The 56,019-nt window shown below is 62.0% G+C and carries 56 protein-coding genes and 1 riboswitch (2 of these 57 only partly in view); of the genes, 27 read left to right on the forward strand and 29 right to left on the reverse strand.

Annotation, left to right across the window (positions count from 1 at the left end; genetic code table 11):
* Positions 1–1,226, reverse strand: partial view of a chromosome segregation protein SMC gene (gene smc, locus VCK47_RS08430; RefSeq protein ID WP_322891959.1) — the beginning only. 2,230 nt of this gene lie to the left of the window's left edge; 1,226 of the gene's 3,456 nt are visible here — the first part of the coding sequence; the start codon lies at positions 1,224–1,226; its stop codon lies beyond the left edge, outside the window.
* Positions 1,227–1,446: 220 nt separating this feature from the next.
* Positions 1,447–1,666: riboswitch (cobalamin riboswitch) on the forward strand.
* A gap of 106 nt (positions 1,667–1,772) precedes the next feature.
* Here smc and VCK47_RS08435 point away from each other — a divergent pair.
* The 3 genes from VCK47_RS08435 (at position 1,773) to VCK47_RS08445 (ending at position 4,003) form a co-directional block, all read left to right on the forward strand.
* The gene (locus VCK47_RS08435) at positions 1,773–2,414 is read left to right on the forward strand and encodes a HupE/UreJ family protein (protein ID WP_322891960.1); all 642 of its coding nucleotides are present in this window, start codon (positions 1,773–1,775) and stop codon (positions 2,412–2,414) included.
* Positions 2,415–2,489: 75 nt separating this feature from the next.
* A complete protein-coding gene (gene cobW, locus VCK47_RS08440; protein ID WP_322891961.1) occupies positions 2,490–3,557 on the forward strand; it encodes a cobalamin biosynthesis protein CobW in 1,068 nt (355 codons plus the stop codon).
* Entirely contained in the window at positions 3,554–4,003 is a 450-nt protein-coding gene (locus VCK47_RS08445; protein WP_322891962.1) for a GNAT family N-acetyltransferase, read from the forward strand. Before cobW ends, VCK47_RS08445 begins: the two co-directional genes overlap by 4 nt.
* Before the next feature lie 2 nt (positions 4,004–4,005).
* Here the strand turns inward: VCK47_RS08445 and VCK47_RS08450 are convergent, their stop codons facing one another.
* Positions 4,006–4,167, reverse strand: coding sequence for a hypothetical protein (locus VCK47_RS08450; RefSeq protein ID WP_007205967.1), 162 nt, complete (start codon positions 4,165–4,167; stop codon positions 4,006–4,008).
* A 47-nt stretch (positions 4,168–4,214) separates the two neighbouring features.
* Between VCK47_RS08450 and cobN the strand changes: the two genes are divergently transcribed.
* Entirely contained in the window at positions 4,215–7,934 is a 3,720-nt protein-coding gene (gene cobN / locus VCK47_RS08455; RefSeq protein ID WP_322891963.1) for a cobaltochelatase subunit CobN, read from the forward strand.
* Between the two features lie 137 nt (positions 7,935–8,071).
* Positions 8,072–8,611, forward strand: coding sequence for a hypothetical protein (locus VCK47_RS08460; RefSeq protein WP_322891964.1), 540 nt, complete (start codon positions 8,072–8,074; stop codon positions 8,609–8,611).
* Here the strand turns inward: VCK47_RS08460 and VCK47_RS08465 are convergent.
* Positions 8,608–8,910, reverse strand: a complete 303-nt coding sequence (locus VCK47_RS08465) for a hypothetical protein (RefSeq protein WP_322891965.1) — start codon at positions 8,908–8,910, stop codon at positions 8,608–8,610. The genes VCK47_RS08460 and VCK47_RS08465 overlap by 4 nt on opposite strands.
* A gap of 78 nt (positions 8,911–8,988) precedes the next feature.
* Between VCK47_RS08465 and cobO the strand changes: the two genes are divergently transcribed.
* The 5 genes from cobO to pheT all read left to right on the forward strand — a co-directional run bounded on the left by cobO (position 8,989) and on the right by pheT (position 13,504).
* Complete coding sequence (gene cobO / locus VCK47_RS08470; RefSeq protein ID WP_322891966.1) at positions 8,989–9,597, forward strand: cob(I)yrinic acid a,c-diamide adenosyltransferase; 609 nt, start codon at positions 8,989–8,991, stop codon at positions 9,595–9,597.
* Positions 9,598–9,675: 78 nt separating this feature from the next.
* Positions 9,676–10,338: a YrbL family protein gene (locus VCK47_RS08475; protein WP_322891967.1), complete on the forward strand. Its 663-nt coding sequence runs from the start codon at positions 9,676–9,678 to the stop codon at positions 10,336–10,338.
* A gap of 65 nt (positions 10,339–10,403) precedes the next feature.
* The gene (locus VCK47_RS08480) at positions 10,404–10,832 is read left to right on the forward strand and encodes an ASCH domain-containing protein (protein ID WP_322891968.1); all 429 of its coding nucleotides are present in this window, start codon (positions 10,404–10,406) and stop codon (positions 10,830–10,832) included.
* A gap of 1 nt (position 10,833) precedes the next feature.
* Positions 10,834–11,016, forward strand: coding sequence for a phenylalanyl-tRNA synthetase subunit beta (locus tag VCK47_RS08485; protein WP_322891969.1), 183 nt, complete (start codon positions 10,834–10,836; stop codon positions 11,014–11,016).
* Between the two features lie 91 nt (positions 11,017–11,107).
* Positions 11,108–13,504, forward strand: a complete 2,397-nt coding sequence (gene pheT, locus VCK47_RS08490; protein WP_322891970.1) for a phenylalanine--tRNA ligase subunit beta — start codon at positions 11,108–11,110, stop codon at positions 13,502–13,504.
* Here the strand turns inward: pheT and VCK47_RS08495 are convergent.
* Positions 13,493–14,371, reverse strand: a complete 879-nt coding sequence (locus VCK47_RS08495; protein WP_322891971.1) for a LysR family transcriptional regulator — start codon at positions 14,369–14,371, stop codon at positions 13,493–13,495. The genes pheT and VCK47_RS08495 overlap by 12 nt on opposite strands.
* Positions 14,372–14,455: 84 nt before the next feature.
* Here VCK47_RS08495 and VCK47_RS08500 point away from each other — a divergent pair, with 84 nt between their 5' ends.
* Complete coding sequence (locus VCK47_RS08500) at positions 14,456–15,073, forward strand: class I SAM-dependent methyltransferase (protein WP_322891972.1); 618 nt, start codon at positions 14,456–14,458, stop codon at positions 15,071–15,073.
* A gap of 8 nt (positions 15,074–15,081) precedes the next feature.
* Here the strand turns inward: VCK47_RS08500 and VCK47_RS08505 are convergent, their stop codons facing one another.
* Positions 15,082–15,777, reverse strand: a complete 696-nt coding sequence (locus VCK47_RS08505; protein ID WP_322891973.1) for a glutathione S-transferase family protein — start codon at positions 15,775–15,777, stop codon at positions 15,082–15,084.
* 153 nt (positions 15,778–15,930) lie between these two features.
* On the opposite strand from VCK47_RS08505, the gene mscL reads away from it, so the two are divergent.
* Positions 15,931–16,317, forward strand: a complete 387-nt coding sequence (gene mscL, locus VCK47_RS08510; RefSeq protein WP_322891974.1) for a large conductance mechanosensitive channel protein MscL — start codon at positions 15,931–15,933, stop codon at positions 16,315–16,317.
* A gap of 36 nt (positions 16,318–16,353) precedes the next feature.
* Here mscL and ald read toward each other — a convergent pair whose 3' ends face one another.
* Positions 16,354–17,472: an alanine dehydrogenase gene (ald, locus tag VCK47_RS08515; protein ID WP_322891975.1), complete on the reverse strand. Its 1,119-nt coding sequence runs from the start codon at positions 17,470–17,472 to the stop codon at positions 16,354–16,356.
* Between the two features lie 135 nt (positions 17,473–17,607).
* Here ald and VCK47_RS08520 point away from each other — a divergent pair, with 135 nt between their 5' ends.
* Both VCK47_RS08520 and VCK47_RS08525 read left to right on the forward strand, forming a co-directional pair.
* On the forward strand, positions 17,608–18,066 hold the full coding sequence (locus VCK47_RS08520) for an Lrp/AsnC family transcriptional regulator (protein ID WP_322891976.1): 459 nt from the start codon (positions 17,608–17,610) through the stop codon (positions 18,064–18,066).
* Between the two features lie 71 nt (positions 18,067–18,137).
* Entirely contained in the window at positions 18,138–18,674 is a 537-nt protein-coding gene (locus tag VCK47_RS08525; protein ID WP_322891977.1) for a cyclic nucleotide-binding/CBS domain-containing protein, read from the forward strand.
* On the opposite strand, the gene VCK47_RS08530 is transcribed toward VCK47_RS08525, so the two are convergent.
* Complete coding sequence (locus VCK47_RS08530; protein ID WP_322891978.1) at positions 18,585–19,871, reverse strand: Coenzyme F420 hydrogenase/dehydrogenase, beta subunit C-terminal domain; 1,287 nt, start codon at positions 19,869–19,871, stop codon at positions 18,585–18,587. The two genes, VCK47_RS08525 and VCK47_RS08530, sit on opposite strands and share 90 nt — an antisense overlap.
* A 118-nt stretch (positions 19,872–19,989) precedes the next feature.
* On the opposite strand from VCK47_RS08530, the gene VCK47_RS08535 reads away from it, so the two are divergent.
* From VCK47_RS08535 to VCK47_RS08545, 3 genes are all read left to right on the forward strand, one after another.
* Positions 19,990–21,012: an aspartate-semialdehyde dehydrogenase gene (locus VCK47_RS08535; protein WP_322891979.1), complete on the forward strand. Its 1,023-nt coding sequence runs from the start codon at positions 19,990–19,992 to the stop codon at positions 21,010–21,012.
* 142 nt (positions 21,013–21,154) lie between these two features.
* On the forward strand, positions 21,155–22,810 hold the full coding sequence (locus tag VCK47_RS08540; protein ID WP_322891980.1) for a DUF4139 domain-containing protein: 1,656 nt from the start codon (positions 21,155–21,157) through the stop codon (positions 22,808–22,810).
* Between the two features lie 185 nt (positions 22,811–22,995).
* Positions 22,996–23,502: a DUF6653 family protein gene (locus tag VCK47_RS08545; RefSeq protein ID WP_322891981.1), complete on the forward strand. Its 507-nt coding sequence runs from the start codon at positions 22,996–22,998 to the stop codon at positions 23,500–23,502.
* 40 nt (positions 23,503–23,542) lie between these two features.
* On the opposite strand, the gene VCK47_RS08550 is transcribed toward VCK47_RS08545, so the two are convergent.
* From VCK47_RS08550 to VCK47_RS08580, 7 genes are all read right to left on the reverse strand, one after another.
* Positions 23,543–25,981 (reverse strand): FAD-dependent oxidoreductase, encoded by a 2,439-nt coding sequence (locus VCK47_RS08550; protein ID WP_322891982.1) that lies wholly within the window; start codon positions 25,979–25,981, stop codon positions 23,543–23,545.
* A complete protein-coding gene (locus VCK47_RS08555) occupies positions 25,981–26,853 on the reverse strand; it encodes a homocysteine S-methyltransferase family protein (protein ID WP_322891983.1) in 873 nt (290 codons plus the stop codon). The genes VCK47_RS08550 and VCK47_RS08555 overlap by 1 nt, the downstream gene beginning before the upstream one ends.
* Positions 26,850–27,305, reverse strand: a complete 456-nt coding sequence (locus VCK47_RS08560) for a pyridoxamine 5'-phosphate oxidase family protein (protein WP_322892027.1) — start codon at positions 27,303–27,305, stop codon at positions 26,850–26,852. Before VCK47_RS08560 ends, VCK47_RS08555 begins: the two co-directional genes overlap by 4 nt.
* Positions 27,305–29,749 (reverse strand): FAD-dependent oxidoreductase, encoded by a 2,445-nt coding sequence (locus VCK47_RS08565; protein WP_322891984.1) that lies wholly within the window; start codon positions 29,747–29,749, stop codon positions 27,305–27,307. Before VCK47_RS08565 ends, VCK47_RS08560 begins: the two co-directional genes overlap by 1 nt.
* Positions 29,750–29,762: 13 nt before the next feature.
* The gene (locus VCK47_RS08570) at positions 29,763–30,332 is read right to left on the reverse strand and encodes an XRE family transcriptional regulator (protein WP_322891985.1); all 570 of its coding nucleotides are present in this window, start codon (positions 30,330–30,332) and stop codon (positions 29,763–29,765) included.
* Between the two features lie 132 nt (positions 30,333–30,464).
* A complete protein-coding gene (locus tag VCK47_RS08575) occupies positions 30,465–30,917 on the reverse strand; it encodes a GAF domain-containing protein (RefSeq protein ID WP_322891986.1) in 453 nt (150 codons plus the stop codon).
* 90 nt (positions 30,918–31,007) lie between these two features.
* Positions 31,008–32,168, reverse strand: a complete 1,161-nt coding sequence (locus tag VCK47_RS08580; RefSeq protein WP_322891987.1) for an acetyl-CoA C-acyltransferase — start codon at positions 32,166–32,168, stop codon at positions 31,008–31,010.
* A gap of 127 nt (positions 32,169–32,295) precedes the next feature.
* On the opposite strand from VCK47_RS08580, the gene VCK47_RS08585 reads away from it, so the two are divergent.
* On the forward strand, positions 32,296–33,870 hold the full coding sequence (locus VCK47_RS08585; RefSeq protein ID WP_322891988.1) for a gamma-glutamyltransferase family protein: 1,575 nt from the start codon (positions 32,296–32,298) through the stop codon (positions 33,868–33,870).
* Positions 33,871–33,883: 13 nt separating this feature from the next.
* Here VCK47_RS08585 and VCK47_RS08590 read toward each other — a convergent pair whose 3' ends face one another.
* Together VCK47_RS08590 and VCK47_RS08595 are read right to left on the reverse strand one after the other, a co-directional pair.
* Positions 33,884–34,267, reverse strand: coding sequence for a hypothetical protein (locus tag VCK47_RS08590; RefSeq protein WP_322892028.1), 384 nt, complete (start codon positions 34,265–34,267; stop codon positions 33,884–33,886).
* Positions 34,268–34,342: 75 nt separating this feature from the next.
* On the reverse strand, positions 34,343–34,873 hold the full coding sequence (locus VCK47_RS08595; RefSeq protein ID WP_322891989.1) for an NAD(P)H-dependent oxidoreductase: 531 nt from the start codon (positions 34,871–34,873) through the stop codon (positions 34,343–34,345).
* 103 nt (positions 34,874–34,976) lie between these two features.
* On the opposite strand from VCK47_RS08595, the gene VCK47_RS08600 reads away from it, so the two are divergent.
* Entirely contained in the window at positions 34,977–36,629 is a 1,653-nt protein-coding gene (locus tag VCK47_RS08600) for a thiamine pyrophosphate-binding protein (protein WP_322891990.1), read from the forward strand.
* Positions 36,630–36,736: 107 nt separating this feature from the next.
* On the opposite strand, the gene pheS is transcribed toward VCK47_RS08600, so the two are convergent.
* Positions 36,737–37,810 (reverse strand): phenylalanine--tRNA ligase subunit alpha, encoded by a 1,074-nt coding sequence (gene pheS, locus VCK47_RS08605; protein ID WP_322891991.1) that lies wholly within the window; start codon positions 37,808–37,810, stop codon positions 36,737–36,739.
* A 213-nt stretch (positions 37,811–38,023) separates the two neighbouring features.
* Here pheS and VCK47_RS08610 point away from each other — a divergent pair, with 213 nt between their 5' ends.
* Positions 38,024–39,364, forward strand: coding sequence for an AAA family ATPase (locus tag VCK47_RS08610; protein WP_322891992.1), 1,341 nt, complete (start codon positions 38,024–38,026; stop codon positions 39,362–39,364).
* A 229-nt stretch (positions 39,365–39,593) separates the two neighbouring features.
* Here VCK47_RS08610 and rplT read toward each other — a convergent pair whose 3' ends face one another.
* From rplT to pyk, 4 genes are all read right to left on the reverse strand, one after another.
* On the reverse strand, positions 39,594–39,956 hold the full coding sequence (rplT, locus tag VCK47_RS08615; protein ID WP_322891993.1) for a 50S ribosomal protein L20: 363 nt from the start codon (positions 39,954–39,956) through the stop codon (positions 39,594–39,596).
* A 17-nt stretch (positions 39,957–39,973) separates the two neighbouring features.
* Positions 39,974–40,174 (reverse strand): 50S ribosomal protein L35, encoded by a 201-nt coding sequence (rpmI, locus tag VCK47_RS08620; RefSeq protein WP_322891994.1) that lies wholly within the window; start codon positions 40,172–40,174, stop codon positions 39,974–39,976.
* A 110-nt stretch (positions 40,175–40,284) separates the two neighbouring features.
* Positions 40,285–40,509: a hypothetical protein gene (locus VCK47_RS08625; protein ID WP_322891995.1), complete on the reverse strand. Its 225-nt coding sequence runs from the start codon at positions 40,507–40,509 to the stop codon at positions 40,285–40,287.
* Between the two features lie 30 nt (positions 40,510–40,539).
* Positions 40,540–41,985 carry a pyruvate kinase gene (gene pyk, locus VCK47_RS08630; protein WP_322891996.1) on the reverse strand — a complete coding sequence of 482 codons (1,446 nt, stop codon included), beginning with the start codon at positions 41,983–41,985 and terminating at the stop codon, positions 40,540–40,542.
* 104 nt (positions 41,986–42,089) lie between these two features.
* Between pyk and VCK47_RS08635 the strand changes: the two genes are divergently transcribed.
* The 5 genes from VCK47_RS08635 to VCK47_RS08655 all read left to right on the forward strand — a co-directional run bounded on the left by VCK47_RS08635 (position 42,090) and on the right by VCK47_RS08655 (position 47,910).
* Positions 42,090–42,827 (forward strand): N-formylglutamate amidohydrolase, encoded by a 738-nt coding sequence (locus tag VCK47_RS08635; RefSeq protein ID WP_322891997.1) that lies wholly within the window; start codon positions 42,090–42,092, stop codon positions 42,825–42,827.
* A gap of 11 nt (positions 42,828–42,838) precedes the next feature.
* Positions 42,839–43,132 (forward strand): DUF1244 domain-containing protein, encoded by a 294-nt coding sequence (locus VCK47_RS08640; protein ID WP_322891998.1) that lies wholly within the window; start codon positions 42,839–42,841, stop codon positions 43,130–43,132.
* Positions 43,125–44,264, forward strand: coding sequence for a succinyl-diaminopimelate desuccinylase (gene dapE, locus VCK47_RS08645; protein ID WP_322891999.1), 1,140 nt, complete (start codon positions 43,125–43,127; stop codon positions 44,262–44,264). Before VCK47_RS08640 ends, dapE begins: the two co-directional genes overlap by 8 nt.
* A 68-nt stretch (positions 44,265–44,332) precedes the next feature.
* Complete coding sequence (gene rnr / locus VCK47_RS08650) at positions 44,333–46,588, forward strand: ribonuclease R (protein ID WP_322892000.1); 2,256 nt, start codon at positions 44,333–44,335, stop codon at positions 46,586–46,588.
* A gap of 134 nt (positions 46,589–46,722) precedes the next feature.
* Positions 46,723–47,910 (forward strand): lytic murein transglycosylase, encoded by a 1,188-nt coding sequence (locus tag VCK47_RS08655; protein ID WP_322892001.1) that lies wholly within the window; start codon positions 46,723–46,725, stop codon positions 47,908–47,910.
* Here the strand turns inward: VCK47_RS08655 and VCK47_RS08660 are convergent.
* From VCK47_RS08660 to ribA, 4 genes are all read right to left on the reverse strand, one after another.
* Positions 47,881–48,378, reverse strand: coding sequence for a hypothetical protein (locus tag VCK47_RS08660; RefSeq protein ID WP_322892002.1), 498 nt, complete (start codon positions 48,376–48,378; stop codon positions 47,881–47,883). The genes VCK47_RS08655 and VCK47_RS08660 overlap by 30 nt on opposite strands.
* Positions 48,378–48,860, reverse strand: coding sequence for an RNA pyrophosphohydrolase (locus VCK47_RS08665; protein ID WP_322892029.1), 483 nt, complete (start codon positions 48,858–48,860; stop codon positions 48,378–48,380). Before VCK47_RS08665 ends, VCK47_RS08660 begins: the two co-directional genes overlap by 1 nt.
* A 68-nt stretch (positions 48,861–48,928) precedes the next feature.
* Positions 48,929–49,423, reverse strand: coding sequence for a L,D-transpeptidase family protein (locus VCK47_RS08670; protein WP_322892003.1), 495 nt, complete (start codon positions 49,421–49,423; stop codon positions 48,929–48,931).
* A 651-nt stretch (positions 49,424–50,074) separates the two neighbouring features.
* A complete protein-coding gene (gene ribA / locus VCK47_RS08675) occupies positions 50,075–51,154 on the reverse strand; it encodes a GTP cyclohydrolase II (protein ID WP_322892004.1) in 1,080 nt (359 codons plus the stop codon).
* A 153-nt stretch (positions 51,155–51,307) separates the two neighbouring features.
* Here ribA and VCK47_RS08680 point away from each other — a divergent pair, with 153 nt between their 5' ends.
* Both VCK47_RS08680 and VCK47_RS08685 read left to right on the forward strand, forming a co-directional pair.
* Entirely contained in the window at positions 51,308–51,994 is a 687-nt protein-coding gene (locus tag VCK47_RS08680; protein WP_322892005.1) for a response regulator transcription factor, read from the forward strand.
* A gap of 104 nt (positions 51,995–52,098) precedes the next feature.
* Positions 52,099–52,473 carry a rhodanese-like domain-containing protein gene (locus VCK47_RS08685; RefSeq protein WP_322892006.1) on the forward strand — a complete coding sequence of 125 codons (375 nt, stop codon included), beginning with the start codon at positions 52,099–52,101 and terminating at the stop codon, positions 52,471–52,473.
* Here VCK47_RS08685 and VCK47_RS08690 read toward each other — a convergent pair.
* The 4 genes in view from VCK47_RS08690 to VCK47_RS08705 are tightly spaced (at most 45 nt apart) and all read right to left on the reverse strand, a layout consistent with a single transcriptional unit that may run on beyond the window.
* On the reverse strand, positions 52,470–53,591 hold the full coding sequence (locus VCK47_RS08690; protein WP_322892007.1) for a trans-sulfuration enzyme family protein: 1,122 nt from the start codon (positions 53,589–53,591) through the stop codon (positions 52,470–52,472). The two genes, VCK47_RS08685 and VCK47_RS08690, sit on opposite strands and share 4 nt — an antisense overlap.
* Positions 53,592–53,636: 45 nt before the next feature.
* The gene (locus tag VCK47_RS08695; protein WP_322892008.1) at positions 53,637–54,647 is read right to left on the reverse strand and encodes a radical SAM protein; all 1,011 of its coding nucleotides are present in this window, start codon (positions 54,645–54,647) and stop codon (positions 53,637–53,639) included.
* The gene (locus VCK47_RS08700; protein ID WP_322892009.1) at positions 54,634–55,512 is read right to left on the reverse strand and encodes a hypothetical protein; all 879 of its coding nucleotides are present in this window, start codon (positions 55,510–55,512) and stop codon (positions 54,634–54,636) included. Before VCK47_RS08700 ends, VCK47_RS08695 begins: the two co-directional genes overlap by 14 nt.
* On the reverse strand, positions 55,509–56,019 hold the 3' portion of the coding sequence (locus VCK47_RS08705; protein WP_322892010.1) for a hypothetical protein. The gene runs 221 nt beyond the window's last position; only the last 511 of its 732 coding nucleotides appear in the window; the start codon falls outside the window, past its right edge; its stop codon occupies positions 55,509–55,511. The genes VCK47_RS08700 and VCK47_RS08705 overlap by 4 nt, the downstream gene beginning before the upstream one ends.

The following is a 56,019-nucleotide window of genomic DNA, read 5'->3' on the forward strand; positions in this document are numbered from 1 at the left end:
CGGTGGTCATCGATCAGGCGCTGCGCCGACTGGTGGCGCGCGGCAAGACGGGCCACATCCTCGGTCAGTTGCGCGGACGCGGCTTCGGCCTCCTGCAAGACGCCTGCCGCTTCGCGCGCGGCCCCCTGCGCGGCCTCGAGCCGCGCCTCATGACCCTCGCCCGCCTTCGCGATCTCGCGCGCTTCCCATTCCAGCCGTGCGATGGTTTCACCGGCATCCTTGTTCAGCCCCGCCTCGCGGTCGATGTCGCGGGTCAGCTGGTCGATACGGGCGCGCAGCGTCGCGATCATGTCGCGCGCGCGGGCTTCCTGATCCTGCAAGGCATCGCGCTGGACCTGCAGGCGTTGCAGGACGGCGGCGGCAATCGCCTCTTCCTCGCGCAGGGACGGCAAGGCATCCTCGGCCCCCTGCCGCGCCTTCGTCGCCTCGCGCGCGGCACGTTCGGCCTGTGCCGCCGCGGTCGTGCGGTCGCGCAGCAGGTTCGTGGCCTCCAACAAGGCATCATCCGCCTCTTTCCAGCGGCGGAACAGCAGCATGCCTTCGGCGCGGCGCAAACTCTCGCCGATCTCGCGATAACGCGCCGCCTGCCGTGCCTGCCGCGCCAGTTGCGCAAGCTGTGCCGCCAACTGGTCCACCACGTCATCGACACGGGTCAGGTTCGTTTCCGCGCCTTTCAGCTTCAACTCGGCCTCATGCCGGCGCTGGTAGAGGCCGGAAATGCCTGCCGCTTCCTCCAATATCCGGCGGCGCGACTTGGGCTTGGCGTTGATGAGTTCCGAAATCATCCCCTGCCGCACCAGCGCTGGCGAATGCGCACCGGTGGAGGCATCGGCAAACAGCATCTGCACATCGCGCGCGCGCACATCCTTGGCGCCGACCTTATAGGCGGACCCCGCATCGCGGGTGATCCGGCGCACGATCTCCAGCTGGTCGGCGTCGTTGAAGGCGGCCGGTGCCAGCCGTTCGGCATTGTCGATGATCAGCGATACTTCGGCGAAATTGCGCGCGGGCCGCGTGGCGGCACCGGCAAAGATCACATCCTCCATCCCGCCACCGCGCATGGCCGAGGCACGGTGTTCCCCCATCACCCAGCGCAAGGCTTCCAGCAGATTGGATTTGCCACAGCCGTTCGGCCCGACGACACCGGTCAGCCCGTCCGCGATGATCAGATCGGTCGGATCAACGAAACTTTTAAAGCCGTTCAATCGCAGTTTGCTGAAACGCACGGTCCGCTGCCCTTGATTCTATGCCTGCCAGAAAGCCTGCGGCCAGAGCCCCGATGAGTCAACGAAACCGAACTACATAAGGCCGTTTTCAGCCGCTTATCCACAAGATATTGCGAAAACCCCCTCTTCCGAGCCGAAATACCCCCGCCGGAGGCCGCGCCAAAGGCGCGATGCGACCTGTCAACCCGCGTTTACAGCTTGACCATATGCTGCTGTTGAAGGCACAACAGACCTGCATGGTTCCCCGTACGGCGCGCAGCGTCAGGGGATCAAATGGGAATGTGGACGGGCCGATCCTGTAGGGGAGACCTAAAGCCACAGCCGCCCCCGCGACTGTATGCGGAGAGTGCCTTGTTACAACGCCACTGGGTCCGCCCGGGAAGGCAACAAGGCGCCCCGACCCGCAAGCCAGGAGACCAGCCATGCACCGGGGCGAACGCCTCGGCCAACAACAACGGACGGGGTGTTCCGTGGGGGTTCTGCATTGGCCTGATGGCCCGTGCTTCCCATGAAATCCCCCCTTTAAGACGATCCAAAGGGGACAACATGAAAAAACTTCTGACCATCGCGGGCCTCAGCCTTGCTGCTTCGCCCGCCCTTGCGCATCACCCGCTGGGTGGCCTGCCGATGGAAACCTTCACCCAAGGCCTGCTGTCCGGCGTGGGCCATCCGGTGCTGGGTTTCGACCATCTGTTCTTTGTGGCGGCCATGGGCATCGCTGCGACCTTCACTGCCAACCGTCTGCTGACGCCAGCCGCCTATATCGGCGCGATGCTGGCGGGCTGCGGTCTGATGTATGCGGGTATCGCGATGCCGCTGGCTGAAACCGTGATCGTGCTGTCGCTTTTGGTCATCGGCGGGATCGTCCTGTCAGGCAAAGGCCTGACGACAACGACCGCGCTGCTGGTTTTTGCGACCTTCGGCCTGTTCCACGGTTCTGCCTTCGGCGGGTCGATCGCGGGACAAGAAGGCGGCGTCGGCGGCGGTGTGCTGGTCGGCTACCTGATCGGGCTTGGCGCGATCCAATATCTGATCGCCATCGGTGCAGGCTGGGTCACGCGCAAGCTGGGCGCCACGGACGCCACCGCCATCACCGCCCGTCTGGGTGGCGCGATGGTCGCAGGTGTCGGCGTGTTTCTGGCGCTCGAGATCATCGAAGGCCCGATCGTCACCGCGCTCGCAGGCTGATTCCGTTCACCTGTCAATCACCGGACGGCCCCACAAGGGCCGTCCCCATTCCTGTTTTCGCCCCAAGGACATCCCATGCCCGCCAAAATTCCCGCCACTATCGTCACCGGCTTTCTTGGCTCCGGCAAGACCACGCTGATCCGGCACATGCTGCAAAATGCCCAAGGCAAGCGTATCGCGCTGATCATCAACGAATTCGGTGATCTGGGCGTGGATGGTGATATCCTCAAAGGCTGCGGCGAAGAGGTCTGCGCCAAGGACGATATCGTGGAACTGTCCAACGGCTGCATCTGCTGCACCGTCGCCGACGACTTCATCCCCACGATGGAGGCGCTTCTGGCGCGCAATCCCGCCCCCGACCATATCGTCATCGAAACATCCGGCCTTGCCTTGCCGCAACCTTTGGTGCGCGCGTTCAACTGGCCCGGCATTTCCACGCGCGTCACTGTGGACGGCGTTGTCACCGTCGTCGATGGCCGCGCCGTGCAGGACGGCCAATTCGCCCATAACATCGCCGCCGTCGATGCGCAGCGCGCCGCGGATGACAACCTCGACCACGAAACGCCGCTGTCGGAACTCTTTGAGGACCAGATCGCCTGCGCCGACATGATCGTGGTGAACAAGACCGACCTGCTGACCGCAGAGGAGGCCGACAGCCTTGCCGCGCAACTGCGCACAGACAGCCGCGACGGTGTGCAGGTGGTGAAAACCAGCATGGGCGCGCTGCCTGTCGATGTGCTGCTGGGACAAGGGATCGGCGCGGAAACCGATCTCGAATCCCGCCACGAAATCCACCATCACCACCACCACGATGATGACGAGGATGATCACGACGACGATCACCACCACGACCACGGCCACGACGAGTTCGAAAGCTTCATCGTCATCCGTGACGAGGTGACCGATGCCACGGCCTTCGCCACACAGGTCAGCGCCACGATCAAGGCCAACAACATCCTGCGCCTGAAAGGTTTTGTCGCTGTCGCAGGCAAGCCCATGAGGATGACGTTGCAGGCCGTCGGCCCCCGCGTCGATACCTATTACGACCAGCCCTTCGGGGATGCCCCGCGCCAGACACGGCTTGTCGTGATCGGCGAGGCGGGGCTGGACCAATCCGCGATCACGGCAGCGCTACAAGCATGATCGTCGTCGCGCGGACAGATCCGCATGATCCGCAGGCTACAGCCCTGCTGCAGCAAAGCCATGCGCTGATGCAAGCGCTGTTCCCGCCAGAGGAGAATTTCTATCTCTCCATCAATGATCTGGTGGCGGAGGACATCCATTTCTACACCGCCCGCATCGGTGACAAAATCCTCGGCACCGGCGCGCTGCGCGTCTGCGACGGCTATGGCGAGATCAAGTCGATGTTCGTGGACGAGGCTGCCCGCGGCAAGGGTATCGCCGACGCGATCCTGCGCCAGATCGAGGATCAGGCCCGCGATCTGGACCTACCGTGGCTGAAACTGGAAACCGGCAATATCCTGCAGGCGGCGCAGACCCTTTACGCAAGGCATGGGTTCACGCCTTGCGGACCGTTCGGCGACTATCCGGCCATCGCCAGTTCGGTTTTCATGGAAAAGCGGCTGTGAGTTCAGCCTTTCTTTTCTTCGGCGGCCTTTTTCATCCGGGCCAGCAACTCGGCCTTGTCGGGACGCGCGCCAAAGGGCTTTTTCTTCGATCCCGGCGCGTTGTGCTCTTCATGCTTGGGGCCTTTTTTAGCCATCTTCGGTGCTCCTGCAGCGTTGTAATCCATGGTGTGATCCTCGTGTTTGGCCGCCTCTTAGCACAAGGCAAAAGCTGATGCACCTGCTCGCCGCGACCCCCGGTGCGATTTCGGACGGGACGGAACCTGTCGATCTGGGCCAGACGCCTGCCGATGTGGTCATCATCTCTGCCGCCGACACCGAACTGGCCGCACTCGCCGAAGCGCGCGCCGAAATGACCGCCCCGCCGACCTTGCGGCTGGCGAATATGATGCACCTTGCGCATCCTTTGTCGGTCGATCTGCATCTGGACGATTGCGCCACGAAATCGCGTCTGGTGATCGCGCGCATCTTGGGCGGTGCAAGCTATTGGAAATACGGCCTCACGCAATATGCCGCGCGCCTGCACGAGGCGGGCGTGCCGGTGGCCTTCCTGCCCGGCGATGACAAACCCGACCCCGAATTGCGCGGGCTGTCCACCGTCAGCGGCACCGATTACGACGCGCTCTGGTCCTATCTGGTCGAAGGCGGGCCACAGAACAGCATCAACGCGCTGGCCTATGCCAAGGCGATGCTGGACGGTACCGAAAAACCCAGCGCCGCCGCCCCCTTGCTGCGTGCAGGCGTCTACTGGCCGGGGGCCGGCATCGCCGATCTGACGACTGCACAGGCGACATGGACCGGTGGCGCGCCCATTGTCCCGATCATCTTCTACCGCGCCTTGGTACAAGGCGGCGGGCTGAACCCGATCAACCGCCTGACCCGCAGCCTGTCGCGCGCAGGGCTGAACCCGCTGCCGATTTTCGTGGCCAGCCTGAAAGACCCGGTCAGCACCGCCACGCTCGACCATCTTTTCACCGCCGCGCCGCCCGCTGTGATCCTGAACTGCACCGCCTTCGCCGTGGGCTCGCCCCATGACGGTGACGACAGCCCGCAGAACCCGCTGCTCGCGAACAACGCCCCCGTCTTTCAGGTGATCCTTTCTGGCGCCTCCGAATCCTCATGGGCAGACGGATTGCACGGCCTGACCGCCCGCGACATCGCCATGAACGTCGCCCTGCCAGAGGTGGACGGCCGCATCCTGTCGCGCGCGATCAGCTTCAAAGGCGAGGCGTTCTTCGACGACGCCACCGAATGCCCCATCGCCACCTATCAGGCGCGCGGCGACCGCGTCGATTTCGTCACGCAGCTGACCGCCAACTGGGCGCGCCTGCGGCAAACGCCCCCGGCAGACAAGAAAGTCGCCCTGATCCTCGCCAATTACCCCAACAAGGACGGACGCCTTGCCAACGGGGTCGGCCTCGACACACCCGCCGCGACGGTCCACACGCTGCAACTGCTGGCGCAGGCAGGCTACGCTACCACCCCACCCGCAGACAGCGCCGCGCTGATGGCGCAAATCATGGCAGGCCCGACCAACTGGCTGACAGACCGCGCCGACAAACAGGGCGGCGAGCTGCTTCCCCTCGACACATACCGCCAGTATTTCGACGCCCTGCCTTGGGACATCAAGCAACAGATCACCACCCGTTGGGGCCAACCCGAAGACGATCCATTCGTTCGAGCCGAAATATCCCCGCCGGAGGCCCCAAGCCGCGCCAGCGGCGCAGGGTTCGCGCTCTCCATCCATCGCTTCGGCAATGTGGTCGTGGGCCTGCAACCCGCGCGCGGCTATAGCATCGACCCGACCGAGACCTACCATTCCCCCGATCTGGTCCCGCCGCATAACTACCTCGCCTTCTATTTCTGGCTGCGCCACCATTGGGGCGCGGATGCCGTGGTCCACATGGGCAAACACGGCAACCTTGAATGGCTGCCCGGCAAATCCGTCGCCCTGTCAGAAACCTGCTGGCCAGAGGCGGTGTTCGGCCCTACCCCGCATATCTACCCCTTCATCGTCAACGATCCGGGCGAAGGCACGCAGGCCAAACGCCGCGCATCTGCCGTGATTATCGACCACCTGACCCCGCCTCTGACCCGCGCCGAAAGCTACGGTCCGATGCGCGATCTGGAAGCTTTGGTCGACGAATATTACGAGGCCGCCGGTGTCGATCCACGCCGCGTCACACACCTGCGGCGCGAGATCCTGTCGCTGTCTGACGCAACGGGTCTGTCGCGGGACGTGGGCTTCACCGGCGACAAGGACGGCGATCTGGGCAAGCTCGACGCTTACCTGTGCGAGTTGAAAGAGGCGCAGATTAGGGACGGTCTGCATATCTTCGGGCAATCCCCCACAGGCCAGCAGGAACTGGACCTTGCCATAGCCCTCGCCCGCGTACCGCGCGGCGACGGCAAGGGGCACAATGCCTCGCTGCTGCGCGCCTTGGCCGCGGACCTTGGCCTCCGCATCGACCCGCTGGATTGCGAAATGGCCGCGCCTGCTCCCGAAAAACCGGCGGCTTTGGCCGACGGCACCATCTGGCGGACCAACGGCGATACAGTGGAACGCCTCGAAAATCTGTCGCAACGCCTTGTGCGGGACGGCGGGCGGGGCGTCGTGGGGTTTACCCCACGCGCGTCGCAAGCCGTTCTGCAAACCATCCGCGACGACGTCCTGCCTACCATCCGCGCCTGCGGTCCCGCCGAAGGATCGGCCCTGCTGACCGCCCTTGCAGGCCATTTTGTCCCCCCCGGCCCGTCCGGTGCGCCCACACGCGGACGGCTTGATGTCCTGCCGACGGGGCGCAATTTCTACAGCGTCGACAGCCGCGCTGTCCCCACACCCACCGCTTGGGCGCTGGGCTGGAAATCGGCGAACCTGCTGATCGACAAACACCTGCAGGATCACGGCGACTGGCCGCGCGCCATGCTGGTCACCGCTTGGGGCACCGCGAACATGCGCACCGGCGGCGACGACATCGCGCAGGCGCTCGCGCTGATGGGCGTCAAGCCGACATGGGATAGCGCGAACCGGCGTGTGACGGGGTTCGAGGTGCTGCCGCAGACCGTGCTGGGCCGCCCGCGTGTGGACGTGACCCTGCGCATTTCCGGCTTCTTCCGTGACGCCTTTCCGCAACTGATCGCCTTGGTCGACAGCGCCGCCCGCGCCGTGCAGTCGCTCGACGAACCCGCCGATCTGAACCCCGCCGCCGCCCGCGCCAAAGCGGGCGAGGATGCGACCCGCGTTTTCGGCGCCAAACCCGGCGCCTACGGCGCGGGCCTGCAAGCGCTGATCGACGAACGCATCTGGTCGGACAAATCCGATTTCGCCGCCGCCTATATCGCCTGGGGAAGCTATGCCTACGGCGCCAAGGCCAGCGGCGACCGCGCGGAAGCCGCGTTCAAGGCACGCCTGTCCCAAGTCGAAGCCATCGTGCAAAATCAGGACAACCGCGAACACGACATCCTCGACAGCGACGATTACTACCAGTTCGAAGGCGGTGCCGCCGCCGCCGTCAGCACCTTGCAAGGGCGCGACCGCCCGATCTATCACAACGACCACTCCCGCCCCGAACGGCCCGTGATCCGCACGCTTGACGATGAAATCGGCCGCGTCGTGCGGTCGCGCGTGGTCAATCCCAAATGGATCGACGGGGTGAAACGCCACGGCTACAAAGGTGCTTTCGAGATTGCGGCCACGGTCGACTACCTTTTCGCCTTCGCTGCCACGACGGGGGCCGTGCGCAACCACCATTTCGATCTGGTGGAAGAGGCTTTCCTGAAAGACGACGCAACCCGCCAGTTCATCGCTGACGCCAACGCCCCCGCCTTGCGCGAAATAGCCCAGCGCCTGCAAGAAGCCATCGACCGCAACCTGTGGCAACCCGCCTCCAACTCTGCGCGCGCGCGTATCGCAGGCCTGCTCGACGCGGATTAGGCAGGTACCGGAAAAACCTGCGTGCCATTCTTGTCACATGGCCCGACATCACGGGCATCCGGCTTGCTCTCGCAGTTGTGATCGCGCGCTCGCTCCGGTTTAGAGGAGTGGGTGGGGCTTAACTGAAGGTTTACTAAATGTCGTTTTTCAAAAGTGCTGCGATCGTTGCGGTCGCACTGACGGTCATGGGCTGCGAGCAGGCGGAAATCACGCAACCGCCAATCAATATCACCCCAACCGTGCAGGCCGATGCAGTTGGTCTTGACGTCTATGCACGCCCGCGCAGCCGCGGCAATCCGGTGCCTGCGTTCCGTGGCCAGAACACCGTTCAGGTCAGGACATGGGGCGATACCGAAGGCAGCGGCCGGACCGAGTTGTCGGGCGTGTCTTGCAACCTTGATTCCGGCGTCTACCGCGCGCAGTTCACGACACCCGCAAATCTGGTTGTGCCCGACTACGGCCCCAGTTCGCCAGCCTTGTTCGTACGGTGCGCAACGGCCACCCAATCGGGTTCCGTGACGCAATCAGTGGTTAACATGACCGCCCAGCAGCGCAACCAATCCGCTGCAGGCACCGGACTTTTGGGCGCCATCATCATTGGTGCTGTCAACGAATCGCGACGCGACAACCTGAACGACGATTTCGGCTATAACGCGATCGTTGTGCAGATGCGCTAGTCCGCGCAGTCGATCCTGACACGCGCCACGACCTGATCCCCCGTCCATGTTCCGGGGCGGGGGGCACATCCGGTGGCGGCGACCACCGCCTGTTCGGCGCGCGGGATGATCGCGGTCAGAGAAAACACCGCCTCGCGGTTGGTGCGCACGACTTCGACCAGATCATCCTTGCGCCGGACGTCAAAGGTGCTTTGCGCGACCGTCACCGTTTGCGCAGGCACCCCCATGAACCCCGCCGTGCCGCTGTTGCAGGCCGCCAGAAGCAGGATCAGGCAGACAGGTATAAGGCGAAAATGCATCGGGTGAACTCTCTTGTTACACGTCAGCTTGTGGACGGTTATGCTTAACAAAACCTTTACAGCCGACCGGAGGCCAAGATGACCGATGATCCCGACCGCCACGCGATGAAGATGGCCAAGAAAAAGGCCGCCCGTGACAAGATCATGGCGACCAAGACCGACCAGAAAGGGCTGATCATCGTCCATACCGGCAAGGGCAAAGGCAAGTCCTCGGCCGCCTTCGGGATGATTTTCCGCTGCATCGCGCATGACATGAAATGCGCGGTGGTGCAGTTCATCAAGGGCGGCATGTCCACGGGTGAACGAGATCTGATCCTCGCGAAATTCTCGGACACCTGCGCCTTTCACACGATGGGCGAAGGTTTCACTTGGGAAACACAAGACAAATCCCGCGATACCGAAATGGCGCAGGCCGCTTGGGCCAAGGCTAAAGAACTGATCCTGGACGAGACCAACACCATGGTCCTGCTGGATGAAATCAACATCGCGATCCGCTATGATTATGTCGCCATCGCTGATGTCGTGGCCTTTCTGCGCGACCACAAGCCGCCCATGACGCATGTCGTACTGACAGGGCGCAACGCGCATGAAGACCTGATCGAACTGGCCGATCTGGTGACGGAAATGGAACTGGTGAAGCACCCGTTCCGGTCCGGGATCAAGGCGCAGATCGGTGTAGAATTCTAGCGTCATCCAGTTTTCATATTACTGTTACATCGCTTGCCCTGAACCAATCGGTTCAGATATAGTCGGGCGATGGGTGCAATGGTTCTTCAATCGTCGGATATTGTCGCAAAGGGCGTGCAGCGTGCGGTCTATCTGCATCCGCTTGATCCAACCAAACTGATCAAAGTGCTGCGGCCCGCGATCACGATGCCGCGGCGCACGAACTTCAACGGGATTATGGACCGGCTGTTGCCCGGCACACGGCTGCGCCAGATCCGCAAAGAATATGCCGAATACCTGCGCGTCATGCTGAACCATCCAGAGCCGGACTTTCACGCGCCCATCGCCCATATGTTCGGCTTTACCCCCACAAGCGAAGGTCTGGGCTGCATCACCGAACGCGTTATGCAGCCTGATGGCCGGATCGGCGAAACACTGGGCGCCAAGGCCAAGGCCGGCACGCTCGCGCCGCTGCATGTGGACCTGTTGAACGATACGATCGCCCGCATCTATGCCAACGATATCCGCGCCAGCGACATGAATCCCAACAACTTTGTCTTTGGCCAACGCGACAACGGCACCGGCCCCGGACCAGAGGAATGCGTGCTGGTGGACGGTTTCGGCGATATCCACGCGATCCCCGTGCGGTCGATGGCGCGCTGGTCCAACCGGATGGGGCTGGACGACAGCTGCAAGCGGCTTGCGCGCAATACGGGGCTGCACTGGGACCCCAAGGCGCGGCAATTCGCGCTACCCCGCTAGGCGGCTTGGCTGTTGGCGGGCAACCGCGTATAACGGACCATCGCGACAGCCCCGAAAGAAAAGCCATGACCGACGATACCGAAGACCTGCAAGATACCTATCCCGGCGCAGGCACGTTTCGCTTTGGCGACACGCCGGAGCTTTGCCAATATCTGATCGGCCTTGTCCGCCAGCGCAAGAAAACCGCAACCTGCGGGGCGGCGTCGGAATTTGCCGATGACCCAGACTCTATGCCCGTCGTCGGCCGCTGCGATATCGCCGCCAATTGGGACGGCACGCCTGCGCTGGTGATCCGCACGACCAAGGTACAGCACATCCGGTTCTGCGACGTGACCGAGGAAATGGCTTTGGCCGAGGGTGAGAACGACAGCCTTCTGGGCTGGCGCAAGGATCACAAGGCTTATTTCAAACGCAACGGCGGTTTCGACCCCGAGATGATGCTGGTGTTCGAGCATTTTGTACTGGTCGAGGATCTGGCCGGACGCGAATTGTGACATGCGGCTCTGGATCGCCTGCCTGCTGGTCCTGATCACCCTTGCGCATATCGCGATGTGGGCATCGGACATGCCGCGCGATCTGGCCCTGCGGCTGACGATCATCAACGCCTTGGGCTGGGCGGTGATCCTGCTCCCCTTATGGGCCGTCGGCAAATGGGCTGCAGCGCACAAGAGGCGGTGACGGGCGGCGGGGTGAACCCCGCCCTACGGTCTTTCGCATCGCTGCGATATCGGGTAGATCGCTTGCAACATTAGATACGCTGGACATAACGATGAAATTCACGCTTTCCTGGCTGAAACACCACCTTGAAACAGACGCCTCGGTTGATCTGATCGCCGAGACGCTGACCGATCTGGGGCTCGAGGTCGAAGGCGTGGAAAACCCCGCCGAACGTCTGGCCGATTTCACCATCGGCTATGTGGAAAGCGCGGAAAAGCACCCCGACGCCGACAAGCTGCGCGTGTGTCAGGTGCAGACCAAGGACGGGCTGACCCAGATCATCTGTGGCGCCCCCAATGCGCGCGCAGGCATCACCGTCGTGATCGCCAGCCCCGGCACCTATGTCCCCGGCATCGACACGACGATCGGCGTGGGCAAGATCCGCGGCATCGAAAGTTTCGGGATGATGTGTTCCGAGCGCGAGATGGAACTGTCCGAAGAACATGACGGGATCATCGAACTGCCGTCCGGCACCGTGGGCCAGCGGTTCACCGACTGGCTGGCAGCCAACCAGCCCGACCGCGTTGATCCGGTGATCGAGATCGCGATCACCCCGAACCGCCCTGACGCCTTGGGTGTGCGCGGGATCGCGCGCGATCTTGCAGCACGCGGTCTGGGCAAGCTGAAACCCCTGAGCGTCGATCCGGTGCCTGCCAGCTTCACCGCCGACTTAAACGTGTCCATTGATGACGATACACGCGACGGGTGCCCCGTTTTCTGTGGCCGTTTGATCCGTGGCGTCAAGAACGGCCCCAGCCCCGCATGGCTGCAAACGCAGCTGCGTGCCATCGGCCTGCGTCCCATCAGTTTCCTTGTCGATGTGACCAACTGGTTCACCTATGACCTGAACCGCCCCCTGCACGTCTTCGACGCCGACAAGGTGCATGGCAATCTGCGCGTCCACCGCGCCAAGGGTGGCGAGACGATTCTGGCACTCGACGACCGGACCTACACCTTGCAGGCAGGCCAGATCGCGATCTCCGACGATCAGGGCGTGGAAAGCATCGCAGGCATCATGGGCGGTGAGGCAACCGGCTGCACCGACGAGACGGTGAATGTCTTTGTCGAAAGCGCCTATTGGGACCCGATCCAGATCGCCTATACCGGCCGCGCGCTGAAGATCAATTCCGACGCCCGTTACCGTTTCGAACGCGGGATCGACCCCGCCTTCACCCCCGAAGGGCTGGAACATGCGGTGCGGATGATCGTCGATCACGCAGGCGGCGAAGCGTCAGAGCTGATTATCGCAGGCGAAGTGCCCGACACATCCCGCGCCTACCGTCTGGATGCGGAGCGTGTCATCAGCCTTGTCGGTATGGACATCCCCGAAAGCACCCAGCGCCAGACGCTGACCGCACTGGGCTTCCGTCTCGAAGGCGATATGGCGCATGTGCCGTCTTGGCGCCCCGACGTGCTGGGCGAGGCTGATCTGGTCGAAGAGGTCGCGCGCATCGCGTCGCTGACCAAGCTCAAGGGCAAGCCGATGCCGCGCATGGATGCAGGCGTGCCAAAGCCGATCCTGACCGCAGGCCAGCAGCGTCAGCAATCCGCACGCCGGACGATGGCGGCGCTGGGGTATAACGAATGCGTCACCTACAGCTTTGTCGATAAAGACGCCGCGACCCTGTTCGGCGGTGGCGATGACGCGACCATGCTGGAAAACCCGATCTCGAGCGAATTGTCGCATATGCGCCCGAACCTGTTGCCCGGTCTTTTGCGTGCCGCGGCCCGCAATCAGGCGCGCGGCTTCATGGATATGGCCTTGTTCGAGGTCGGTGCCGGTTTCCACGGTGGCGAACCGGGCGAACAGCACAACCTGATCACCGGCGTGCTGATTGGTAAGACCGCCAGCAAGGAAGTCCATGGCACGTCCCGCGCGGTCGACCTGTACGACGCCAAGGCGGATGCGGAATCCGTGCTCGCTGCCATCGGCGCACCCGCAAAGGTGCAAATCCTGCGCGGTGCCTCTGCATGGTGGCACCCCGGTCGGCATGGCATGATCTGCCTTGGTCCGAAAAAGGTGCTGGCCGTATTCGGCGAACTGCACCCGAAGATCCTGCGCGAGATGGATATCAAAGGCCCCGCCGTCGCCTTCTGCATCTGGCCCGACGAAGTGCCCGTGCCGAAAACCAAGACCGCGACACGCCCCGCACTGGTCGCGACCGACCTGCAAGCGGTGGAACGTGACTTCGCTTTTGTCGTGGACCACGAGGTCGAGGCGCTGACGCTGGTCAATGCGGCCCTTGGGGCGGACAAATCGCTGATCAGCGATGTGCGGGTCTTTGACCAGTTCATCGGTGGCAATCTGGGTGAGGGCAAGAAATCCATCGCCGTCACCGTGCGCCTGCAACCCACGACCGCAACGCTGAAGGATGCCGAAATCGAGGCGATCAGCGCCAAGATCGTGGACAAGGTCACCAAGGCGACCGGCGGCAGCCTACGCGGCTAAGTGGTCTGCCAGCACATCGAACACCAGCCTGATGCGCGGGCTGGTGTGCAATTCCTCATGCGTGACCAGCCAGACCGGAAACAGGATCGGGGGGTGGTCGGGCAGGATCAGCCGCATGTCAGGGCAGGCGCGGGCCATCTGTATATCGATAGGCAAAATGCCCAATCCTTCCTGACATAGCGCCCAGGCGACAGACCCGTTTTCGGAGACATAGCGGAATTGGGCGGCACCGACCGGAAAACCCCGCTTTTGCAGGTGCTCGGCCATGCGGGTTGTGTCGCCATAGCTGATGAAATCATGCGATTTGAGGTCATCAGGTGTCAAAATCGCCGGATGACGCGCCAGATAGTCGGGGCTCGCGTACAACCGCGCTTCGCCATCGGGCAGGCGGCGGGCGATCAGGTTGGGCTGGTCGGGGCGCTGGTGGCGCACGGCGATATCGGCCTCGCGCCGGTTGAGGTTGCGGATGTCATTGGCGGCGACCAGTTCGACCTCTAGCTGCGGTGCCAGATCACGGATGCGGCGCAGCGCGGCAGGCAGGCGCTCCGCCGACATCAGGTCGCTGGCGGTGATGCGCACGCGCCCCGTCATGTCCTGCGTCTGTCCGGCGGCAGCAAGAGCGATCCGGTCCGCCGCCTCGCCCATCGCGCGGACATGGACCAGCAGGTCGGCACCGCTTTGCGTCAGGGTCAACCCGCGCCCTGCACGCATGAACAGGTCCAGCCCCAGTTCCTGTTCCAGCGCGGTGATCTGGCGGCCCAGCGTCGGCTGCGTCAGCCCCAACCGCCGTGCGCCCGCTGATAGCGACCCGCCTTCGGCCACCGCCAGAAAGCCGCGGATCCGGTTCCAGTCAAATGATCTATCCATGCGAAAAAGCATATAATGACGCCAAAAATAGTCAATATCATGCTGATGCGTATGGATGTATCTTGTTCCAAACAGGAGAAGACAATGACCGACACCGCCACCTTCTGGGACCGCGAGGCAGAGAAATACGCAGCCTCTGCCATCGGCAACCCTGCCGCCTATGCCTATACGCTGGGCCGGACCCGCAGCTATCTGCGCCCGACCGATCATGTGCTGGAAATCGCTTGCGGCACGGGGTCGACCGCTGTTCTGCTAGCGCCGGATGTAGCCCGCTATCTTGGCACCGACATCTCGCCGCAGATGATCCGCATCGCGCGGGGCAAGCTGCCGGTGGCTGGGGCTGACCTGACCTTTGATGTGGCGGGTGATCTGCCGGACGCGGGTCCGTTCAACGCGATCCTTGCGCATAGCTTTTTTCACCTTGTCCCCGATATGGAACGGCGGATGGCGCGGATTTACGACCTGCTGACGCCGGGGGGCTACTTCATTTCCAAGACCGCAACGCTGAAAGGGCGCGGTCTGAAATGGGCACTGATCGGAGCGGTGATCCCGCTGGCGCAGATGCTGGGCAAGGCCCCCTATCTGCGCAAATTCAGCGCGGCGGAACTGGAACAGGCCGTGCGCGATGCAGGCTTCGAGATTGTCGAGAGCGGGGATTTCGCAACCCCCGCCCGTTATGTTGTGGCGCGCAAGCCGGGGTGAACCCCGGCCTACGACGTCGCGGGGATCGACTTGGCATTGGCGACGGCAGGGCGGGCGTAGAACCTTTCCACATAGGCGGGCACGTTTTTCAGGTCGTGATAGCCGACCACATCCTTGGTGCCGTAAAACTCCAGCGCATTGATCCACGGTGCCAAGGCCATATCCGCGATGGAATAGTCGCCTGCGATCCAGTCCTGCCCTTCGAGCTGTTTTTCGATCACGGCCAGCAGGCGGATCGCCTCGTCGCGGTAGCGGTCGCGGGGGCGGTCATCCTCGATCTGGGCACCGGCGAATTTGAAGAAAAAGCCCATCTGCCCGAACATCGGCCCGACGCCGCCCATCTGGAACATCAGCCATTGCGTGATGTGGTGCTTGTCGGCAGCGGTTTTGCCGATGAACTTGCCAGTTTTTTCGGCCAGATACAGCAGGATCGCCCCGCTTTCGAACAAGGCAAGCGGGCCTTCGGGACCGTTCGGGTCGATGATCGCGGGAATCTTGTTGTTGGGGTTCAGCGACAAAAACTCGGGGCTTTTGACATCCGCACCCTTGAGCGTCACCAGATGGGGTTCATAGGCCAGCCCCATTTCCTCCAGCGCGATGGACACCTTCACGCCATTGGGCGTGGGGTAGGAATACAGCTGGATCACAGACGGGTCCTTGGCAGGCCAGCGCGCGGTGATCGGGAATGAGGACAGGTCGGACATGAGGCGGTTCCTTTCGCGGGTTACCCGTCTGACCTAAGCACGTCACCACGTTGAAAAAACCCGTGTTCATGTTTGTTAATGTTGCTAAAGATGTGCGCAACCGCGCAGCCGGCACAAGACCGGGGCGCAGGGGGACAACATGAGGGAACAACTATGATTCAAGAATTCAAGGATTTTATCGCCAAGGGCAGCGTCATGGACCTGGCCGTCGGTATCATCATCGGCGCGGCCTTTACCGCGATCGTCAGCAGTCTGGTCGAGGACCTGATCCAGCCACTGATCGGCCTGATCATCGGCGGGATCGACTTTAGCGGTCTCAGCTTTGGCGTGGGCGATGCGCAGTTCATGTACGGCAATTTCATCACCGCGCTGATCAATTTCCTGATCATCGCCTTTGTGGTGTTCATGCTGGTGAAGGCGGTCAACCGCGTAAAATCCATCGCGGAAAAGCCCGATGATGTCGCGCCAGAGGTCAAGACCGGCCCGTCCGAACTCGATATCCTGATCGACATCCGCGACGCATTGGCCAAGCGGCCATAATCCGGGAAAGGCCCGCCTTGCAGCGGGCCTTTTTCATTATGCCTTGAGCGCCAAAGCAGGCGCCAGCACGTCAATCCCCAGGGCTTTACCCACGGCATAATAGGTCAACCGGCCTGCATGCACATTCAGCCCGGCCAGCAGGTGCGGATCATCCTCGCAGGCCTTGCGCCAGCCCTTGTCGGCCAAGGCCAGCATGAAGGGCATTGTCGCATTGCCCAGCGCGATGGTCGATGTGCGCGCCACCGCCCCCGGCATATTCGCCACGCAGTAATGCATGATCCCGTCCACATCATAGATCGGGTCCTGATGCGTCGTGGCGCGGGATGTCTCGAAACATCCACCCTGGTCGATGGCCACATCGACCAGTACGGACCCCGGTTTCAGTTCTGCCAGTTGGGCGCGTGAAATCAACTTGGGTGCCGCAGCACCGGGGATCAGCACGGCCCCGATGATCATGTCAGCTTCGCGGGCGAGCGCGATAGTATTCGCTTTGCTCGCATAGCTGGTCTTGAACTGGCCTGCGAACGCATCATCAAGATAGCGCAGGCGCGGCAGCGACCGGTCCAGCACGGTTACATCCGCGCCCATGCCTGCCGCGATCCGCGCGGCATGTGTACCCACCACACCGCCACCGATCACGACGACGCGGGCAGGTGCCACACCCGGCACACCGCCCATCAAAACGCCGCGCCCGCCATTGGCCTTTTGCAAGGTCCATGCGCCCACCTGCGGGGCAAGCCGGCCTGCGACCTCGGACATGGGCGCCAGCAAGGGCAACCCGCCACGATCATCGGTGACGGTTTCATAGGCGATGCAGGTCGCACCGGATGCCATCAGGTCGCGCGTCTGATCTGGGTCGGGGGCCAGATGCAGGTAGGTGAACAGGATCTGCCCCTTCCGCAGCATCTTGCGTTCCACCGCCTGCGGTTCCTTGACCTTCACGATCATGTCGGCGCTGGCGAATATATCCGCCGCTGTTGTCGCGATCTGCGCACCCACAGCGATGTAATCGTCATCGCTGAACCCCGCGCCGACGCCTGCGCCGGTCTCGATCATGACCGTGTGGCCATGCGCGACAGCCTCTTGTGCGGCATCAGGTGTGACCCCGACACGAAATTCCTGTGGTTTGATTTCTTTTGGACAGCCGATCAGCATTGTGAACCTCCCATAATATGCCACTACCCTGAAGGCGTGTGGCCGCAATTTCTTGGAATCCTGCCTTGGGTTAGAGCATGTTTCGCGCTAGGATCATCCGTCAAACATTCATTTCACGAAAGGATCTTGCACGCCATGGACCTCGACAGCATCGACCGCCGAATCCTCGCGGTTCTGCAGAAATCGGGCCGCATCTCCAACGCGGACCTGTCAGAGGTGGCGAACCTGTCGCCCTCGGCCTGTCACAGGCGGGTGCAGCGGCTGGAAAAGGACGGATATATCCGCGAATATGTTGCCCTGCTCGACCCGCGCAAAATGGGGCGACCTACGACCGTTTTCGTCGAAATCACGCTCAGCGGTCAGGCGGACGAGCTGCTTGACGCCTTCGAAAAGGCCGTGGCCAAAGTGCCCGACGTGCTGGAATGTCATCTGATGGCGGGCACGGCGGATTACCTTCTCAAGGTCGTGGCCGGCGACACCGAGGATTTCGCCCGCATTCACCGCAAGCATCTGGCGACCCTGCCCGGCGTGGCGCAGATGCAATCGTCATTCGCGCTGCGCAACGTGCGCCAGACGACGGCCCTGCCCGTCTAGGCGATTTTGACGCAGCGGCAATGCGCCCTATCCTTCTGGTGTGGAAACCCTGAACCCGAAAGGATCAGCTGATGGCCGATAACATACGCCCCGGTGGCCGCCTTATGGACCGCCGCGAATATCCCGGCAAGCCCAAGCCCCTGACAAGCAGCCCTGATGCGACCGTGGCCGCGGCGGTGGCGCAGATGTCCGACAAGAATTACGGCTGCGTCATCATCACAGACGCGGCCGAAAAGGTCATCGGCGTGGTGACCGAACGGGACATCATGAACAAGCTGGTGGCCAAAGGGCTGGACCCCAAGACCACGAAACTGTCCGACATCATGACCAGCAACCCCCGCATGGCCAAGGAAACCGACGACATGCTGGACTGGCTGCGCATCATGAGCAACGAACGGTTCCGCCGCCTTCCCGTCGTCGATGACGACGGCCGGATCAAGGCCGTGTTCACCCAAGGCGATTTCGTCAGCTACACTTGGCCCGACCTGATCGGCCAGATGACCAGCATGGCCAAGGCGTCATTCGCGGGCAATTTCCACTATCTGCTGATCGGTGGCGGCATCGCGCTCTATTCGCTGCTGATGATCATCGTGTTGGGGGTGGGCTGACCGCTCGCCCGCTTCGGGCGTCAGGCCGTAAGGGGCGGCAAGGTTCCAGACATGGGCAGGGACCATGTTCTTCATCTTGGCCGGTTCTTCGCGGCGCAGGTGCAGGATGGTTTCGGCGGCCTTCATCTCGACCCGCGCACGGGCGAATTCCAGCCCGCGCGGGCCGATCTTGGGCATCAGCCATCCCATGATCCCGCGCATGAAATCGGGCATCCGGCGGAGCGGCAGGCCACCCGCCGCCAACCGTGTGTTTTCGACAAAGCCTTTGACGGCGCCCGCCCGCTTGCCGCGAGATCCGGGCGCGGCCAGCGTCACCTCTGCGCCCAAGCCATCCAGCATCTCTTGCCCGCGTGCATTGCGGATGATCAGCCATTGCTCGCCCTCGCCCGCCATATAGCCCACGGTGATATCGGCCAGCCGGTTGGTGTAATCCACGCAGGTCCGGCAGGTGGTTGGGAAAAAATCGCGCGGCAGGTCCGAGATTGGCAGTTTCAGGAACGGGATCAGGCGCTTGCTGCCATCGGTAAAGCGCAATTCCACGTGATAATCAGCGCGGAATTCCAGATAGGTCACGGTGTCGGGCGCATCCGTCAGGCGGGCCAGAAAGCCGTGGAAATTCTCGGTCGTGGTGTTGTCCGAACAGGGCGTGCCGATGACATAGATCCGCGCGAAGCCCAACTGCGCTTCAAGCGCGCGCAAGGCATAGATCTGGCAGGGAATCCCGATCACGGCGATCCGCCGATGCCCCGCCGCGCGCGCCGGTTCCAGCAGGGCAAGCAGCGGCGCATAGCCCATGCGCATCCCCCGCGCCTCGGCCATGTCAGCGGCCTTGGTGATGATCGCGGGACGCGGGCGCCAGCGGTCGGCGGGGTCCGGCACCATGGTCAGCACCGCATCGACAGCCCCCGTTTCCAGCAGGCGTTCCGCCAGCCGCGTCGTCAGGCCGGTCCATTGCGCGCCCTCGCGTGCAGGCGTCAGGGCCGCGCGATACATCGCCCCCGTGACGCCGAAAAATGCCTCGTCCCCATCGGTGCCAGCGCTGCGCCCATGCACGCGAGCCTCTAACCCCGGATAATCGGGCTTGATGAACTGGCAGGCCCGCCCACAGGCGCTGGCGTCCGCCATCCGCGACACGCCGCAATCGGTGCAAAGCCCGCGCGGGGCCGGTTGGGCGAAATCGGGCGTGCTGATCGTCATGTCGCGACCTTACCCTGCCCTGCCCCACTGTCCAGTTTGATTTACACTTGGCAACGGGCCTTTTCCTTAGGGAACTGACGCGGTAAGAGGCAGCACTTGCAAACAAGGAGCGAGCCAAATGGGCTATCGAATCGCCGTTGTCGGCGCCACGGGCAACGTGGGCCGCGAAATGCTGAACATCCTCCACGAACGGACCTTTCCGGTGGATGAAATCGTCGCACTTGCCAGCCGCCGGTCGCTGGGCACCGAAGTCAGCTTTGGCGATACCACCCTCAAGACCAAGGATCTTGAGACCTTCGATTTCACCGGCTGGGATATCGCGCTGTTCGCCGTCGGGTCCGAGGCGACCAAGACCTATGCGCCCAAGGCCGCCAAGGCTGGATGTGTCGTGATCGATAACTCCTCGCTTTATCGCTATGACGCCGATGTGCCGCTGATCGTGCCCGAAGTGAACGCGCAGGCGATCCACGGCTATTCCAAGAAGAACATCATCGCGAACCCGAACTGTTCGACCGCCCAGATGGTTGTCGCGCTCAAGCCGCTGCATGACCGCGCGCGGATCAAGCGGGTCGTTGTCAGCACCTATCAATCCGTGTCGGGTGCCGGCAAGGAAGGCATTGACGAGCTGTGGGACCAGACCAAAAGCATCTACAACCCCACCGACAGCAAGCCGCCAAAGAAATTCACCAAGCAGATCGCCTTCAACGTGATCCCCCATATCGATGTGTTCCTTGACGACGGATCGACCAAGGAAGAATGGAAGATGGTCGCCGAAACGAAGAAAATCCTCGATCCCGCGATCAAGGTCACGGCCACCTGCGTGCGCGTGCCGGTGTTCGTCGGTCATTCGGAATCGATCAATATCGAATTCGAGGATTTCCTTGACGAACACGAAGCCCGCGACATCCTGCGCGAAAGCCCCGGCATCATGGTGATCGACAAGCGCGAGGACGGCGGCTACGTCACCCCGATCGAATGCGTGGGCGATTACGCGACCTTTATCAGCCGCATCCGGCAGGACAGCACGATCGACAACGGGCTTAACCTGTGGTGCGTATCCGACAACCTGCGCAAGGGTGCCGCGCTGAACGCCGTGCAGATTGCCGAAGTTCTGGGCCGCGAATGTCTGAAAAAAGGCTGATCGCCTGACGGATCTAAATGAAAGAGGCGCTGTTTCAGCGCCTCTTTTTTTTATGCGGTGATTTCTGCCGATGGTTGATTTCAGGACATGCGACAGGCCGCCGCACCCTGTATAAGGTACGCAAACGCATAGGAGATTTGCGATGATCCGCCTTTTCTTGACCACGAGCCTGCTTGCCCTGACCGCACCCGCCTTTGCCGATACGATCACCGGACAGGCGCGTGTCGATACCGTCACGATCTACCCCGGTCTTACGACCGTCACGCGGCTGGTCACACTCGATCTGCCTGCTGGCCAGCATGACATCATCATCCCGGGCCTGCCGCGGAACCTGTCCGCAGATGGCCTGCGCATCGCTGTGCCGGGACCGGTCAGGCTGGGCGCGGTCAACCTTGCCTTTGACCGCCTGCCCGTGACGCCCGACCAGTCCAGCCCCGCCATCGTCGCCGCCCGCGCAGAGGTCGAGCGTCTGGAAGAGGTGCTGCGCGAAAGCGATGTCGCTATTGCCGCGATCCGCCTGCGCGCGCAGGCCGCCGAGGACCAGATCGCCTTTCTGCAAAGCCTTGGACAGGCCAGCGCGGGCGAAACGCTGACCACGATTGCCGACGTACAGGCCCTTGCACAGATGGTCGGGTCGGAAACGCTGGCGCTGCGCACCGCCGCATTCGATGCCGAGCAGGAAGCGCAGGCGGCCATCCGTGCCCGCGAAGACGACGCCGATGCGCTCGACGATGCCCGCCGTGCCTTGGCAGCTTTGCTGGCCCCCGAAGATCAAGGGTCCGTCCTGACCTTCACGCTCGATGCCACAGAGGCGGGCGAGGTCACGCTGGAAATCGACACGACCGAAGGTTTTGCCAACTGGTCGCCTGTTTATGACCTGCGCCTGACCACGGGCGACGATCCGCAGTTGGACATCGACCGCGCGGTCGTCATCAGTCAGGCCACGGGTCAGGACTGGCTCGGCGTGCAGTTGATCCTGTCCACCGCGCGCCCCGGCGAACAGATCGCACCTGGCGGGGCTTGGGCAGAGCTGCGGCGCATCATCTCCGAAGACGCGCTGGAACGGGAACGCGCAGAAGGCTTTGCTGCCGACGCGATGACCTTGCAGCGCAACACTGCGGTGATGCCCGCCCCGATGATGATGATGGAAGCGGCTCCTGTCACTGCGCAAGCCGATTTCAGTGGTGCGGCGGTGACGTATGTCTATCCAAACCGCGTCGATATCCGCAACGGGGTCGAGGATCTGCGCCTGCCGCTGGACCAGTTGTCCTTTGACGCCGATGTCTGGGCCGAAGCAACACCGATGACCGATGCCAATGCCTATCGCATGGCCGAGTTCACCAACACCACCGACGAAATCCTGCTGCCCGGTCGCGCGATGCTGCATGCGGACGGCACGATGATCGGGTTCAGCCACCTGCCTCTGCTGGCGGCAGGGGCCGATCTGGACGTGGGCTTTGGCCCGCTGGATGGCTTGCGCCTCACTCGGATCACGCCCAACCGGTCGACAGGCGACAGGGGCGTGTTTTCATCGTCCAACCAGCTGGTCGAACGCACGGTCCTGACGGTGGAAAACCTGACAGGGCAGGATTGGGACGTGCTGCTGCGCGATGCTGTCCCCTATTCCGAACAGGACGATCTGCAGGTCAGCCTGGCCGCCACGCCAGAGGCCACGCGCCGCGACCCTGATGGCGCACGCGGTATCGTGGAATGGGACCTCAGCGTGCCTGCGGGGGCCGAGCAGGAGGTTGTCATGGAAACGACCCTGCGCTGGCCCAGCGGGTTCGTCCTGCGGTAAGGGATTTGGAAAGGCGTAAGGCTGGCCGCAGGACCGTCGTGTGACGTAATCACGCAAGACTGACCAGTTAAGGCGGCGGCTGGCATCCAACCTGGATCAGCCTGAAAAGCAGGTTGACGGTCAAGCGGGCCTCGTCGACCATAAAGGGCGGTGCCGTCGGGCAAGCAACGAGAGGGTCAATTCCCATGCCGATTGACTTGGGCCGCGCATCCCAGTGGCTGATGACGATGAATGATGACGTCTGGGTGCGCCATACTAATCCATGGAGCGGCTGGTCACGCGTCTCGATCCTGCCGTTGCTGGCCCTCGCGGTCTGGAGCAGGATCTGGATCGGGTGGTGGGCGTTGGTTCCGCTGAGCGTTGTGCTGCTATGGACATGGCTTAACCCGCGCGTTTTCCCGCCACCTGCATCGGTGGACAACTGGATGTCGATGGGCGTGACAGGCGAGCGTATCTGGCTGGCGCGCAGCCAGAATCCGGCACTTGCCCATCACGCCCCCATCGTGCGGACATTGGTTGCCGCGGCAACTGTGGGCGCAGTTCTTTTGTTTGCTGGCTTGGTGATGTTGAATCTGACGCTCACGATGACCGGACTTGCGGTGACGATGCTGTCCAAGTTGTGGATCCTTGACAGGATGGTGTGGATATACTCAGAGACAGGCGGGTCAGACAAACTGGATTTATCGGATTAGTGTACAGTCCGATTTCTTATCCTTGTCGCCTTATCAGGCATCACCCCCTTACCCGCGCCCCTGTCGGATCGTAAAACGGCTTCATCTGCGCTTGGGCCATGACCCTGACCCCCATCACGTCAATCTCGTACCGGCTGGCCAGAAGGTCATCCACGCTTTCGCCGGCGCAGGGGACATAGCCCATGCCCAAGGCCGCGCCGACATGGTGCCCGTATCCGCCCGAAGTCAGGTGCCCGACGACCTTGCCATCCCGCAGGACAGGTTCGTTGTGATAAAGCAGCGGCGCGGGATCAGTCAGTTTGAACTGCAACAACCGCCTCTCCAGCCCTGCGTCGCGCTTGCGCAGCACCGCGTCGCGCCCGATGAAGGCGGGCTTGTCGGTCTTGACGGCAAAGCCAAGGCCCGCCTCCAGCACATGATCTTCGCAGGTGATGTCATGGCCGAAATGGCGGAAACCCTTTTCCATCCGCGCAGCATCCATCATATGCATCCCGCACAGTTTCAGCCCCATGTCCTGCCCTGCGGCGTGCAGCACCTCGAACACATGGCCGCACATATCCGCGCTGACGTAAACCTCCCAGCCCAATTCGCCCACATAGGACACGCGATGCACACGGGCGAGCGCCATGCCGATCTCGATGTCCTGCGCGGTGCCGAAGGGGTTGTGATCGTTGGAAAAATCGTTGGGCGAGACCTTTTGCAGCAACGCACGGCTGTTCGGCCCCATGACGGCCAGCACGCCTTCGCCCGCCGTCACATCGGTGATCACAGCGGTGTAATCGCCAAGATGCCGCTGCATCCATGTCTGGTCGGCCAGCCGCGTCGCGGCAGGGGTCACGACCAGATAGGCGGTTTCCGACAGGCGGGTGACGGTCACATCCGCCTCGATTCCTGCCTTGGTATTCAGAAACTGGGTATAAACAATGCGCCCGACAGCCACATCCATCTGCGCGCCGCAAATATGGTTGAGGAAAGCGCAGGCATCGCGCCCTTCGACCCTGATCTTGCCAAAGGACGACATGTCATACATGCCGACATTACCGCGCACGGCAGCCAGTTCTGCACCCACATTGCCAAAGAAATTCTGCCGCTGCCAGGAATAGGCGTAGGCCGGGACCTGCCCCAGCGTGGCATACCAATTCGCCCTCTCCCACCCTGCCAGTTCGCCCATGACAGCGCCATGTTGCAGAAGTTGAGCGTGAAACGGCGTCCGCCTGATCCCGCGCGCGGTGGCTTTCTGGCGGTAAGGGAAATGGTCAGCATAAAGCAGGCCCAGCGTTTCCTTGGACCTCTCATACAGATAGGTCTTGTTGCCCTGAAACGGCTGCATGCGGGAAATATCGACATCGCCCAGATCAAAGGGCTTTTCGCCCGCATCCATCCATTGCGATAGCGCCATGCCAGCACCACCCGCCGACTGGATGCCGATGGAATTGAAGCCGGCGGCGACCCAGACGTTGTCCATCTCTGGCGCAAGGCCCAGATGATAGGCGTCGTCGGGTGTAAAGCTTTCCGGCCCGTTGAAGAACGTATGTATCCCCGCGCTGGCCAGCATCGGCATCCGGTTCACGGCCATCTCGAGGATCGGCTCGAAATGGTCGAAATCCTCGGGCAGTTGGTCGAATTCGAAATCCTCGGAAATGCCCGCCATGCCCCAGGGTTTCGCGTTCGGCTCGAACGCGCCCAGCATCATCTTGCCTGCGTCTTCCTTGTAATAGGCGCATTCGTCGGGCACGCGCAGCACGGGCATTTGCGTCAGGCCGGGGATCGGTTCGGACACGATATAGAAATGTTCGCAGGCATGCAGCGGGACGTTGACGCCCGCCATGCGACCCACCTGATGGCCCCACATACCTGCGCAATTCACGACCATATCGCAGGTGATCTGACCCTGCTCATCGCCGCTGGCCCAATCCACCGACGTGACGCGCCGCCCTGTGCGGTTGATCTTGGTCACTTTGGTCTGTTCGGCCACAACTGCGCCACGCATCCGCGCGCCTTTGGCTAGCGCCAGTGCGATATTGGCGGGGTCGCCTTGGCCGTCCTTTGGCAGAAAGACGCCCGCCGTCACCCCGTCGATGTTCAGATGATCATAGCGGTTCTTGACCTCGGTCGGCGAAATCTCCTCGATCTCGACGCCAAAGGCGCGCGCCATTCCGGCGGAACGGTAAAGTTCCTCGCGCCGCTCGTCCGTGAGTGCAACGGTGATCGACCCCACGCGCCGGAACCCCGTGGCGATGCCCGTTTCGGCCTCCAGCCCGCCGTAAAGCTGCTGGCTGTAATTGGCGAGCCGCGTCATGTTGGCGGTCGCCCGCAACTGCCCGATCAGCCCTGCAGCGTGCCACGTGGTGCCAGAGGTAAGTTGCTTGCGTTCCAGCAGGACGACATCCTGCCAGCCCAGTTTGGTCAGGTGATAGGCGACCGAACAGCCGATGACGCCGCCACCGATAATCACCACACGCGCATGTTTGGGCAGCATCAAATCACCTCATGTCCGGCGTCAGCGATCGCCTGCGCCAGTCGCGCGATATGGGCGGGGCCGACCTCGCAGCAGCCACCGACGATGGTGGCCCCTTGGTCGATCCAGCCCAGCGCGAAATGGGCATAGGCCTCGGGCCCAAGATCGCGGCGGGCGGACAGGGAATCCACCGTGGGTTTGTTTTTCAGGAAATCCTTGGTGATCTGCGTGAACCCGTTGGCATAGGCCCCGAACGGCAGATCGCCTTTGGCAAATGCGGCCATAGCGGCGGCCATCGCCTCTGGCGCGGAACAGTTCGCCAGCAGCGCGCTTGCGCCCTGCGCCGCCTCCAGCACATCGGCCACAGGCTCGCCCGAGCGCAGGCGGCTGCCGTCCTCGTCATCAATGGTCACCGACAGCCAGACAGGTTTGCCCAATGGCAGGGTCGCCGCCAGCACAGCACGGGCATGGGCGACGGAGGCTACGGTTTCGCAAAGCAGCAGGTCGACTCCGGGCGCAAGCAAAGTCGCCACCTCGGCATAAAGCGGGACAGCGACATCATGCGCGGGGTGGATGTCGGGCCGGTAGCTTGCGATCAGGGGCCCGATCGACCCCGCAATACGGCCTGTGCCCTGCGCCTCTTCCACGGCGGCGGCGATCAGGGCTTCGAACTGATCCTCGTATCCGGTTCCTTCCAGCCGGTCGCGGTGCACGGCATAGCTGTTGGTGGTATGCACCGTGGCCCCCGCCGCGCGGTAATCGGCATGCACCTGCGCCACCAGCCCCGGATGGTCGATCATGACCTGCGTCGACCAGAGTGGCGTCGGCGCCTCGCCTGACCGGCGGATCAGCTCCTGCCCCATCCCACCGTCAAGAAGCGTGATTTTCGTCATGGATGTACCTTTGCAAAGCGGGTTTTGTAGTGTGCGATCATCGCCTCCTCGGTCGCGCCGTCATCATAAGGCGGGGTCCAGATCAGCGCGGCTTTCGTCACCCTGATCTCGACCAGCGCACCGATGCGGCGCGCCAGATCGCCGAACAGATCGGCCCAGCGCGGCAGCAGGGTGGCGAACCTGTCGCTGCCCTTGGGGTGGATCACCGCCTGCCCTGTCACCCGCACAGCCTTGCGCGCGAAAGGGTCGATGAAATTCACCTCGACGCGCGGATCGGCGGCCAGATTGCGCCGTGTCGCGGGCGAGCGGATATCGGCAAAGGCGATGGTTTCTGGGTCCAGCACCACAAAGGTCCCCTTAGGCGACACGGCAGGCGCGCCATCCGGCGTGACGCTGGCCACGAACCCCAAGGGAAAGGTCGCGATCAGGTCCTGCATCCGCTGGTCCAGCATCACGCCCTGATCCTTGCGTTGGCAGCATCCCAGAGCGGCTGGTCCGCCTGCACCGTCGCCGCGACACGCGCGCCGTAGATGTCGATCTCGACCTTGGTGCCTGCTACCGCCAGATCGGCCCGCAACATGCCAAGGGCGATGGATTTGCCCACGCGATAGCCGAAGGCGCCAGAGGTGGCTTCACCCACAACCTGACCATCAGCCCAGATCGTGGACATGTAAGGCGCGTCGTGATCGCCTGCCTCGTCCAGCACCAATGTGGCGAACCGCTTGGTCACGCCGCGCTGTTTTTCAGCAAGCAAGGCAGGTTTGCCGACGAAATCGGGTTTGTCGAAATTGATGAAACGGTCAAGCCCGCCTTCGAGCAGGGAATAATCCGTCGACAAATCGCCTTTCCACGCGCGATAGCCTTTTTCGACCCGCAAGGCGTTCAGCGCGAACATGCCAAATGGCACGGCCCCGCCCGCAAGGATCGCGTCATAGATGGCAGGCGCATCGGCGTTGGCGCAATGCACCTCCCAACCCAGTTCGCCTGCAAAGGACACGCGCAGCAGGTTGCAAGGTTTGCCGCAGACCTCGGCATTCTGGAACGACAGCCACGGCAGTGTCAGGTCGGCATCGGTCAGCGGCGTCAGAATCTCGCGCGCCTTTGGCCCTGTGACCAGCAGGCATTCGTATTTGTCGCTGCGGTCGTGGACGGTGACACCCTCGGGCAGATCGCGCAGCAGCACATCGCGGTCGTGCCACTCGGCGACCGAGGCGGTGATCAGCCAGATCTCATCATCGCTTTGCGGGATCACCGACATTTCCGTCAGGATACGGCCCCGATCATCAGGGAAATAGGCCAGCCCCACACGCCCCGGTTTGGGCAGGGTCGAGGCGGTCAGCCGGTCCACATGCGCCCGCGCACCCGGACCTGTCACAGCCAGACGGGTGAAACCGGAAATCGCAATGACACCCGCATGGTCGCGCACGGCGGCACATTCGGCGGCGATGCGCGGCTGCCACGGACCAGCGCGGCCCCATGTCTGGGTCGCGTCCTCGGACAGAACGTCGCCGGATTTCGCGAACCAATTGGCGCGTTCCCAACCATTATAGGCGCCCATGACGCCGCCCAGCGCCTTGATCCGGTCGTGCAAGGGCGACAGGCGCTTGTCACGGCCTGCGGGCCAGGCGTGATAGGGAAAATGCATCGCATATTCATGGCCATAGGTCTCAATCGCCTTGGCGTGGCAGTAATCCTGATCGGTATAGCCTGTGTACCGGCGCGGATCGCAAGACCACATGTCCCATTCCGGCTGGCCATCGACGATCCATTCCGCCGCGACCTTGCCCGCACCACCGCCTTGGGTGATGCCAAAGGTAAAGACGCAAGCCTCAAAGGCATTCTTGACGCCCGGCATAGGGCCAAGCAGCGGCAGACCATCGGGCGCATAGGGGATTGGGCCGTTGATGACACGCCCCACCCCTGCGGTGCCAAGGATCGGGACGCGGGCCATCGCATCCTCGATATACCATTCCAGACGGTCCAAATCGTCGGGGTAAAGCTGGAAACTGAAATCATCGGGCTGCGGATCATCGGGTGTCACCCAATGCGCACGGCAATTGCGCTCGTAGGGGCCGAGGTTGAGGCCGTTCTTGTCCTGCCGCAGGTAATAGCTGCTGTCCACATCGCGCAGCAAAGGCACCTTGCGGCCGTTGGCGGCGGTCCATTCGGCCAGCGCGGGGATTTCATCGGTCAGGAAATACTGGTGCGACATGGTCACCATCGGCACGGTACGCCCGCCATAAGGCTTGAACCATTCGCCGACGCGCTGGGCGTAATAGCCTGCGGCATTCACCACCTTTTCGCAGGCGATATCGCCCTTGTCGGTATGCACAATCCAGCCATCGGGCGTCTGCGTCACACCTGTCGCAGGACAGAACCGTTCGATGCGCGCGCCCATCTGCCGCGCGCCCTTGGCCAGTGCTTGGGTCAACTGCGCGGGATCGATATCGCCATCGTCGGGATCATAAAGCGCGCCCGCCAGATCATGCGTTTCAAGGAACGGATAGGCCGCCTGCGCCTCCTCGGGCGTCATCAGCGCAAGGTTCAAGCCTTGGTAATTCCCCATTGCGCGGGCACGGGCGAATTCCTGCATCCGCTCCTTGGAATGCGCCAGCCGGATTGATCCCGTGACGTGGTAATTCATCGGATAATCGACCTCGGCCGCCAACCGTTTATAAAGCGACAGCGAATACCGCTGCATGTTCATCACCGCCCATGACGTGCTGAAGGACGGACAATTGCCTGCCGCATGCCATGTGGACCCCGCCGTAAGTTCGTTCTTTTCCAGCAAAACGCAATCGGTCCAGCCTTTCTTGGCCAGATGGTACAGCGTCGAAACCCCAACCACGCCACCACCGATGATGACCACACGGGCCGAAGTCAGAAAATCGGACATGAACGCTGCCTTTCTAATACACAGGCGGAGAGATCACCCAGATGATCTCGCAGGTTTCGGGATAGGGATTGGCCCAACGGAACAGATCGCCGCGCAGCCGGAAACTGTCGCCAGCATTCAGATGGAACAACGTGCCATCGATCCACAGATCGAAGCGTCCGGCCACGACAAAGCCCACCTCCTGCGTCGGGCGGCTGACGGCATGGTCTAGCTGCGCACCGGGGGTAAAGCGGGAATGGATCACCTCGAAATCATCGGTCAGATCGGGCGACAGCAAGCCTTCGGTCAGGCCGGGGTTGCGGTTGCCGATCGGGCGGCGATTGTCCGCGCGCACGATCCTGCCTGCCTCTTGCCCGCCACCCAAAGCCAGCAGACTTGTCGTGGCCACATCAAGCACCCGCGCAAGTGCTGCGATATCATCGACGCTGGCACTCGACATGTCCCGTTCGACCTGGCTCAGCCAACCGACCGACCTGCCGACACGTTCCGCCAAGGCGGTCAGCGTCAGCCCGCGCGCCTTGCGCAGGGCGCGCAGATCGGCCCCTTGCAGGTCAAACGGAGAGGAGGCGTGAAAATCTTCCATCAATTTTCACGCTAGGGGGTTTTCACCCGTCTGCATCCCCCGTTTGCGCCAGAAAAGCGCCGGTCCCCGACATCTTCCGAGCCAAAATATCCCCGCCGGAGGCTTGGCGCGGCCTTGGCCGCGACAAATGCCTCAGCGTGCAAACACGCTGTGCAGGATATCGGTCAGGGCATCGGCATCGGCTTGGGTAAAGGCATCTGGCTGGTCGCTGTCGATGTCGAACACGCCGATCAGCGCGCCATTGGCATCGAAAACCGGCAGGACGATCTCCGACCGTGTGCTGCTGGCACAGGCGATATGGCCGGGAAAGGCATCGACATCGGGCACCAGCTGCACCTTGCCCGTGCGCGCCGCCGCACCGCAGACGCCGCGCGCAAACGGGATCACAAGGCAGCCATGCCCACCCTGATAGGGCCCGATCTTGAGAAGTTCGGGTGCGACCACGCGGTAAAACCCTGTCCAGTCGAACCGGTCGTCGCTGTGGTGAACCTCGCAGGCGACTGTGGCCATCAAGGCCACGCTGTCGGCTTCGCCCTCGGTCAGGGCCGCGATGGTTTTGTGCAATGTAGGGTAATCGACGCGCATTATGTGTCCTGATTTGATGTTTCAGGGGGTTTTCCACCCCCCATGCCTGCGGCATGTCCCCCGGAGGATATTTGAGCTCGAACGATGATGTCAGGGGCGTTCGATGGCAATCGCCGTGCCTTCGCCGCCGCCGATGCAGATGGCGGCAATGCCGCGCCGCAACCCGCGGGTTTCCAGCGCGTTCAGCAAGGTCACGATGATCCGCGCACCCGACGCCCCGATGGGATGGCCCAAAGCGCAGGCGCCGCCGTTCACGTTGACCTTGTCGCGGGGAATATTCATCTCGCGCATAAAGGCCATGGGGACCACGGCGAAGGCTTCGTTCACTTCCCACAGATCGACGTCATCAGTGGACCAGCCAAGGCGCGCCAGCAGTTTTTGCGCGGCAGGCACCGGGGCGGTGGTGAACAGACCGGGCGCTTGCGCATGGCTGGCATGGCCCATGATCCGCGCGCGGATGGTGGTGGCGCGGTCGGCCCGCGCCACCACAAGGGCGGCGGCTCCGTCGGAAATGCTCGACGCATTGGCTGCTGTCACCGTGCCACCGTCGCGGAAGGCGGGTTTGAGGGTCGGGATCTTTTCGGGCCGCGCCTTGGCGGGTTGTTCGTCGGCGGTGATCCTGACCTCGCCTGCGCGGGTTTTCAGCGTCATGGGCGTGATTTCGCCCTCGAATGCGCCGCTGTCTTGGGCCGCCAGCGCGTTCGAGAGCGATTGCAGCGCATAATCGTCCTGTGCAGCGCGGGTGAATTGATAGGTCGTGGCGCAATCTTCGGCGAATGTGCCCATCAGGCGGCCTTTGTCATAGGCGTCTTCCAGCCCGTCAAGGAACATGCTGTCGATGACCTGCGCGTGCCCGATCCGCGCGCCGCCGCGCATTTTGGGCATCAGGTACGGGGCGTTGGTCATGCTTTCCATGCCGCCCGCGATCATCACATCGGCACCACCTGCGGCGATCTGGTCATAGGCCATCATCGCGGCCTTCATGCCGGACCCGCACATCTTGTTAAGCGTGGTGGCAGGCACCTCTTCACCGAGGCCGCCCAAAAAAGCGGCCTGTCGTGCCGGGGCTTGCCCCAACCCCGCAGGCAGGACGCAACCCATCAGTACCTCGTCCACCGTGGCGACACCTGCGTTGTCCAGCGCCGCGCGGATCGCGGCACCGCCCAACGTAGGCGCGTCGACATCGGCGAAAACGCCTTGAAAGCCGCCCATCGCCGTCCGCGCAGCCCCGGTGATCACGACATCCTGCATAGGTGAACCTTTCCTTGATTGCCCCGAAACTATGCCCGCAGGGTCCAAAGGAAAACCCCCCAGTTTGCCGTTGCAGCCGCCCGCGATTGTCGTAGGGTCGCCACTGTATCGCAGGGGAGGACAGCAGATGCGCGATTTCCACAAACCGGGCCGGTCGGCCGTTTACGCCACCAACGGCATGTGCGCCACGTCCCATCCGCTGGCGGCCAAGGTCGCCGTGCAGATGCTGGAATCAGGCGGCAATGCCATGGATGCGGCCATCGCGGGGGCGGTGCTGCTGGGGATTTGCGAACCGCAGATGACCGGCATCGGCGGTGATTGCTTTGTGCTTTTCACCCCGCCCGGCGAAGACCGCGTGCTGGCGCTGAACGGGTCGGGCCGCGCGCCTGCGGGCATCGACGCGGGGGCCCTGCGCGCCAAGGGGCCGGTGATCGCCCCCTATACTGCCGATGCCGTCAGCGTGCCGGGGGCGGTCGATGCCTTTTGCCGTTTGTCCAAGGACTGGGGCAAGCTGGGGCTGAAGGCCGTGCTCGCCCCCGCGATCCATTATGCCGAAACGGGTGTGCCTGTGGCGGAACGTGTCGCGTCCGACTGGGCCAAGGCCGATGGCAACCTGTCGGGCACAGCGCGCGATCTGTTCCTGCTGGACGGCAAGCCGCCGCGCCCCGGTCAGGTCTTTGCCGCCCCCCGTCAGGCAGAGGCCTTGCGCCGCGTCGCGCTGGAAGGCCGCGCAGGTTTCTACGAAGGCGAGGTGGCCGAGGATATGGTCGCCGCCCTGCGTGCGCAGGGTGGTACCCATACGCTGGAGGATTTTGCTGCCACCGCCTGCGATTACACCGATCCGATCACGGGCGGTTATGGTGGGCTGGAGCTGTGCGAGCATCCGCCGAACGGGCAAGGCGCCACCGCGATCTTGCTGCTCAATATCCTCAAACAGTTCGACATCGCCGCGATGGACCCGTGGGGGGCCGAGCGCGCGCATATCGAGGCCGAGGCGACCAAGCTTGCCTATGACACACGCAACCGTTTCATGGCCGATCCCGATTACATGACGCGGCTGGATTTCATGACTTCGCCCGACACGGCGGCAAAGCTAGCGGCGCTGATCGACCCCAAACGCGCCCTGCCTGCCGGATTGCCGGGGGCAGAGGCGGTGCATAAGGACACGATCTATATCACCGTCGTCGACAAGGACCGGATGGCCGTGTCGCTGATCTATTCGGTGTTCCATTCCTTCGGGTCGGGCATCGCGTCGGACAAGTTCGGCATCCTGTTCCACAACCGTGGCGCGGGCTTTACGCTGGAACAGGGGCACCCGAACGAGGTGGGCGGCGGCAAACGCCCGATGCACACGATCATTCCGGCGATGCTGAAAAAGGACGGCAAGGTCATGATGCCCTTCGGCGTTATGGGCGGGCAGTATCAGGCGACGGGCCATGCGCGGTTCGTGTCGAACGTCACCGATTTCGGGATGTCGCCACAGGCCGCGATGGATGCACCGCGCAGCTTTGCCGAAGGCGATGTGTTGCAGGTCGAGAACGGCTATAGCGATGCTGTCAAATCCGAGCTGGGCGCGATGGGCCACAACGTCCAGACAGCCGACACCGCGATTGGCGGATCACAGGCGATCCTGATTCATGCGGATGGCGTGCTCGAAGGGGGCAGCGACCCGCGCAAGGATGGCTGCGCGCTTGGCTACTGATTGGCGGGGGCGGTCAGCCTGACTTGCGCAAGCTGCGCAGGAACAGGCCCAGACCGCCCACCAGCAGGATCAGGATGACCAGCAGATCGAACACGCTGAGCCGCGCGAATTGCACGGTCGTATTCGCGATCACGCCAAAGACCAGCGCGATCAGCGACGCCCCTGCGATGATCCAGCCCAACCAGCTTTTGGCGTTGTAGAAAATCAGCCCGATGCCGAACATCAGCGGGATCAGGATCATGCCCGATGTCACCGGCATGCCGCCAACGCCGAAGATGCGGCCGCCCAGACTTGGGCGCACGACGATGCCGTTCAGCAGCAGGTAGCCGCCGCCGATCATCATGATCAGACCCACCAGAAACTGTGTGGTTCCGCCGTCACTGCCGCCTGCACCCATCACACTTGCACCCCTTGTTGCGGTTCTGGCCGATGTAGGCAACGCGATGCCCGATTGCCAGTGTTCTGGCGCAAGTTATGTCAGCGCGCGCAGATCGCCCATCAGTTCGGTCAGAAGCTTGATATACATCTCGCCGGTCAGCTTACCGTTCTCGTCGAACTCCTTGGACGAATTGGCGACCAGCACCTCTGGCCCCTGCAGGATATGCGGGCGGAACGGCATCATCGCCAAACGCAGCGAAAACTGCGACCGCTCGCCCCCTGCCCGCCCGCCAGTGGCCGACATGATCGCCAGCGGCTTGTTCTTCCAGACGCCACCCTTGGTGCGGCTGACCCAGTCGAGCGCGTTTTTCAGCGCCCCTGATATCGCCTTGTTGTATTCGGGTGTCGAAATGATCACCGCATCGGCGGCGGCAATCTGGTCGGCAAGAGTCTGGACGGCGGCGGGGATACCCTCGGCCTCTTCCAGATCACCGTCATACAGCGGAAAGCGGATGTTGCCTTCGACAAAGGTGTCGGGGCCAAAAATTTCGGCCGCGTTGCGCATCAGCATGGTGTTAGTCGAAGCCTTGCGCAGCGACCCCGATATTCCCAGAAGTGTCGTCATCTGTCCGTCTTTCCTTGTTCGGGGCTGAACCTAACCCGAATGTGCGATTGAACAACCCGTGGCTTTCGCACATGATCTGCGCGAACTGGCAAGGACGACAATCATGCAACGGCACGGCGGAAAAATACTCAGCGATCAACTCGAAAAGCTGGGTGTGAGACGGGTGTTTTCGGTGCCGGGCGAAAGCTTTCTGGCCGCTCTCGACGGGCTTTACGACAGCGGTATCGCCAATATCGTCTGCCGACAGGAAGGTGGCGCCGCGATGATGGCCGAAGCCTATGGCAAGATGACCGGCCAGCCCGGCGTGTGTTTCGTCACGCGCGGACCGGGGGCGACAAATGCCAGCGCGGGCATCCATATTGCGATGCAGGACAGCACCCCGATGGTGCTGTTCGTGGGCCAGATCGACAACCGCCACACCGACCGCGAGACCTTTCAGGAGGTGGATTACAAGGCCATGTTCGGCCCCATCGCCAAATGGGTCGCCCAGATCGACGACACCGACCGGCTGCCCGAATACATCGGGCGCGCGTTCCGCGTGGCGATGTCGGGCCGGCCCGGCCCTGTCGTGCTTGCCCTGCCCGAAAACATGCTGAGCGATGTGGCCGATGTGCCCGATATCCGGCTGGGCGCGGTGCATGAGGCGCAGATGCCCAGCGAGGCGACACAAGCCATCCTGCACGCGCTGGGACAGGCCGAACGCCCGCTGGTGGTGGTGGGTGGGCCGCATTGGAACGCACAGGCGCAGACCAACCTGCAGGCTTTCGCCGAACAGCAGCAACTGCCTGTCGCGGTCGGTTTCCGCCGGCAGGATTACATCGACAACCACCACGGCTGCTATGCGGGTGACCTGAACGTCGGGATCAATCCGCGCCTTGCTGCGCGTGTGCGCGAAGCGGACCTGCTACTGCTGATCGGCACCCGTTTCGGCGATATCGAAACGCAGGGCTACACCTTGGTCGATCCTGCCGCCCCGCAGAAAACCATCATCCACATTCATGCCGACGCGAACGAGATCGGGCGCGTCTATGCCCCCGAGATCGGCGTAGTGGCGACCGCCCCCGCCGCCCTTCGCGCGCTGGTCGCGGCAAGCCCTGTCGGTGACTGGTCCAACTGGACCGCCGCCGCGCGCGCCGATTACGACGCATGGATCAGCTCGCAAGAAAGCCCCGGCGCGCTGAAACAGGAACAGGTCATCAAATGGCTGTCCGACCATCTGCCCGACGATGCGATCCTGACCAACGGCGCAGGCAATTACGCGGCATGGCTGCACCGCTATTTCGTCTACAAGAAACACGGCACCCAGCTGGCACCCACATCGGGGTCGATGGGATACGGCTTTCCGGCGGCGATTTCGGCGTCGCTGGAATATCCCGACCGGACGGTGGTCTGTTTGGCGGGGGATGGCTGTTTCCAGATGACCTGCAACGAATTGTCCACCGCTGCGCAACACGGGGCGACACCGATCGTCGTGGTGATGGACAACGGCCGCTACGGCACGATCCGCATGCATCAGGAAAAGCATTATCCGGGGCGGGTGTCGGGCACGATGCTGGCCAACCCCGATTTCGCCGCCCTCGCCCGCGCCTATGGCGGCTATGGCGAGACGGTCACGACCTCGGCCGATTTCGTCGCGGCGTTCGGCCGCGCGCAGGCCGCAGGGACGTTCGCGATCATCGCCTGCAAGGTGGATGAAGAAGCGCTGAGCACAGGCGCCACGCTGAGCGCGGTCAGGGCGGCGGCACTGGCGCGGTAAGGACCATCACACAAGAGGGCAGCCCCCGAGCCTGGGGTGGGGGTAAAGCCCCCTCCCCGGGGGGAGGGTCGGGGGCTGCCCGGCGCTGCAGGGCGGGACCACCAAACCTACCGCGACAACCCGCCATGCAGCGTCGGCACGTCCAGCGCGGCAAAGCCGTAATGCCGCAGCCAGCGCAGGTCGGAATCAAAGAACGCCCGCAGATCGGGGATGCCGTATTTCAGCATCGCGATGCGGTCGATGCCCATGCCAAAGGCAAAGCCCTGCCACTGGGTCGGGTCCACGCCTGCCGCTTGCAGCACCTTGGGGTGCACCATGCCGGAGCCGAGGATTTCGAGCCAATCGTCGCCTTCGCCCACTTTCAGCGTGCCGCCTTCCCAGGAACAGCGGATATCCACCTCTGCCGAGGGTTCGGTGAAGGGGAAATGCGACGCGCGGAAGCGGATATCGACGTGGTCCACCTCGAAATAGGATTTCACGAATTCTTCCAGCACCCATTTCAGGTTGGCCATGGAGATGTCTTTGTCGATGGCGAGCCCTTCGACCTGATGGAACATCGGGGTGTGGGTCTGGTCGTAATCGGCGCGGTAGACGCGACCGGGGCAGATGATGCGGGTGGGGGCGCCTGACGCCTCCATGCTACGGATCTGCACGGGGCTGGTGTGGGTGCGCAGCACATGGGGCGGGCGGTTATCGCCCTGCGCGCGGTGGGTGTAGAACGTGTCCATTTCCGCCCGCGCGGGGTGGTGGCCGGGGATGTTCAGTGCGTCGAAATTGTACCAATCCGATTCGATCTGCGGCCCTTCGGCGACGCTGAAACCCATATCGGCAAAGATAGCGGTGACTTCTTCCGTCACTTGGCTGATCGGGTGGATCGTCCCCTGACGGCGGGGGCGCGATGGCAGGGTCACGTCGAGCCATTCGCCGCGCAGCCGCGCATCAAGGGCGGCATCGCCGAGGGCGGCCTTTTTGGCGGCCAAGGCGCTGTTGATCTCGTCCTTCAGCGCGTTCAGCGCGGGGCCGGCGGTCTGGCGTTCCTCGGGCGTCATTTTGCCGAGTTCGCGCATCTGCAGACTGATCTCGCCCTTCTTGCCAAGGGCACTGACCCGCAGGTCTTCAATCGCGGCCTCGTCACCGGCAGCGGCAATCAGGGAAAGGTATTTGGCTTTCAGGTCGTCCATGTCGCGCCTCTTGATCTGGTTGTGCAGGGGTTAGCGAAAGGGCGGGGTTCGCGCAAGGTGGGTGGGGGGGCCGCAGGTAGAATGTGCAATGGCAGTCCGGAGGCCAAAAAAAACCAATAATGCGTTATTCAGGAACGACTGCTAAGCTAACGCGTTGCAAAATGACTTGCGCAACTAGACCGTTTGTTAGAATAGTTGCCACCAGTAGCAATTTTGGCTTTTACTGCAATAGCTGTGTTAAATCTTTGGGAGACATATATGCTGTTTGGGCGAAGTAAGCCAAAGGAGGTTTTCACACCACGCGCTCCGCGCGTCAATCAAAAAATGTATATTTCAAGGTTTGAACAAGAGCGAGCGATGAAGCGAGCTTTGGACAGCAATTATTGCATTGTGATTTACGGTGACAGTGGATGTGGAAAATCTTGGCTCTATAGAAAAGTCTTTGCAGACCTTGGAGTAAGTTTTTCAGTATTGGATTTGGGGACGTGTCAAGATCAAGATGACGTTGATTTAATACTTCTCGACAGAATTGCTAGGTTGGAAGAATTTGAAATACAAGAAAAAGAAGAAGAGCGGGAGTTAGACATTCGGCCGATGCGAGCAGGTGTTCGTGAAAAAAAATCCTTAAGCTACAAGCGCAACGTAAGCTCACCGTTTAAAAGAATGTGCACACTGATGCGTAGCGAAAAAAACTTTACGCGCGGAGTGATCGTTTTTGAAAATGTCGAGCACATCATAGATAAACCAAATCTCATATCATTTATCCAGTCAAAAATTATGGAAATTGACAATAACGACGAAGCGAATGGTGATATCTCCATTGCTGTTGTTGGTGTTCCGTTCGAGTTATCAAAAATACTGTCTGAGGGTAATCACTATCAAACAATATCTAACCGGATCTATGAAATTCCTGAAATGGGTCAACTGGAGCCAGACCAAGCTGAGGAATTCATGAAGCGTGGCTTTATCGAGTTACTCAAACTTAAATTCAGTTACGACTTTGATCTATGCCTTCGTGCGATTGCCACTGCTACAAACCGGGTCCCTCAGTACTTACACGATGTATGTCTACTTGCTTCGCTTGCTGCAGAGGAAGCCGACGGAGAAATAAATCAAGAGCTGGTCGAAAAAGCTATTGTTGATTGGGTGGTGTCGTCTGACAAAAGCGCCTTCACCTTGATTGATAGCATCGTTTCATCAGACAAATCGAGCGGTCGGCTAAAGTCTAAGGTTCTTTTCTGCTTGGCTCAAATTGAAGATCCATACTTTAGTAAGGACGACATAACAGCACTTTTAGAGAAGTTTTTTCCTCGATACTGTGACACGGTTAAGCCAGCCACAAAGCGAACACTTTCGAGTCTATCAAAAATTAGCACTGGCATATTGAAGGCTAGCAAAGATGGAAACCATTTTCAGATCAGAACTCCGGCTATACGTGGAGCGCTGCGGTCGTCGCTGACGCTGCAGCAGGACGACGAAGAAGTAAAAGTAAGGAGATTGAAGCACTCCGGGCTGGCTTTTGATGAGAATTATCCAAAATCGATTCAGTGGTAGTATTTGACTAGCTAAAGGACTGTTGGGAAGTTGGTTGTATCATATTTTGCAACGTCTTTGGGTAGTTGAGTCTGTCCATTCGCAAAAAAAGAAGCAGAAACTGGAGCAGCTACAGAAAATTTGGGCTTTTCCCCACAAAGCGTACCATTTCCTGCGCTGGACATCCGCCCCCAACGCAAAAGGCCGCCCCATCACAGGGCGGCCTTTCCTCATTCCGTCGCAGCAAACCTTAAGCAGGCATCGCCGCTTTCGCCTGACCAACAATCGTCGCGAACGCTTCGGGTTCGTTCACGGCCAGATCGGCCAGAACCTTGCGGTCGACTTCGATACCGGCCAGTGCCAGACCGTTGATGAACTTGGAGTAGTTCAGTGTCTCGTCCACCGAACGCACACCGGCGTTGATCCGCTGGATCCACAAAGCGCGGAAGTTGCGCTTGCGATTGTGCCGGTCGCGGGTGGCATATTGGTTGGCTTTGTCGACGGCCTGCTTGGCGACCTTGAAGGTCTTGGACCGGCGATCATAATAGCCTTTTGCCGCATCAAGAACTTTCTTGTGACGACGATGGGTAACGGTTCCGCCTTTAACGCGCATATCTCAAATCCCTCTAATCAACGTGCGTAAGGCATCATCGGCTTGATGATACCTTCGTCTTGCTTGCTCAATGTGGACGTGCCACGAGCGTTACGGAGGAATTTGTTCGTGCGCTTGATCATGCCGTGGCGCTTTCCGGCTTGGCCCGCCAGAATGCGGCCGGTGGCCGTCACTTTGAACCGCTTTTTGCAGCTCGATTTCGTTTTCATCTTCGGCATTTCCGTCTCCTCTTAAGGTCGGTCTAACGCGCGACTCGGCATGCCATACTGGCCGGACGCGCGGGTGAAGGCTGCCCTATAGGACGCTACGGCCCAAGGCGCAAGCCTGTTCAGTTGATATAACGGCCGATCACGGCGACGATCACCTCGTCCACCGTTCCGGCCGTATAGACACCGGGGTTTTCCTGCATCGCATAGAACATGGCCCCGCCACCCAGCAGGAACATCAGCACCGCCTTGCGTGGCCAGCGCCTGTCAGCATAGGCGCTGACAAGCATCGGTATCCCGAACACCACCACGACCAGTCCGGTCACGAAAATCAGATCAAAGTCCACGAAAGCTGTCCTTGTCGTTCCCGTCGGACCTTATTCCGTTTCGGAGGCGTAAATCAAACGCTCCTCGCAGGGGGCGACGCGCAGGATATTGGTGGAGCCCGGCGTGTTGAACGGCACGCCTGCGGTGACGACGACCATATCCTCTTTCGTGGCCATGCCCTGCGCCAGAGCCGCACGGACCGCCGCGACAACGGCATCCTTGAAGCGGTTGACCTCGCCGGTGATGACGCAATTGGTGCCCCATGACAGGCACAGCCGCCGCGCAGTGCGGATATGGCTGGTCAGCGCGATGATCGGCACACGCGGGCGTTCGCGCGCCACCAGAAGGGCAGTGGTGCCCGATTGCGAGAAACAGCAGATCGCCTTGATATCGGTCGTCTCCGCGATCTCGCGCGCGGCGGCGACGATGCCGTCGGCGACCGAATTGCGCACGGCGCGGCGCGAGGCTTCGATGATCTCGGTATAGGTGGGGTCGGCTTCGACCTCGGTGGCGACATTGTTCATCGTCGTCACTGCCTCGATCGGATAGGACCCTGCTGCCGATTCCGCCGACAGCATAATCGCATCGGCGCCTTCATAGATCGCGGTCGCGACATCGGACACTTCGGCGCGGGTCGGCATCGGGCTTTCGATCATGGATTCGAGCATCTGTGTCGCCACGATCACAGGCTTGGCCGCTGCACGGCATTTGCGCACCAGCTGTTTCTGAATCGGCGGCACGTTCTGCACGGGCAGTTCGACGCCCAGATCGCCACGCGCAACCATGATCCCGTCGCTGACGGCAAGAATGTCGTCGAAATTCTTGACCGCTGCAGGCTTTTCGATCTTGGACAGGATCGCGGCACGACCTTTGGCCAACACGCGCGCCTCGTCCACGTCGGCGGGGCGTTGCACGAAGGACAGCGCCAGCCAGTCCACGCCCAGCTCGCAGACGAATTCCAGATCCTTGCGGTCCTTGTCCGACAGCGCGGCCAGCGGCAGCACCACGTCCGGCACGTTCACGCCCTTGCGGTTGGAAATGGTGCCGCCGACGATGACCTCGCAATCGGCAAAGGTCGCGCCGCAATCCTTGACGCGCAGCTTGATCTTGCCGTCATTGACCAGCAGATGCGCACCGGGTTCCAGCGCGTCGAAAATCTCGGTGTGCGGCAGGCAGACGCGGTTCACATCGCCTTCCGCCTTGTCGAGATCAAGCCGGAACGCGGCACCGGGCACCAGTTCTTCCTCGCCATTAGCAAAGACGCCGACGCGCAGTTTCGGCCCCTGCAAATCCGCCAGAATGGCGATCGGGCTGTCGAGATCTTTTTCCACCTGCCGGATGATGGCGTGCCGCTTGCGGATTTCCTCGTGGTCGCCATGCGACATGTTCAGGCGGAACACATCGGCGCCCGCTTCGTGCAAGGCGCGGATCATCGCGTAATCGTTGGAAGCGGGGCCAAGCGTGGCGACGATCTTGACGTTGCGGTGGCGTTTCATAATCAATCCCTTTGGTAATGTCCGTTAGCGGTAACGGCGGCCTTTGCGCCCTTATTGCGCAATTCCCTTCCGCCGACAACTAGCCTAAATGCAGTGACATGAGAATGACACACCCAGCCTATGAGATCGAGGGCGCGGACCGGCCCGGCCGGTGGCTTGTGACCTGCGACCACGCGACCAACCATGTGCCCGATTGGGTGCAGGGCGGCGATCTGGGCCTGCCCGCTGCCGACATGGGCCGCCACATCGCCTATGACATCGGGGCGGCGGGGGTGACGCGGCATCTGGCGGCGCTGCTGGACAGTCCCGCGATCCTGTCGTGCTTTTCGCGGCTGGTAATCGACCCCAACCGGGGCGAGGATGACCCGACCCTGCTGATGCGCCTGTACGACGGCACGATCATTCCGGGCAACCGCCATGCGGGACCGCAGGACCTGACCGAACGGCTGGACCGTCTGTACCGGCCCTATCACACCGCCTATGCCGATCTGGCGGCAAAGATGCAGCGCCCGGTGATCTGCGCGATCCACAGCTTCACCCCCCGCCTGCGGTCGCGCGCGCCGCGCCCTTGGGAGGTTGGCGTGCTGTTCGCCCATGACGACCGGCTGGCCAAGCCCTTCATCGCCGCCTGCCGCGCTGAAGGTTGGTGCACGGGCGAGAATGAACCCTATGCAGGCCACCTGCCCGGGGATGCGATTGACCGGCACGCCTTGCAACATGGCCGCCCCAATGTCTTGATCGAATTACGCCAGGACCTGATCGCGGATGAGGCGGGGCAGATGGCTTGGGCCGACCGGCTTGCGCCGATCCTGCAAAATGTCCTGAACGACAGCCAGCTATGAAGGAGCACGACATGGACGACCAGACACGCATTGAGCTAGAGGCCGCCGCATTCCGCCGCCTGCGCCAGCATCTGCAGGACGACCGCGCGGATGTGCAGAACATCGACATGATGAACCTTGCAGGCTTTTGCCGGAACTGCCTGTCCCGCTGGTATCAGGAAGCCGCGAACGCACGCGGGATTCCCATGACCAAGGACGAAGGCCGCGAGGCGTTTTATGGCATGCCCTATGACGACTGGCGCGCCCAGCACCAGACCGAGGCGAGCCCCGCCGCACAAGAGGCGTTCAAGGAATCCCATGATTGATCCCGTCGCCCTGACCGCCGATCTGGTCCGCTGCCCGTCCGTCACGCCCGTCGAAGGCGGCGCGCTAGTATTGCTCGAAGACGTGCTGACCAAGGGGGGCTTCACCTGCACCCGCGTCGACCGTGGCGGCGTGTCCAACCTTTTCGCGCGTTGGGGGCGGCAGGGCGCGAACCGGACCTTCGGGTTCAATGGCCATACCGATGTCGTGCCACTTGGCGACGAGGCGGCTTGGACCGTGCCGCCGTTCGGTGCAGTCATCAAGGACGGCTATCTTTACGGGCGCGGGGCGACGGATATGAAATCCGGCGTCGCGGCCTTCGCCGCCGCCGCGATTGATTTCGTGGCGGACACGCCGCCCGACGGCGCGATCATTCTGGCGATCACGGGGGATGAGGAAGGAGACGCGCTTGACGGCACGACCGCCTTGCTCGACTGGATGGGCCAGAACAACGAAGCGATGTCGGTCTGTCTGGTGGGCGAACCCACCTGCCCCGATATCATGGGCGAGGCGATGAAGATCGGGCGGCGCGGGTCACTGAACGCGACCTTTACCGTGACCGGCGTGCAGGGCCATTCCGCCTATCCGCACCGCGCAAAGAACCCTCTGCCCGCGGTGGCGCGGCTGGTGGATATTCTGGCCAGTCACGCGCTTGACCAAGGCACTGTGCATTTCGACCCCTCGACCCTTGCGGTGGTGACGATTGATACCGGCAATGCGGCCACCAACGTAGTCCCCGCGCAGACCCGCGCAGGCGTGAATATCCGCTTCAACGACCTGCATTCGGGCGCAAGCCTGACGGACTGGATGCAAGGCGTCGCCGATAAAGTCGCCGCCGATTTCGGTGTGCGGATCGCGATGCAGGTCAAGGTGTCGGGCGAAAGTTTCATCACCCCGCCCGGTGAACTGTCTGATCTGGTGGGCCGCGCGGTGCAGGCCGAAACAGGCCGCGATCCTGTATTGTCCACCTCGGGCGGCACATCGGATGCGCGCTTCGTGCAGCACCATTGCCCCGTCGTCGAATTCGGGCTTGTGGGCAAAACCATGCATCAGGTCGATGAACGGGTCGCGGTGGACCAGATCGTGCAGCTCAAGGCGATCTACGGGCGGATCTTGCGTGATTATTTTGCGTAAGGCACATTTGAATACACCTTATCTGTAAATGTGATGACGCCCTGTCCGTGCCATGCTAGGGCAGCGGCATGACACAGATCCCTTCCAAATCCGAAATCCTCGCGTGGATATCCGACAACCCCACCCAGACCGCCAAGCGTGACATCGCCAAGGCCTTCGGGATCAAGGGGGCGGCGCGGATCGACCTCAAGCGCGTTCTCAAGGAACTGGAAGAGGCGGGCAAGCTGACAAAGCGCCGGTCGTCCTATCGCGATGTAGAAGATCTGCCGCCCGTCGCCGTGCTGGAAATCATGGCGCCCGATGCGGATGGCGATCTGTTCGCGCGACCGCTGGAATGGACGGGCCAAGGACCGGAACCGCGTGTGCTGATGCTGTTGCGTTCGAGCGATCCGGCTTTGGGCGCGGGCGACCGCATTCTGGGCCGCCTGACGGTCGACAAGACCGAAGAGCACAGCCACACCGCGCGCATGATCCGCCGGATCGGCACCAATCCGATGCGGATATTGGGCGTGTTCCGTGCCGGATCAGAGGGTGGCCGCGTGCTGCCCATCGACAAGGGTGCGGACAAGCAATGGGTCGTCGCTGCCGGTGCCACGGGTGGTGCCAAGGATGGCGAACTGGTCGAGGCCGAACAGGCGGGCCCCAAAGGTCGCCTTGGCTTGCCCAAGGCCCGCATCGTCGCGCGACTGGGTGATCCAACGGCGCCGCGCGCGGTATCGCTGATCGCGATCCACCAGCATGGCATTCCCGACCATTTCCCCGATGATGCCGTGGCCGAGGCCGACGCGGCCGAACCCGTCGGCGTCAAAGGTCGCAAGGACCTGCGCGACCTGCCCTTGATCACCATCGACCCATGGGATGCGCGCGACCATGACGACGCCTGCTATGTCGAGGTGGACCCCGACCCCAAGAACGACGGTGGTTTCATCATCTGGGTCGCCATCGCGGATGTCGCGGCTTACGTCCGGCCCAATACCGCGCTGGACCATGAGGCGCGCAAGCGTGGCAATTCCACCTATTTCCCCGACCGTGTGGTGCCGATGCTGCCGGACCGGTTGTCGGGCGATCTGTGTTCCCTGCACGAAGGCGTGGACCGCGCCTGTATCGCTGTCGCCATGCGGATCGACGCCCATGGGCAGAAGATCGGGCATGAATTCCATCGCGGGCTGATGAAATCAGTGGCCTCGCTCAACTACGAAGAAGTGCAGGACGCGATCGACGGGCAGCTGAATGACAAGACGGCACCCTTGATCGACGATATCCTGCGCCCGATCTATGCCGCCTATGCAGCACTTGTCAAAGCCCGCGCGCAGCGCCAGCCCTTGGAACTGGACCTGCCCGAACGCCAGATCGTGCTGGATGACGATGGCAAGGTCACATCGGTGCAATTCAAGGAACGGCTGGATGCGCACCGGCTGATCGAGGAGTTTATGGTGCTGGCCAATGTCGCCGCCGCCGAGACGCTGATTGCCAAGAAATCGCCCTTGCTGTTCCGCGTGCATGAGGAACCGAACCCCGACAAGCTGGACGCCCTGCGCGAAGTGGTGCAGGCGTCGGGGCTGGTGCTGGCCAAAGGGCAGGTGCTGAAAACGGCGCATCTGAACCGGCTGTTGCTGGCCGCGCGCGAGACAGAACAATCCGAACTCATCAACATGGCGACACTGCGGTCGATGACGCAAGCCTATTACAGCCCCGACAATTTCGGGCATTTCGGGCTGGCCTTGCGGTCTTACGCGCATTTCACATCGCCCATTCGCCGCTACTCCGACCTGATCGTGCACCGCGCGCTGATCGCCGCGCATGGCTGGGGCAAGGACGGGCTGTTGCCTTGGGATGTCGAGAACCTTGGCGATACCGCGCAAAAGATCTCCGACACCGAACGCCGGTCGATGGCCGCCGAACGCGACACGACCGACCGCTATCTGGCGGCCTTTCTGTCCGACCGGATCGGGGTCGAAATGGGCGGGCGGATCAGCGGGATCGCGAAATTCGGGGTCTTTGTGAAACTGGACGAAACCGGTGCTGATGGGATGATCCCGATCCGCACGCTGGGGCGCGAATATTTCCATTACGATCCCGACAGCCAGACGCTGATGGGGTCCGACACCGGCACGCTGATCCGGCTGGGCCAGCGTGTCACAGTGAAACTGATCGAGGCGGCCCCCGTGACCGGCGGGCTGATCGTGGAATTGCTGACGCTGGATGAACGGACCATGCCGCGCGGTCCGGGTGTGGCGCGTGGCAAGCCTGCCCGCCGCAAACAGGCCGGCGCCAAGGCCAAGGCGGTCAAGATCGCCCGCAAGGCCAAGCGCAGCCGCAAGTAAGAACTTCTATGCCTCCGGCGGGAGTATTTTTGGAAAAAAGAAGTCAGGGCGGCAGAAAGCTGCCCTGCGACGCGCTGTGACGTGTCGCCTTGCGCAAAATCCTGTATCCTTGGGGAAAACAAACGAGGGCAGAGATGAATCGCAGGCATTTTTTCGCGCTGGCAGGCAGCGCCGTGATCGCAGGACAGACGGCGCGGGCCGATGCAGGGACTTTTGCCAACTGGCTGGCGGGCTTTCGCGGGCGCGCAGCGGCGGCGGGGGTGAGCGACGTAACCTTCACAGCGGCATTCGCGCAGGCGCAGTATTTGCCCGATAGTATCGAGCGGGACCGCAATCAGGCCGAATTCGTACGGCCTTTCGGGGATTACATGGCTTCGGCCGTGTCCGACACGCGGATCAGCACGGGGCGGGCCAAGCTGGCGGAGCTTGCCCCGCTCTTCACCGCGATCGAGGCGCGTTTCGGAGTGGAACCGCAGGTTGTCGCGGCAATCTGGGGTATGGAAAGCAATTTCGGCGCGAACCGTGGCACTGTCCCGCTGATCTCGACGCTGGCGACGCTGGCCCATGACGGCAGGCGGGGGGCATTCTTTGAAGAACAGCTGATTGCCGCCCTGCTGATCCTGCAGCGCGGCGACACGACACCCGACCGCATGACCGGATCATGGGCGGGGGCGATGGGACATACGCAGTTCATTCCCACGTCCTATCAGGCTTATGCCGTCGATTTTACCGGCGACGGGCGCCGCGACATCTGGAGCGACGATCCGAGCGATGCGCTGGCCAGTGCCGCGGCCTATCTGCGCGCCTTTGACTGGACACGCGGGCAGCCTTGGGGTGTCGAGGTGATCTTGCCGCAGGGGTTCGACTATACCCAGACCGGACGGCGCGTCAGCCAGAGCACGGCGGAGTGGGCGCGGATCGGTGTCATCGGGGCCGACGGGCGCGCCGTGCCGGACCACGGGCTTGCCACGCTGACCACGCCGACGGGGGCGAATGGCCCGGCGTTCCTGCTGTTTTCCAATTACAGCGTGATCGGCCGCTACAACAATGCCGAGGCCTATATCTTCGGCGTCGGGCATCTGGCGGACAGGTTGCGCGGGGCTGGCCCTTTCACCCGCCCCTGGCCTGCCGACGACCAGCCTTTGCGCAGCGCAGAGCGGCGCGAGTTGCAGGAACGGCTGACGCAGGCTGGGTTCGATACCGGCGGTGTGGATGGCCGGATCGGGCCCAATACGCGCGGCGCGATCATGGGGTTCCAGCGCAGCCGGGGTCTTGTGCCGGACGGGCATCCGTCAGTCGGTTTGCTGCAAATGCTCCGCTGAACAGGCGCCATCCTGCAGGCAGGTCGTGAGGGCTGCGATCATCTCGGGCGTGGGGTCGTAAAAGACCTGCCCGCCACAGGGACCGACAAAGACATCAATTGCATCCGTGTCGCCTGCGGCAAAGATCACCGCCTCCTGCCCGCTGCTGGCAGTGCCGCACCACGGCCCTGCGCAAGTGATTTGCAAGGTGGCAGGGATGGTCATGACCGCGCTTTCGCCTGTTGTGATCAGTTCCGTGCCGGTGAATGTCGCGTCAATCGGCGCGGGCGCAGGTGTCGGCTCGGTTTCGATGAAGGCGGGCAAGGTGCTGGTGTCGAAATCCAGCGTCCCGTGCAGCAGGATGAAACCTTCGCTTTCCGCAGTCATCGCAGAGAAGGTCGTGACCGCATCAGTGGGCAGGCAGGAGAGCGCCTGCACCGGTGATCCCACCACCGCCAGTGCGACGGCTGGCGTAAAGAGCGCGCGCATCAGAATTTGCCTGCAAATTCGGCCAGCACGCGTTCATAGACCGTGCGTTTGAACGGCACGATCCCCGCGACGAGATCAGCAGGCGGCACCCATTTCCAGGCGGAAAATTCGGGGTGGTCGGTTTGCAGGTTGATCTGGCTGTCCTGCCCGTGAAACCGCATCAAGAACCATTTCTGTTCCTGCCCGCGATACCGGCCTTTCCAGATATGCGGCACCAGTTCGACCGGCAGGTCATAGGGGATCAGCCCTGCCGTTTCAGCCTCGACACTGACAAGGTTGGGGGTGATGCCGGTTTCTTCTTCCAGCTCGCGCAGGGCGGCGGTGCGGGTGCTTTCGCCCTTGTCCACACCGCCTTGGGGCATTTGCCAGGCGTCAGTGTCGCGATCAAGACGCTGGCCCACGAAGACATGGCCGCGCGGATTGATCAGCATGACGCCGACGCAGGGCCGATAGGGAAGATTGGCGATTTCGTCGGTGGTCATGAAAGGGCCTTGGTGTTTCATGGGCTGCTCCTGTTTCTTTGACCAGAGATAGCCACAAGGTCCAGCGGTTATGCGATAACAAGCCGTGTTTCGTGCCGGATACGGGCGGCGATCCAGCGCAGATGGGTCCGGTCAAGCCCGATGCAGCCCGCGGTGGGCCGCCCCTTGCCGCGCCATTGGTGGATGAAAATCGCCGACCCCCGCCCCTTGACCGCATAGGGCCAGTTCCAGTCGGTCAGTATGATGAGGTCATACATCGGATCGGCGCGGCGCAGGCGTTCGTGGCCAAAGGGGTGCGGCGCGCGCACCATCATGTTGTAGTCGGGGTCGCGGATATCATCGGACCACAGATCACCGGGCTTGATCGGCAGCGCCCAATCCGCAGGCCGCGCCATCCGGTCGGGGCGGTAGAGCATGCCGACAAGCCGGTGCGTGCCAATGGGGGTGGCGCCATCGCCTTCCTTCTTGCGTTTGCTCAAACCACCGCGCCCGATGGTGCAGGGGAAACGGCGGTTGAGGAACCGCAGGTGTGTGGGGGTCAGGACGAGGTCGGTAGGTTTCATGGGGTGAGGGATAGCGGGCGGCGGCGAGGGTGTCAGTAGAAATGTGCTGTTGAAGTGAGGCTGCTTTAGCCCTCTTTTACGTATGCTGCATGATGCATCGACGTCCGCTATCGCCGTCGATGCAAAGACCTTCAATAACTGTTTGGGTTTTGAGCGAACTATGTGGCAACATAAGTTAAGTCGTTTAGCGGACATACAAGCAGAAGCGTTTCTGTGAAAAAGATTACTAATCGACAAGCCAAACTTGAGGTCAGTTGAAACCTTGATTTACACATGTCCAAGAGGGAACTTACAGCATGGGGCCTTTTGTATGACAGCTAGTCAAATCATCATTACTTTGGTTTTTGTGATTTTAGCGATCACCGTGGTCCTGACGATAGCACGTAGGCGTTACAAAAAAGCGCACGCTCCGCGCCAGACGCACACTGCACATTGTCCAGGTCCTGGATATGACCGAGGTGCAATCGCGAGGAGCGCCACGTCAGGATTCATGACTGACCATAGCAACAGCCATTCGCCGTAAAAATTTCGCACCCTCTCGGTTGAATTTGAAACTCTAAAAGCCGCCGGTTGTTGGACGGTGTACCTAAGCGGACCTTAGAGCGCACTAAACCAAGGGCCGTAAGGTCCGCAAAGCGGACATGCCACCCCCTACAGCAAATGCCCCGATTTCGCGGCCTTTGTCGCAAGGTATCCGGTGTTGTGCCGGTTCTCGCCCACTTTCAGCGGGACGCGTTCGACCACAGCGATCCCGCAGCTTTCCATCCGCGCGACCTTGGCGGGGTTGTTCGTCAGCAGGCGCACGGCGCTGAAACCCATCTTTTTGAGGATCTCCGCGCCGATGCGGAAGTCGCGTTCGTCGTCCTCGAAGCCCAAACGGTGGTTCGCCTCGACCGTGTCGAAACCCTGATCCTGCAACGAATAGGCGCGCATCTTGTTGGCCAGCCCGATGCCGCGCCCTTCCTGATTGAGGTAAAGCAGCACCCCTGCCCCTTCCGTTCCCATCTGCGCCAATGCACCACGCAATTGCGGGCCGCAGTCGCATTTCAGCGACCCCAGCAGATCACCCGTGAAACAGGCCGAATGCAGGCGCGAAAGCACGGGCTGCGACCGGTCAGGCTGGCCGATTTCGACGGCGTAATGCTCCTCGGCACCGTCGTCGGGACGGAAGATATGCAACCGTCCCGCCTCTGACACTTCCAGCGGCAGGCGGGCGCTGATGACAGGGCGCAGCGGGCTGAGCGTCAGGTCAAGTGCGGCAGCCCCGGGGATCAGGGTCAGGTCATGCGTTTTGGCAAAAGCAGCCGCATCATCGACCGCCAGCACCAAGGCGGCAGGCAACAGCCGCGCGGCCTTGGTCAGGGCGATGGCGGCGCGGTGCAGGTCAGCGTCGCCATCACGTATGCTGCGCAGCGGGCCTTTCATCGGCGCGCGCAGATCATCGGCAGGATCGGCCACGGACCGCACCCAAGACAGACCCACATCCGGCGGCAGAGCGATCCGCGCCAGATCGCCGTCATAGGCGCGCGCTTTCAGCGTCTGGGCCCGCCAGCTTGTGATTGCCAACACAGGCGCGCCACCCAAGGTGCGCAGATGCGCCAGACGGTCGGCATCGAGCGTTTCCGCAGCCAGCACCACAGCCCCGCCTTCCAGCACGACAGGCACACCCATCCGCAGATCGGCCCGCGCGCGGGCCAGCCGTTCGGTGATATCGGGGGAAAAACCTGTCATGCGCCACCTGTCAATTGTTTCACCTGATAGCCTTTTTCATCCAGAAGTGAAACAAAACCCCGCGATATCACACGTCCGTGTGAGGCTTGCGCCGGAAAACTTGTGCAAACCGTATCTTGTTCACAGATCAGTGACGTAACGAAGGAGGATGTCATGGCACAACTCAAAAAGATCTTGCTGGTGGACGATGATGACGATCTGCGCGAAGCGCTGGGCGAACAATTGTTGATGACCGAGGACTTCGATGTTTTCGAGGCAGACGATGGTGCAAGCGCCATCACAAAAGCCAAGGAAAGCCTTTACGACCTGATGATCCTTGATGTCGGTCTGCCTGATACCGATGGCCGCGAACTCTGCCGCCGTCTGCGCAAGCAGGGGATCAAATGCCCGATCATCATGCTGACCGCGCAGGACAGCGACGCCGATACGATCCTTGGCCTGGATGCGGGCGCGAATGACTACGTCAGCAAGCCGTTCAAGTTTCCGGTGCTTCTGGCGCGGATCCGCAGCCAGCTGCGCACGCATGAACAATCCGAGGATGCGATTTTCCAGCTCGGGCCGTACACATTCAAGCCCGCGCAGAAGATGCTGATTACCGAGGATGACAAAAAGGTCCGCCTGACCGAGAAAGAGACGAATATTCTCAAGTATCTCTACCGCGCCACCGATGGCGTGGTTGCCCGCGACGTGCTGCTGCACGAGGTCTGGGGCTATAACGCGGGTGTCACCACGCACACGCTGGAAACCCATATCTACCGCCTGCGCCAGAAGATTGAGCCCGACCCATCCAACGCCCGTTTGCTGGTGACGGAACAAGGTGGCTACAGATTGGTTTCATAAGGACCCCGCAGGTGATCGGGTTATATCACCAACCTCCCTGTTGGACTTGCCCGGGCCTTGTGCCCGGGCGTTTTTTCAACGTCACAAACAGCTAGGACAGTATCATGAAAACAGCTCAGGATTATCTTGACGAAGCGAATGCCGTCGTCACCCGCATCGACAGCAAGGATGCTATCGCGAAACATGCCGAAGGGGCCGGGGTCTTTATCGACGTGCGTGACAGCAGCGACATCGCCAATTCGGGCACGATCAAAGGCGCAGAACGCGTGGCGCGCGGCTTCATCGAATTTGCCGCCGATCCGACGTCAAAGTTTCACAAACCCTTCTTTGACAAGGACAAGACCTATTACCTTGTCTGCGGTCTGGGCGGACAGGCGGCCCTTGCGGGCAAGACGCTGAAGGACATGGGCTATCCCAATGTCATCAACGTCGGCGGCATCGGCGACTGGAAAGACGCGGGCGGCCCCGTCGAGGATTAAGCCAGCGCCTGATCCCAGTCAGCGATCAGATCGTCGATATGCTCGATCCCTACGCTGACGCGGATCAGGTTTTCCGGAATACCGGTATGCGGTTCGATCGTGTGCCGGTGTTCCACCAGACTTTCGACACCCCCCAGTGACGTGGCACGCAGGAACAACTCCAGCTTGCCCGTCACGCGGAGCGCATCCTCGCGCCCGCCTTTGACCAGCACCGACAACAGGCTTCCGAAACCGCCCTGCATCTGACGCAGGGCGATGTCATGGCCTTGATGGTGCGGCAGCCCCGGATAGAACACATCCGCGACCGCATCATGCGCCATCAGATGCTGCGCCAGGGCCAGCGCGTTCTGCGACATCCGCTCCACCCGCAAAGGCAGGGTGCGCATGGCGCGGGTCAGCAACCACGCCTCGAACGGGCCTAGGATCGCGCCCGCCATCTTGCGGTCGGCCTTGATCGCCTGCCAGACGTCTGTATCGGGGGCAGCGGTGGACAGGACGCCCGCCAGCACATCGGAATGGCCGTTGATCCCTTTGGTCGCGGAATGCATCACGATATCGGCGCCATGATCCAGCGCGCGCGTCAGGATCGGGGTGGCAGCGGTGCCGTCGACAAGCAAGATGCCTTTGGTCGCCTGTTTGACCGCCGCGATATCGACTGTCAGCAACCACGGGTTCGACGGGGTCTCGATCATCACCAGATCAGCGGGATGTGTCCGGCAGGTTTCGACCAGATCGGCCGCAGGCACTTCGATCAGCGTGATCTCGCGCCGCGCGCAGAATTCGCGCACCCATGCGGTCGTGCCCCAATAGATGCCCGCCTGCACAATCGCCGTCGCGCGGTTCGGCAGCGCGCGAAACACGGCAGCTATCGCCGCCATGCCGGACGGAAACAGCAGCGTATCCTGCGCATTTTCCAGTGCGCGGATCACCGCCTCGGCCTGCCGCATATTGTCGGAATTATCGCGTGAATAGATGTTGTCCGGCCGTACCAGCGCGTAGTTTTCATCACGCAGGAAGGTGGTGGACGGCTGCAGCGCAGGAACGACGCCGCCCGATTGCGGGTCAAGCGCGCCTGCGGCATGGGCGGCGATAGTGGCGGGGTGCAATGACTTTTTCATGCCGCTATCTGTGGCATGTCCGCTGGCCGATGCAAGGGGCCTTGCTCAGGTTTTCGGCAACGGCACCAGCAGGTCGCGTTCATCGCCGAACTTGGCGATATAGGCGGTGGTCAGGCCCAGACATTCGGTCGATCCGCAACTGGCCTGATGCGGACATTGATAAAACCCGTTACGGTCGAATTCGGTCCAGAATTCAGGGTCGATGACCAGCAGCGGTTGGGCATTGACCACCGCATCGCCGTAATCACCCAGCAGGCATTCGGGGAAATTCTTGACCTCGACATAGCGGCCCTGTGCGCGGCATTTGCCGATCGCTTCCCGCAAGTAAGGCAGGATATCGCTGTGCTTTGCTGCAAGGTCCTTGGGGTCATCCTCTGCCATCGGAAAGAAGTTCCAGAATTCCATCTGGACCAGCCTTTTCAGATGCGCCAGCGCATCGACCATGCCAGGCAGCAGCCTGTAGCTTTGCGTCGTGATGACCGAATTGGTGATGAGCCGGACATGGTCGTAGCTGTCCAGATGCGCCATGCCCTGCATCATCTTGTCCCACGCCCCCGGCACTTGCGTGATGCGGTCGTGGCTTTCGGCGTCCGACCCCGCGACCGAGACAAAGTATTCATCAACGCCCGCATCCACCAGCCTGTCGGCGTAATCCGTACGGCCCAGATGCATCCCGTGCGTTTGGATGCGCACATGGGCAAATCCCGCTGCGCGCGCTTTGCGGGCGATGTCAGGCAGGTCACGGCGCAACGTGATTTCCGACCCTGTCAGGACCAGCCCTTCCCAGCGTCCGGTTTCGGCCTGATCGCGGCAGATGCGGTCCAGCGTCTCGTCCGATGTGGGTGCCAGCCGATCCATCGTGCCTTCGATCATGCAATGCACGCATTTGAGATTGCAGCGAAACTCCATCGTCAAAGAGACGTATTTCTCATGGTCCCGCAGGCTCAGCCCCCGCAACCGCCCCAACTGCTCGACAGGCGTGGTCAGACCGATGCGCGCACCGGGGGCCTGCACGACATCCAAAGCGGCAACAGGGTGATGTTCAGAGGAGCCCATAAAAACTGCCTTTGACAGGATGGACCCGTCCATCCGCATCTGTTTCAAAATCCCATCCTACATCATAAAGGTGATGATCCAGCGCGTCCCGATTTTCTGACAGGAATTCCTGCAAAGGGGCGGGAAAATCCAGTTTTTGCAGAAAATACGCCAGTTGCACGGCGCGGATGCGCGAAAAGTACAGCCCGTCACGCCTTTGCTTATTGGCCACGACGATGGTTTGCGCGCCCGCCATCTGCGGCCAAAGCAGATGATCCAGTTGAACCGTGGGTGCCAGATGCACGGATTCGGTCAGCTTGTCTGTGATCTGGACCGCCTCGCGCTGCGCATCGAAGAAGAAATAGAAATTGCGCATCTCATAGCCGGCGCGGGTCAGACCGTAGCAGATACCAGAGGACACATTCGACCCCGGATTGCCCATATAAAGGTCGATCTGGTCAAGCGGCGCGCCCGCCAGGTTCTGCGGCGTGATTTCGACCGAGAACATGAAATAGGGCAGTCTGTCATCGGGGATCAGGTCGCAGGACAGATGCGCACTGGTCGCGACTAGAAAGTCGGAAACGCCCAGCCGCCGGTCCGCGCGGGCATAGTCATAGAAATAAAACTCCCAGCTTGGGCCGGTGGCGGACCATTTCATCCCCCAGACCGTGACGAACCGCCCCCAGCGGTCGCGGATCGCGTCGGTCAAGGCCAGCATATCGTCACCCAGTCCCGCGACCGCGAAGCTTTCATACAACAGTGCGACGGACCGCAGCGCGTCGCTTGTCGGCGTACGGGGCGGCTCGTAAGGCCAGAGGCAGAAATCCAGCGCCGGATCGCCCGGTCTGCTGAATTGCGCCCGTGCCTTTGCGCCCCAGTCAATCATAGCGCCTGCGCGCCGAAATACAGCGTCGCGAAAGGTGCCCCATGCCGGTCCATCCCGACCGCCAGATGGCCAAAGCGCGCGGCGCCATGCGTCTGCAGGAAAGCGGCCCCTTCAAGTTCAAAGGCAGAAAACAGCGGGTCAAGGAACGATGCCGCCTCTGCCAGCGAACGGCGCGCATCCGCGACCGAAATATCAAGCGATGCCCGCCTGCTGTCCGGTTCTGTGACATGCAGCACCACCGCCGTGCCGTCAGGATCGCCATCGCGGGCCAGATCAAGGCAGCGGCGTGCCACGGCCCGCACGACATGGTCAAACACCAGCGTGTCGATCATCGCAGCCTTTTCAGCATGGCTGCGCTGCGCAAGGCTGGTGTAATGAGCCAGCCCAACCGCATCGCCCTGCCATTTGAGCGCCAGAAAAACCAGATCAGGCAAAGGGGCACTGTTGGGCGCGAATTCCAGATAGCATTTGCCGATCTCCCCATCAGCCCCGAAATGCACGGCCTGC

This window comes from Yoonia sp. 72 (genome assembly GCF_034652275.1).
Lineage (GTDB): Bacteria > Pseudomonadota > Alphaproteobacteria > Rhodobacterales > Rhodobacteraceae > Yoonia.

Coding starts and splice junctions, on each gene's coding strand:
- dapE (WP_322891999.1), top strand. CDS start 43,125: ATGATTGATCCCGTCGCCCTGACCGCCGATCTGGTCCGCTGCCCGTCC.
- VCK47_RS08500 (WP_322891972.1), top strand. CDS start 14,456: ATGACCGACACCGCCACCTTCTGGGACCGCGAGGCAGAGAAATACGCA.
- VCK47_RS08690 (WP_322892007.1), bottom strand. CDS start 53,591: ATGAAAAAGTCATTGCACCCCGCCACTATCGCCGCCCATGCCGCAGGC.
- VCK47_RS08570 (WP_322891985.1), bottom strand. CDS start 30,332: ATGGAAGATTTTCACGCCTCCTCTCCGTTTGACCTGCAAGGGGCCGAT.
- VCK47_RS08460 (WP_322891964.1), top strand. CDS start 8,072: ATGTCGTTTTTCAAAAGTGCTGCGATCGTTGCGGTCGCACTGACGGTC.
- VCK47_RS08595 (WP_322891989.1), bottom strand. CDS start 34,873: ATGACGACACTTCTGGGAATATCGGGGTCGCTGCGCAAGGCTTCGACT.
- VCK47_RS08590 (WP_322892028.1), bottom strand. CDS start 34,267: ATGGGTGCAGGCGGCAGTGACGGCGGAACCACACAGTTTCTGGTGGGT.
- VCK47_RS08480 (WP_322891968.1), top strand. CDS start 10,404: ATGACCGACGATACCGAAGACCTGCAAGATACCTATCCCGGCGCAGGC.
- VCK47_RS08535 (WP_322891979.1), top strand. CDS start 19,990: ATGGGCTATCGAATCGCCGTTGTCGGCGCCACGGGCAACGTGGGCCGC.
- VCK47_RS08680 (WP_322892005.1), top strand. CDS start 51,308: ATGGCACAACTCAAAAAGATCTTGCTGGTGGACGATGATGACGATCTG.
- ald (WP_322891975.1), bottom strand. CDS start 17,472: ATGCTGATCGGCTGTCCAAAAGAAATCAAACCACAGGAATTTCGTGTC.
- VCK47_RS08575 (WP_322891986.1), bottom strand. CDS start 30,917: ATGCGCGTCGATTACCCTACATTGCACAAAACCATCGCGGCCCTGACC.
- VCK47_RS08560 (WP_322892027.1), bottom strand. CDS start 27,305: ATGCTGGACCAGCGGATGCAGGACCTGATCGCGACCTTTCCCTTGGGG.
- VCK47_RS08545 (WP_322891981.1), top strand. CDS start 22,996: ATGCCGATTGACTTGGGCCGCGCATCCCAGTGGCTGATGACGATGAAT.
- rnr (WP_322892000.1), top strand. CDS start 44,333: ATGACACAGATCCCTTCCAAATCCGAAATCCTCGCGTGGATATCCGAC.
- VCK47_RS08600 (WP_322891990.1), top strand. CDS start 34,977: ATGCAACGGCACGGCGGAAAAATACTCAGCGATCAACTCGAAAAGCTG.
- rplT (WP_322891993.1), bottom strand. CDS start 39,956: ATGCGCGTTAAAGGCGGAACCGTTACCCATCGTCGTCACAAGAAAGTT.
- VCK47_RS08700 (WP_322892009.1), bottom strand. CDS start 55,512: ATGATTGACTGGGGCGCAAAGGCACGGGCGCAATTCAGCAGACCGGGC.
- VCK47_RS08450 (WP_007205967.1), bottom strand. CDS start 4,167: ATGGATTACAACGCTGCAGGAGCACCGAAGATGGCTAAAAAAGGCCCC.
- VCK47_RS08585 (WP_322891988.1), top strand. CDS start 32,296: ATGCGCGATTTCCACAAACCGGGCCGGTCGGCCGTTTACGCCACCAAC.
- VCK47_RS08635 (WP_322891997.1), top strand. CDS start 42,090: ATGACACACCCAGCCTATGAGATCGAGGGCGCGGACCGGCCCGGCCGG.
- VCK47_RS08520 (WP_322891976.1), top strand. CDS start 17,608: ATGGACCTCGACAGCATCGACCGCCGAATCCTCGCGGTTCTGCAGAAA.
- VCK47_RS08565 (WP_322891984.1), bottom strand. CDS start 29,749: ATGTCCGATTTTCTGACTTCGGCCCGTGTGGTCATCATCGGTGGTGGC.
- VCK47_RS08465 (WP_322891965.1), bottom strand. CDS start 8,910: ATGCATTTTCGCCTTATACCTGTCTGCCTGATCCTGCTTCTGGCGGCC.
- VCK47_RS08685 (WP_322892006.1), top strand. CDS start 52,099: ATGAAAACAGCTCAGGATTATCTTGACGAAGCGAATGCCGTCGTCACC.
- pheS (WP_322891991.1), bottom strand. CDS start 37,810: ATGGACGACCTGAAAGCCAAATACCTTTCCCTGATTGCCGCTGCCGGT.
- cobO (WP_322891966.1), top strand. CDS start 8,989: ATGACCGATGATCCCGACCGCCACGCGATGAAGATGGCCAAGAAAAAG.
- VCK47_RS08580 (WP_322891987.1), bottom strand. CDS start 32,168: ATGCAGGATGTCGTGATCACCGGGGCTGCGCGGACGGCGATGGGCGGC.
- VCK47_RS08525 (WP_322891977.1), top strand. CDS start 18,138: ATGGCCGATAACATACGCCCCGGTGGCCGCCTTATGGACCGCCGCGAA.
- VCK47_RS08665 (WP_322892029.1), bottom strand. CDS start 48,860: ATGACCACCGACGAAATCGCCAATCTTCCCTATCGGCCCTGCGTCGGC.
- VCK47_RS08550 (WP_322891982.1), bottom strand. CDS start 25,981: ATGCTGCCCAAACATGCGCGTGTGGTGATTATCGGTGGCGGCGTCATC.
- VCK47_RS08640 (WP_322891998.1), top strand. CDS start 42,839: ATGGACGACCAGACACGCATTGAGCTAGAGGCCGCCGCATTCCGCCGC.
- cobW (WP_322891961.1), top strand. CDS start 2,490: ATGCCCGCCAAAATTCCCGCCACTATCGTCACCGGCTTTCTTGGCTCC.
- VCK47_RS08475 (WP_322891967.1), top strand. CDS start 9,676: ATGGTTCTTCAATCGTCGGATATTGTCGCAAAGGGCGTGCAGCGTGCG.
- pheT (WP_322891970.1), top strand. CDS start 11,108: ATGAAATTCACGCTTTCCTGGCTGAAACACCACCTTGAAACAGACGCC.
- pyk (WP_322891996.1), bottom strand. CDS start 41,985: ATGAAACGCCACCGCAACGTCAAGATCGTCGCCACGCTTGGCCCCGCT.
- mscL (WP_322891974.1), top strand. CDS start 15,931: ATGATTCAAGAATTCAAGGATTTTATCGCCAAGGGCAGCGTCATGGAC.
- VCK47_RS08660 (WP_322892002.1), bottom strand. CDS start 48,378: ATGCGCGCGCTCTTTACGCCAGCCGTCGCACTGGCGGTGGTGGGATCA.
- VCK47_RS08540 (WP_322891980.1), top strand. CDS start 21,155: ATGATCCGCCTTTTCTTGACCACGAGCCTGCTTGCCCTGACCGCACCC.
- VCK47_RS08445 (WP_322891962.1), top strand. CDS start 3,554: ATGATCGTCGTCGCGCGGACAGATCCGCATGATCCGCAGGCTACAGCC.
- VCK47_RS08495 (WP_322891971.1), bottom strand. CDS start 14,371: ATGGATAGATCATTTGACTGGAACCGGATCCGCGGCTTTCTGGCGGTG.
- VCK47_RS08670 (WP_322892003.1), bottom strand. CDS start 49,423: ATGAAACCTACCGACCTCGTCCTGACCCCCACACACCTGCGGTTCCTC.
- VCK47_RS08485 (WP_322891969.1), top strand. CDS start 10,834: ATGCGGCTCTGGATCGCCTGCCTGCTGGTCCTGATCACCCTTGCGCAT.
- VCK47_RS08435 (WP_322891960.1), top strand. CDS start 1,773: ATGAAAAAACTTCTGACCATCGCGGGCCTCAGCCTTGCTGCTTCGCCC.
- VCK47_RS08695 (WP_322892008.1), bottom strand. CDS start 54,647: ATGGGCTCCTCTGAACATCACCCTGTTGCCGCTTTGGATGTCGTGCAG.
- VCK47_RS08505 (WP_322891973.1), bottom strand. CDS start 15,777: ATGTCCGACCTGTCCTCATTCCCGATCACCGCGCGCTGGCCTGCCAAG.
- VCK47_RS08530 (WP_322891978.1), bottom strand. CDS start 19,871: ATGACGATCAGCACGCCCGATTTCGCCCAACCGGCCCCGCGCGGGCTT.
- cobN (WP_322891963.1), top strand. CDS start 4,215: ATGCACCTGCTCGCCGCGACCCCCGGTGCGATTTCGGACGGGACGGAA.
- VCK47_RS08655 (WP_322892001.1), top strand. CDS start 46,723: ATGAATCGCAGGCATTTTTTCGCGCTGGCAGGCAGCGCCGTGATCGCA.
- rpmI (WP_322891994.1), bottom strand. CDS start 40,174: ATGCCGAAGATGAAAACGAAATCGAGCTGCAAAAAGCGGTTCAAAGTG.
- ribA (WP_322892004.1), bottom strand. CDS start 51,154: ATGACAGGTTTTTCCCCCGATATCACCGAACGGCTGGCCCGCGCGCGG.
- VCK47_RS08555 (WP_322891983.1), bottom strand. CDS start 26,853: ATGACGAAAATCACGCTTCTTGACGGTGGGATGGGGCAGGAGCTGATC.